The following is a 46,940-nucleotide window of genomic DNA, read 5'->3' as shown; positions in this document are numbered from 1 at the left end:
CAGAACTCGCAGGAGCGAACCAGCTGGTTGCCCCGCTACCTGGCGATCTATAACCGCCTCAGGAAGCACTCAGCCCTGGGCTGGCGCTCGCCTCAGCAGCGGCTCTGTGAGCTGCTCTGCTGACGAACCTGGTGAGACACAACACCTAGCGGAACTGGGGCTGTTTGTGTTCGGCGAAGCTGCGCTGCAGGATCTTGCCGAGGGTGAGGCCCACCGGCAGGTTTCCATCGAAGGCTGTGCCGGCGATGTTGCGATAGAGCTTGGCCGCCACCAGGCGGTAGGTGGAATCGGGGAGGGGGATCACACCGGAGCGCTCGGCCACAGCCGTTCCCTGCTGCAGGGTTGCATGGACGAACTGACGCACGACGGGCTGCTGCTGAAGATCACGCGCATTCACATAGAAGAAGAGCGCGCGCGACAGGGGGATGTACTGCGACGTCTGCACGGTGGCCTGGGACGGCAGGACCGGACCCCGCGGCCCCGCCACCGCCAGGGCCTTCAGGGCCCTGCGGTTGGACTGGTAGTAGTCGAAGCCGAAGTAGCCGAGGGAATCCGGGTTGGTGGCCACGCAGCGCACGAGAACGTCATCGTCCTCGCTGGCGGTGTAATCGCGGCGGGAATTGTCCTCCTGGCCATTGATCGCCTTGTTGAAGGTGTCGAAGGTTCCCGAGTCCTGGCCGGGTCCGCACAGACGGATGGCCCGATCGGGCCAGGTGCGATCGACCTGCCTCCAGCGTCGGATGGTTCCCTCGGCCTTGCGGTTCCAGATCGTTTTGAGCTGGGCCGTGGTGATCTGATCGAGCCAGCGGTTGCTGGGATGCACCACCACGGTGATGGCATCAAAGGCCACGGGAAGCTCGATGAACCGCACACCGCGGGCTTCGCACTGGGCGAGCTCGGCGCCGCTGATGGGCCTGGAGGCCGTGGCGATGCTCAGCCGACCCGCACAGAACTGGCGGAAACCGGCACTGGTGCCGCTGGCGCCAAGCTCAAAGCGGCTGCCGCGGCTCTGGCCGCCCATCTGAAAGCTGCGCACCGCCTCACGGGCCAGGGGCAGCACCGTGCTGGAGCCATTGATCCGGACGGTGCTGGCGGGCTTCGTGCTGATGGGCTTCGTACTGGCGGGCTTGGCGGTGGCGGGCTTGGATCCGGCGGTCTGGGCGGTGCCAGGGCGGATGCTCAGCAGCAGCGCCACCAGAAGACAGGCCAGGGGTCGTCCGCGCATGACGCCGGAGAGGGGCAACTGACTACAACTCTGGCCCACAAACAGTCCAGAGAGGTTATGCCTGGGTTATGGCCAGGGACGTCGATCGGCCGAGCGACACAACCGCATCATTTAAGGGGTTCTTAATCCTCCGGAACCCTCATTCGCACAGACTGACGGATGATCCGCCCGGTGGCCCATGTCGCTCGATGCCCTTCGAACCGTGCAGGCCTTCACCGATCCCAGCTCCGTCCGCGACCTTCAGGCCGGCGACACGCTGTTTCGCGAGGGTGATGAGGGCGATCGGCTCTATGGCCTGCTGGAGGGCGTCATCGAACTGCGCGAGGCCAGGGGCTCCGCCACCGAACGGATCACGGCAGGCCACGTCTTCGGAGCCGCCGCCCTGGTGACGGGCGAGCACCGCCGCCAGGCCACGGCCGTGGCGCTCGAGCCCTGCCGCCTGCTGGAACTGGGCCGGGAGGCGTTCCTGTTTGCCGTGCAGGAAACCCCGATGTTCGCCCTGGCGCTGATCGCCGGCCTGGAGGAGCGGCTGGAGCAGGTCAAGGGCGGAGGCGCCTGAGCCGGGACCGATCCGGACCCGGACCCCCCTTGAGCCAACGGCCCCCGGCCGTTGCCCAGACGTTGAACGGCCGTTAATCGCCCCTTAAACCCAGCAGAACTTCTGCATGGGAGATTGGGAAAGTCAAGCTGTTCACAGCCGTTCGCCATCGTGCCGATGCGCTTGGATTCAGGCCCTGATCTCTTCACCCTGCGCCGCCGGCCGGTCAGCGACAAGCTGGCGGACCGCAGTTTCCGCTGGATGACCGTGGCCCTGGCCTCCCTGGTGGGCCTGGTGCTGCTCGGCATCCTGCTCACCGTGATGGGCGGCTCCCGCCAGGCCATCAGCGCCTATGGCCTCGCCTTCCTCACCACCTCCAACTGGGATCCGGTGGGCGATCAGTACGGCGCCCTCACCGCCATCTACGGCACGATCGTCACGTCGGCCCTCTCCCTGGTGATCGCCGTGCCCCTCGGCGTGGGCACCGCGATCTTCCTCACCGAAAACATCATTCCCACCAAGCTGCGCGACACCCTGGCGCTGATGGTTGAACTGCTGGCGGCCATCCCCTCGGTAGTGCTCGGCCTGTGGGCCATCTTCGTGATGGAGCCCTTCCTGCGGCCCTTCCTCAGCTTCCTCTACACCAGGCTGGGCTGGTTGCCGGTCTTCTCCACCGACCCCCAGGGGCCCGGCATGGCACCCGCCATCCTGATCCTGGTGGTGATGATCCTGCCGATCATCACGGCCATCGCCCGGGACTCCCTGCTGCAGGTGCCGCCCGAGCTGCGCCAGGCGGCCTACGGCGTCGGCACCACCCGCTGGGGCGCCATCCTGCAGGTGATCCTGCCGGCTGCCGTCTCCGGCATCGCCGGCGGCGTGATGCTCGCCCTGGGCCGCGCCATGGGCGAAACCATGGCCGTCACGATGATCATCGGTAACTCCAACAACTTCAGCTGGAGCCTGCTGGCACCGGGTAACACCATCTCCTCGATGCTCGCCAACCAGTTCGGGGAAGCGGATGGCAACCAGGTGTCGGCCCTGATGTATGCCGCCCTGGTGCTGATGCTGCTCACCCTGCTGGTCAATGTGCTGGCCCAGTGGGTGGTGCGACGCCTCAGCCTGAAATACACCTGATCCGGGTCCGATGCACAGCTCTCTCTCCCCTCAGGCACCCGGATCCCGCAGCCCCGCCGCCAGTGCGGCCGGGTTCCAGCGCGGCTCCCTCACCTTCCGACCCCAGCTCTCCCGCAACCGCTGGAACGCCGTGCTCACAGGCCTGGCCGGCCTGGCGACCACCATCGCCGTGCTGCCCCTGGTGCTGGTGCTGGCCTACGTGCTGATCAAGGGCGGCTCGCTGATCAGCTTCTCGCTGCTCACCCAGCTGCCGCCCGCCCCTGGCCTGGAGGGCGGCGGCATCGGCAACGCCATCGTCGGCACCCTGCTGGTCACCGCCATCGCCGCCCTGATCGCGATCCCGGTGGGGGTCGGGGGTGGCGTCTACCTGGCCGAATACTCCAGCGGCGGCTCCTTCGCCAGCTTCGTGCGCTTCGGCACCAACGTGCTGGCCGGTGTGCCCTCGATCATCTGCGGCGTCTTCGTCTACGGCCTGATCGTCAGCACCCGCATCTTCTTCGGCCAGAGCTACAGCGCCATGGCCGGCGGCATCGCCCTGGCCGTGCTGATGATTCCCACCGTCATCAAGACCACCGACGAGGGGCTCAAGCTCGTGCCCCAGGAGCTCCGCCTCGGGGCCCTCGGGGTGGGGGCCAGCAAGATGGTCACCATCACCCACATCACCCTGCCGGCCGCCTTCTCCCCCATCGCCACCGGCATCGTGCTGGGCATTGCCCGCGCCGCCGGCGAAACGGCTCCGCTGATCTTCACCGCGCTGTTCTCACCCTTCTGGCCCGAGGGGGTCTTCAACCCCATCGCCACGATGTCGGTGTTGATCTACAACTTCGCGATCATGCCCTACCAGGCCCAGATCTCCCTGGCCTGGGCCTCTTCCTTCGTGCTCGTGCTGATGATCCTGGCCGCCAATCTCCTGGCCCGCTGGCTCAGCCAACTCACCCGCGCCTGACACCCGCCCTCGCCATGACCTCCTCCTCTCCCACCACCAGCGCCTCCAGCAGCAACCCCTCGGACATCTGCCTGTCGCTGGAGAATGTGGGCATCAGCTACGGCTCCAACGAGGCCGTGCGCAATGTCTTCATGGACATCCCCAAGGGCCAGGTGACGGCCTTCATCGGGCCCTCCGGCTGCGGCAAGAGCACCGTGCTGCGGGCCCTCAACCGCATGAACGACCTGATCGAGGGCTGCACCCTCAAGGGCCGTGTGCTCTTCCATGGCCAGGACCTCTACGCGCGCGACGTGGATGCGGTAGAGGTGCGCCGCCGCATCGGCATGGTGTTTCAGAAGCCCAACCCCTTCCCCAAGAGCATCTACGAGAACATCGCCTTCGGGGCCCGCGTCAATGGCTACAAGGGCGACATGGACGAACTGGTGGAGCGCTCCCTGCGCAAGGCCGCCATCTGGGATGAAACCAAGGACAAGCTCAAACAGAGTGGCTGTGCCCTAAGCGGTGGTCAGCAGCAGCGCCTCTGCATCGCCCGCACCGTGGCCATCGAACCGGAAGTCATCCTGATGGATGAACCCTGCTCGGCCCTCGATCCGATCAGCACCCTCAAGATCGAGGAGATGATCCACGAGCTCAAGAAGAGCTACACCATCGTGATCGTCACCCACAACATGCAGCAGGCCGTGCGCGTCAGCGACATGACCGGCTTCTTCAACGTGCAGTCCAAGGCCGACATCGACGGCAAGGTGGGTTGCCTGGAGGAATTCGCTCCCACCGAGCAGATCTTTAATGCCCCCAGCCAGCAGGCCACCCAGGACTATGTCTCTGGGCGCTTCGGCTGAAACCGAGGAGCCGCCGCCATGAGCAGCAGCCCAGTGAGCCATGGGGATGGGCCGGAACGTTCCGCTGAAGGGGTCCATTCACCGATGGAGTCCTTCAGCTCGTACCACGGGAGCCAGTGGAGCCCCAACCGGCTGGCCTTCCATCAGAACCTCGAGCAGTTTGCCGAGCGCGTGGGCCTGATTGTGGGTCTGCAGGGCAACGGCAAGATGAGCCAGGAGGATGCCTACAGGCAGATCAAAGACCTGCTCTCTGAGCTCAAGAGCAGCCGCAAACAGCTGCTGAAATAGATCGCCTGCGGGTCCGATCCGCGCAGCAACGAACCAAGCGCAGCGTTGCGTGCTCGGCGATCCCGGGGTGAGCCGGAGACAGATCCCCGTTCAGCGCCTTGGACGAGTGCCGGTCCAATCCACGAACCAACCCCGCCGCCACAGCCAGGTGGCCTGAACGGTGGCGATCAGGGCCATCACCGCCAGACAGGCTGGGTAGCCGTAGCTCCACTTTAGTTCGGGCATGAACTCGAAGTTCATGCCGTAGATGCCAGCCAGGAAGGTGAGGGGGGCAAAGATCGTGGAGACGATCGTGAGCGTCTTCATGATCTGGTTCATGCGGTTGCCCGTGCTGGCCACGTGGGCTTCCGTCACCGAATCGCACTGGTGCCGCAACATCTCGCAGGTGTCAAAGAGATGGGCCACGGTCTGGATCATGTCCTTGAATCCCTTCAGGCCCTCCGGACCCATGATCGGCTGGTTCTGACGCAGGAACACCATCAGCTGGTTGCGCAACGGCCAGAGCTGGCGGCGGATCTCCCGCAGGTTGCTGCGCAGCTGAAAGGCTCGGTTGAGCAGCTTGGGGCTGGGGTCCCGCAGGGCGGCCTCCTCCAGGTCATCGAGTCGATTGGCCATCTGCTCCAGCATCGGCAGCAGCGGATCCAGCAGGCTGTCGACCATGAAATGCAGCAGGTCGTCGAGATCCTCGGCACCCGGTGGTGGCGCCTTGGTCTGCAGCCACTGGATCAGCGGGGCGAAGGGCTGCTCCGAGGGACTCTCCTCCACCGAGATCAACACGTGCGGCAGCAGCACCATGCCCACCTGATCGCTCACCAGCACCGCGGGATCGCGGGAGAGGCGCAGGCGATGCATCACCACGGTGATGACATCACCAAAGGAGTCCACCCGGGTGGCCTGGGGCACATCGAGCAGCAGGGGATGAAACAGATCGGGAACCCCCAGGATAGTGAGAGCTTCCCGGATGGCATGGGGTTGCTCCAGGCCCGTGATGCGCAGCCACAGCGGTCGGCCCGACTGGCAGTGGTCCCGCAGGGCCGAGGCCCGGGCCAGGGGAATCAACTGCACACCGGCCGGATCCAGATCCACCACGCAGAATTCAGTCTTGGCACGCCCCCCGGCCACGTAGAGCGCGGTGGGCATCGTGCCGGGCCGCTCTTCCAGCCGCCGCGATTCAAGGGAACCTGGAGTGGGCCGCAGCTGCCGTAGATCGGGGATCAAGGCAATCCTGAATCGGCCTGCAGTTTCATGCTACTGCCGGCCTCCGGATCGTCACCCTGCACAACCGCAAGGCCCACGATTACTGGACCAGGGGTTGAGCGTTCGCGGTGAGCTTCGGGCTACCGACGGCATCGCTAAGGTGACCTGAACGTTCAGGGCCGATGAGCCACCCGCTGCACCCCCAGGGTGGCGAAAGTCCCCCACCCCCGGATGCCAACCCGACGGCCGGAGCCCACGCGCCCCTGGAGGGCTTCAGCAGCTATCGCGGCGCCGACTGGTCACCCCAGAAGCTGGCCTTTCACCAGAATCTCGAACAGTTCGCCGATCGCATTGGCCTGATCGTGGCGCTGCAGGCCGGTGGCAAGCTCGAACAGGATGAGGCCTACGCCCAGATCCGCAGCCTCTGGAAGCAGCTGGATGCCAGCCGCGCCCAGCTGCTGGACTTCGACATCTGAGCCAACGGGTCTCAAGCGCCCGTGGCCCGCGCCATGTGGCGGCAGATCTGCTGCAGGTGGCGGCTGACCCGCTCCAGCCAGCGGATGGCTTCAAGGCTGTGGGTTCCCCACTCCAGCTCCAGGTCGCCCGTGGCGATGGCCTCCATCACCCGATGGCGCAGCGGCTGGACGCTGACCTCAATCAGCCGGGCCGCCGCGGCGGAACCCTGGCTCGCCGCCATCCAGTGGTCCGTCGCCAGGATCGCGGGCAGGGCGCTCACCAGGCCCAGGAGCTCCTGCCGCAGCCCAGCCAGGGCCGGATCCGTGCGCACGGTGCGGGCCCGATCGGGCTCCTCCTCCAGCCGCTCATGCAGCCGTTGCAGATGGTCCAGGCCGTGCAGCAGGTGCAGCAGGCGCCGGCCTTCGGGGGCCTCCAGCTGCTCCACATGGATCTGATCGAGATAGAGCTCAATCCGGTCGAGCTCCCCCTGCAGTCCGTCGAGGCCGGTGGGCCGGGGCGGTGCCGGACCGGACTGAGCGCCGAGCAGGCCGCCCAGATGCACCACCAGATCTCCGAAGGTCTGGCGCAGGGCATCGGCGGCCGGTTCGAGGGCCTGGTCCGGCTGCGGCGGCGGGATGGCGTCGAGGTCGTCGACCTCCCGCTCCTGGGAGGCCCGCACCAGCCGGCGGATCAGGCCGGCGAACGGCCCCGTGAGCGGCAACAGCAGCGCCAGGCCCAGCAGGTTGAAGCCGCTCTGGAACAGCGTGAGGGCGAAGGCCGGCTCCAGCTGGCTGGAGGGCAGCGACGGCGCCGCGAGCAGCCGCAGGTAGGGCGGCAGCAGCACGAAGGCCAGGGCCGCCGTCACCACGTTGAACAGCAGGTGGGCCGTGGCGGTGCGGCGGGCGCTCAGCCCCGAGCCGATGGCGGCGATCTGGGCCGTGATGCTCGAGCCCAGATCCATGCCGATCACCAGGGCACAGGCCTGGCCCAGGTTGAGGGCGCCGGCCGCCAGGGCCGTGAGGCTGGCGGCCACCCCAGCCCCGGAGGAATGGGTGATCAGGGTGGTGACGAAGCCCAGGGCCAGCAGCTGCAGGCGTCCCGTGGCGGTGGCGGCGTCGAAGTGGCCGGGGTCGAGCAGCAGGCCCCGGCCGGCCATCGCCCTCTGCAGGGTGGCCAGGCCGAGAAACAGCAGGGCAAAGCCCGCCAGGGTGAGGCCCAGGCGCGCTGCCCGGCCCCGGCCGAGCAGCTTCAGGCCCGCCCCCAGCAGCAGCAGCGGCAGCATCAGCTGGCTGAGCTGCAGCCGGATCCCCACCAGGGCCACCAGCCAGCCGAGGCTGGTGCTGCCCACATTGGCCCCCATCACCAGCCCCAGGGAGGCGGGGAAGCTGATCAGCCCGGCAGCCACAAAGCCCACCGTGGCCACCGTCACCGCCGTGGACGACTGCAGCAGCGCCGTGGCGCAGGCACCGGTGATGGCACCGGACAGCGGAGTGCGGGTGAAGCGAAGCAGCAACCGCCGCAGCTGCTGGCCCGCCAGGCTGCGCAGGCCCTCACTGAGCAGGGCCAGGCCCAGCAGGAACAGGCCGAGCCCGGCGAGGGCATTGAGCAGGGAGCTGCCTTGGTCCAGAGCGCTCACCCCATCCCTGAACTCGGTCTAGACACGGCGAGGGCATTCAGCAGGGGAAGTGCGACGGCGGGAGTTGGGCGGGGCTGAGGGCAAGGGAAAAGGGCCCCCGCGGGGGCCCAGGTAGAAGCAGCAGCGCTGCTTCAGAACAGGTCGGAGGTCTGAATCAAGTTGAGCTGACCGCCCTGAGCGAGGTAGCCATTGCCGGCAATGTTGCCGTTGACAAGGCTGTGGGCCTGCACATCGGCCAGGAACAGGGAACCAGCCGTCAAACCGTAGATGTAGGAGACATCGATGATGCCAGACGACTCCCAGTTGCCAGGATCGGGATTGGTGCCACCGGCAGCCCGGGGATCAGTCTGGCCGTAGGCCGTGGGCACGGCGTTGCGATCAATCTGCATCCAGCGCTCCGCCGTTGCCTGTCCGGTGAGGGGATCGGTGGTTGTGGCACTCACCTGCCAGATCGAAGCTTCCTGCTCAGCAAAGAAGGCCTTGTCAACAGAACGGTCTTCCTGAACGTAGATCGAACCATCGGCCGACCAGGTCAGGTTGTCCGGGTTGCGGATGATCGTGGCGCCAAAGGCGGCGCGCTCAGCGATGTCGATCTGGCCATTGTCGTCACCAAAGGCCTCGTCCCAGGCCGCGATCTGACGGTCGCCGTCGTAGATCACGGCCAGACCGGTGCTGTTGCCGCCAGCAATCAGGCCGTTGCCGTCAAAGGCGCCGCTGAGATCCAGGGTGATCAGGTTGCCGAAGGTATCCGCAGCCCCGAAGTCGGCGTTGCCGGTGGTGGCGAACACCACCTGCTGGCCATCGGTCGGGTTGATGGAGGCATCCTCCAGGCGGCTCAGTTGCAGGGCTCCCAGGCCATTGGCCGTGGTGCGCAGCTGGGCTTCACTCAGAAGGGCAACCTGGGCCCCCGTACCCACCAGCACCCAGCTACCAGCTGCCGCCGTGCCCAGCGCCAGCGCATTGAGATCGGCGGAATCGGGAACACCAGCTGTACCAGCGGCGGTGCCGATGCTGCCAGCGGTGGGAACCCAGGTGTAGAGGTTGCCCTGGCCGGCAGCCAGGCCATTGCGCTCCAGGAAGCTGGCTCCATCGGCAGTCGACTTCTCACCCACCCACAGGTAAATCGGGGCGGTGTTGTCGTCCATCAGCAGGACGCCCACTGTGTTGATGCTGCCGGTGTCCACCTGGATGGCAGTTTCCCAGCCAGCGCGACCCAGGCCCGCCAAGGCATAGATCACCTCGGTCTCCGTATCGAGAGCATAGAGAAGTCCTTCGTCGGATTCCTCACCGGTGAGGAAGATGGAATCCACGAAGCCGCGGCCAGCGCCGAAGCGATCGGCCTGCTCATAGCTGCTGGAGCAGAAGCGGGCAAAACCACCATTGAGCTGAGCAGCAGAGGTCACCGCATTGCCTTCAGCGTCGATGATCTCCTTGTAGGCAATGCCGCCGGAGACCATGGCTGACTGATAGCCATTGGAGGCGTCGTCGTCGACGTCTTTGTCGATGATGAACTTGCTGATCCGGGCTCCAGTCAGGGCAACGCCATCCACCAGATAGCCGTAACCAACGGTGTTGCCGAGCTCGCTGTTGGCGAGCACCGTGAAGGTGCCATCGCCATTGTCGTAGGCACCGAGACCGTCAAAGATGCCGGTGGGTGCATAGACGCTGTAGCCCGGGTTGAGGCCATTGGTGAACTCACCATTGGTGATCAAGTTGGTGACCTCGAGCTCGGGACCACCGGCCACATCCTTGAGCATGGTGCTGGCAAAGGTGCCGGCACCGGCCACCGGCGGCGCAGCGATCAGGGCCTCAAGATCGAACACGTTCAGCGTGTTCGAGATCTCGTTCGACACCACCAGCTGCTGGCGACCCGTGGGGCTCTGCTTGGCCTCCACCACCTTCAGCCCTTCCGGGGAGATGCTGCCGTCGATCACCGTGCTGGTCACGAACTGGCCAGCCGTGGGATCGGTCACATCAAACACGGCCAGCATCGAGCTGGACGTGCGCTCAAGGCTCACGATCGCATAGCTGCGGCCGTTGATCTGAACCACGATGACACCCTCGGGCTCCACACCCTTGCTGTCGCTGCGGCCATCGGCATACATTCCCGCCGCGAAGGCGACCGTCTGCAGGGTGTTGCCGCTATCCCAGAGCAGGGTTCCGGTATTGGCATCGAAGATGCTGATGCTGCGGCCGCCGAAAGTGGTGGCAAGATCAGTGCCGACCCTGGCATCGTCAGTCAGGGTACGGACGTTTGGATCTGGCCCATTGCCGGACTCATCCTTGTAGCCGGTGTAATCGCGTCCATCACCCTCGTTGGCGGTGATGAAGTAGTCCTTGCCCTTCACGCTGTAGGCGGCAATGCCGTCCGCCATGCGCAGTCCTTCGAAGTTCTGACCCAGCTTCGGCTTGAAGCCGCCATCCTTGTCGCTCAGATCCACGAGCTGGGTGCTGTAGTCAACCGTGCCCAGGGCGAAGACCTTCTCGATCGTGTTGGTGGCCAGGTTCACCTTGGCCACGCCGTTGTTCTCCTGCAGCGTCACGTAGGCGTAGTTGCCCAGCACCGTGACGTATTCAGGCTCAATGTCGTTAGCCTGGGTGGTACCAGCAGGACCGGAGAGGCGGATCCCGGAAGGCAGGGTGATCCCCGCAAAGTCCAGGCCGCTGTAGCTGAAGCGCTCCTGTCCAGCCCGACCCTGGATGTCGATGATGCCGATGCTGCCGGGGCGATCAAGGGTATAACCAGCAGCGGGTTCCCCCTCGTTGGCCACCACCAGCTTCGTACCCTGCGCGTTGAAGGCCAGACCATCGGGGAGATAGCCCACCGTCACATCTGTGATCTTGGTGAGGCTGCCGTCGGTGCCGAGGCGGTAGAAGCGCACGAGGCCCTCCCCACCGCTGGTGCCGTAGTTGGCCGGCGACAGGGCCACCGCCACCAGGTTGCCGAAGGTGGCCACCGATTGGGACACGTAACCGCCGCCATACTCCACGCGGCCCACCAGGGACAGAGCCGAGGGGTTCGTGGCGTTGGTCACCTGCAGGCTGCTGCCACCGCCGCTGGAGAACACGAACAGCTTGCCGCCGACGGTCACGGTGGCGGAAATTTCCGTCTGGAACTGTTCGCCCGACAGGCCTGCTGGCGTCAGGTTGAGGCTGCCCAGCAGAGGGGATGCAGGGGCCTGTGCCGACTGACCCGGGAACGCATTTCGATTGGCAAGGGCGGGGGCCGCGGCCTGGATCACGTCCGCGCTGGCCGAGGCCTGGGATTCCGGGATCAGCGGGAAGGCTGGCGTCGAGCTGGGGCGGGGCATTAGGTGGGCTTGCCGATGTCCCGCCAACCATCAACGGGCTCAATCAACCCCGTCGTTAAGACTTCGCCAGGAGTTTGTTAAGCCTTGATCAAGAGGCAATTACCCACACCAGCGCCTGCATCCCAGGCGACATGGCGAGGACTTAACCCTTGAGCCCTGTCAGCTGGCCGACCAGCACCTGGTGGCCTCCAGCACCACTGTTCGGGTCGATGGTCCTCTGAAGTGGCATCACGAGCCATTGGGTCATGGCGCTCCCCTCCGCTGACCGTCTGTCGTCGAACCGTCTGTCGTCGATCGGCACCTGCCTGGCGATCCAGGGCACGATCCTGCTGCTGGGCTCCTGGTTGGTGTCGCTGCATCCTGAGCTGCGCCAGCCTCTCGACAGCCACCTGCGCCTGCCGTCAACGTTGAAGAGCTGAAGCCAGGGTTACACCCGGCTCAGCGGCCACGGCGCGGGGCGCTGTGCGGACGTGGATCGTCATCTGTCCTAGAGAGGAACGATGGGGGCGGACCACCTTCGGCTCTCGAGTCGATCCCCGCCCCAAGGCTGTAACGCGCGAGCGCTGTGAAACGAGAGCGACGATGACCGCCATCCCCGTGCTCAGCGGTGGGGCCTACGCCGCCGAACTGGTGCAGAGCCACCTGCGGCGCATCGTGGAGCTGCAGACCCCGGTGCTGGAGGACACGGACCCGGAACCCCTGCACCAACTGCGGGTGCGGTTCCGACGGATGCGGGCCACCCTGGCCCAGTTCGCGCCGGCCCTGGAGCTGCCGGAGGTGGTGACGGGGCAGCGGCTGGCGAAGTTCGGCCGCAGCCTGGGCCTGGCCCGCGATCTCGATGTGCTGCGGGGCCGACTGGAGGGGGACCTGCTGCCGCTGCTGCCGCCGCGGGAGCTGGCCAACCTCAAGCGGGTGCAGAAGCAGCTGAAGCGGGAGCGGCGGCTGGCCTTCGAGGCGCTGGTCGACACGCTCAAGGGCAAGCGCTACCTGCAGCTGATCGCCGCCCTGCAGGGCTGGCTCAAGCAGCCCCGCACCACGGCCCTCGGCGAGGAGCCGGTGCGCGCCTGGCTGCCGGAGTGGAAGGCCGACGCCCTGGCGGGGCTGATGCTGCACCCGGGCTGGCGCTGCCGCGGCTACGGCGCCGCGGGCGATCACGAAGCCCTGCACGACCTGCGCAAGCGCATCAAGGCCGCCCGCTACGCCCTCACCAACCTGGAGGAGCTGGAGGGGGACGCCCTCAGCCCCTGGATCGAGCGCTTCAAGGCCATGCAGGAGCAGCTGGGGGATTTCAACGACCTGCTGGTGCTGCAGCGCGCCCTGGAAGACCAGGTGGAGGGGGATCTGGATCGGCAACTGCCGACGCTCTGCAGCCTGCTCCTGGAACAACGGGCCCAGACCTGGGGCCGATGGCAGACCTCCTCGACGGCCATGCGCGACCCCCAGACCCAGGAACAGTTCCGCCTCATGCAGCTGGGCCTGGGGGCCAACCAGCCGTCAAGTGCCGCCGCTACCGCGAACCCTCCGGGCTGATACCGGGGAGCAGACGGGTGTGTCGATAACATCCCGGCGGCCTGAGCCCTTCTCTCCCGCCCGGAGCCATGTCCCTGTTGAAGGCCTGCGGGCCTGTGGCCCTTCCCCTGGCTCTGCTGTCGCTGGCGGTGTTCACGATTGCCTTTGAGCGGATCTCGTTCTGGTGGCGCTGGTGGCGGCCGCCGGCGCGCCAGCGCGACAGCCTCCGGCGCGAGCTGGCGGCCACACCCAACCCGGCGGCGGCCCGCTTGCTCCTGGAGCGGCGCCAGCGGGCCATGGCCTTCGGCGAACCGGTACTCCAGGCCGCCGTGCTGCTGGCACCGTTGCTCGGGCTGGTGGGCACGGTGCTCGGCTTGATGGGCGTGCTGCGGGAGCTGGGGCCCCAGTTGCTGCTGCCCCCCACCAGCCCCCTGGCGGGCTATGCGGATGTCCTGGCCAGCACGGTCGTGGGCCTGCAGCTGGCCCTGGCGGCCCTGGCGCTGCTGCTGCTCAACCAGGGGCTGCGGCGCTGGCAGCGCGGTCTGCTCGACCTGGAGCTGCGCCAGCGCGAGGTCGGCCCGTGAAAGGTCAGCCCTTGACAGGGATGCTGGCCCTGGTGATGCCCGCCACCGCCACCACCCTGGTGGTGCTCACCGCCACGGCCAGCCTGCCGGCGCTGCTGGGGGGATCCCCAGAGCCCAGGGCCCAGGCCAGCCAGACCACGACCGGCGCCGAGACCCTGCTGATCGTGCGCAGTGCCATCGGTGCCTGGAGCGTCAACGGCAGCCCCCTGAGTGAAGCCACCCTGGGGGAGCGCCTGCGCCGCCAGCGGCTGCGCCTGGCCCAGGCCGGCCCCCAGGGCCCGGCGGTGCGGGTGCACTTTCTGCCCTCGCCGGGCCTGGGCAGTGGGGAGGTGAGCCGCAACCTGGCCTGGCTGCAGCGGCAGAGCGGCAGCCCGGTGCAGCTGCAACTGGCGGGGGGCGGATGACGCGCTGGTGGCTGCCCTGCCTGGGCTACGGCCTGCTGGGCACGGCCCTGGCCGGCTTCGGCCTGGCCCTGCTGCTGCTGCCCCAGCGGCTGGCCCAACGCCCCATGGCCCAGGGCCTGCTCACCCTGCACGTGGGACCCGGCGGGGCGCTGCGTCTGTGGAACCAGCCCGTGTCGCGCCCGGAGCTGGTGGCGCTGCTGCGCCAGGCGCGCCAGCGCCGACCCGATCTGCACCTGCGCCTGCTGCCCGATCCAGCCACCCCCTGGGGTGAGGTGCTGGGCCTGCTCCACCAGCTCGACAACGGAGGCCTCTCCCTTGAACTCCAGCTTCCCCAGGGTTGATCCCAGCCAGTGGCAACGCCACGGGCAGCGGTTGTTGGCCCATCCCCTCGGCCGGGCCTTCCTGCTGGCCCTGGGCGTCAACGCGCTGCTGCTGCTGATCGGCGCCCTCACCCCGGCGAGCCGGCCCACGGGCGATGTGGCCCGCTCCGGCCCAGCCGCATCCCGACCGGTGGATGACACGCCCCAGCTGCTGCGCCTGGGCCGCCGGCTGCAGGCCGCCCAGGCCCGCCTGGATGCCCAGGCGCGCACGGGGGCAAGGGGATTGCAGCCCCTGAGCGTCGCCTCACTGGCGGCCCTCGATGCCCTGCCGCCACCGCCGCCCGATCTGCTGCCGGAGGTCGGCCAACCCAGGGCCGGGAAGGCGAAGCCCGCCGCCAGGCCGACAGCCAGGCCCGCCACCCGAGCGACCGCAAGCAGCCCCCAGCCCCCGGATGGGGAGGCGGATCTGCCCGCCCAGCCCGCCGAGGTGCTGGATTTGGCCCGCGGCTGGATCCCCGGGGCCAGTGAGGGGGCCTTCGACGGCTTCAGCGCCCCCGCCCAGGCGGTGCGCCGGCGCCTGCTCTGGCCCGATGCGCCCCTCGGCCAGCGGCTGCAGGCCCTCTGGCGCCGGGCCCGGCCCGCCAATTCCCCCTTCGCAGACCTTGGCGCCGCTGCGGAGGTGCGGCGCCTGGCCCCCGGCGCCCCGGCCGAGCTGAGCCTCACCCAGCCCCAGGGCCTCACCCTGGTGGAGCGCGACGGGCTGCTGCTGCTCTGGCGCGATGGGGAGGCCCTGTGGTTGATCCGCACCCCCCTCAAGTCCAGCCCCCGCGAAGGCACCGCCGCCGCCGCGTCTTAACCGGCGGAGGTGGGGCCTTCAGCCGGCTCGGCAGCTTCCTGGCGGGATTCACCCCGCAGCCCCAGCCGGGTGGCAATCCGCTCGGCCTGCACATAGGACACCGGGGTGATGTAGAGGGTCACGAGCTGGGAGAGCACCATGCCGCCCAGCACCACCAGACCCAGGGGGCGCCGGGACTCGGCCCCCGCTCCCCAGCCCAGGGCGATCGGAATCGTGCCCACGATCGCCGCCACGGTGGTCATCATGATCGGGCGGAAGCGCACCAGCGAGGCGCGGTGAATCGCCTCCAGCACGTCGAGTCCATCACGGCGATTGGCGATGGCGGCATCCACCATCATGATGCCATTCTTCTTCACGGTGCCGATCAACAGCACCAGGCCGATGATGCTGTAGATGTTCAGCTCGGAGCCGAACACCAGCAGGGCCAGCAGCCCCCCCACGGCGGCTGAGGGCAGGCTGGTGAGGATCGTGAGCGGGTGAATCGCATCTTCGTAGAGGATGCCCAGCACCACATAGATCACCAGCACCGCCGCCAGGATCAGCCAGCCCATGCCGGCCAGCGATTCCTCGAACACCCGGGCGCTGCCCTGGAAGGCGCCGGTGGTGCCGGGGGGCAGGGCTTCGCGGGCCAGCGTGCGGATCATGCCGGTGGCCGCATCCAGCGACACGCCCGGCCGCAGGTTGAAGGAATAGGTGACCGACGGCAACTGGGCCGTGTGGTTGATGCTGGCGGCACCGCTGCCCTGCTCGAGGGAGGCGATGGTGGCCAGGGGGATCAGCTTGCCTTCCCCGTTGCGGATCGAGAGGCGGTCGAGGTCGGCCGGTTCGCTCTGGGCCCCGCGCTTCACACCCGCGATCACGGGGTATTGACCGTCGGGCTTGTAGATGGTGGAGACCTGGTTCTCGCCATAGGCGTTGCGCAGGGCCCCCTGCAGGGCGGCGGCGTCAACGCTGAGGGCCGCGGCCCGGTCGCGGTCGATGCGCAGCTGCAGTTCCGGGTTGTTGGGCAGCAGATCGCTGCTCACATCCGTGAGCTCGGTCAGGGCCCGCAGCCGCTGCTCAAAGGCCGGCGCCTGCTCCAGCAGCGCCTCCAGATCGATGGCCTGGATCGTGAACTGGTACTTGGCCCGGGTCTGGCCCACGCCGATGTTCACGGCGGCCGGCACCCGCACGAAGGCCCGCAGACCCGGGATGCCGTTCACCGTGCGCCGCAGCTGGGTGCTGAGCTCTTCGGCGCCGATGGCGCGCTCGGAGCGGGGCTTGAGCTTCACAAACATCCGCCCGGTGTTGGCGGAGGCATTGGCCCCCCCGGAGCCGATCGTGCTGTTCACCCCGGCGATGGCGGGATGGGCCTGGAGCTTGGCGCTGAGTCGTCGATGCAGACCGGACATCTCCTCGAAGGAAATGCCCTCGGCGGCCTGGGTGATCACCGTGAGCTGGCCGCTGTCCTGGTCGGGGATGAAACCCTTGGGCACCAGGGGCACCAGCACCACGCAGAGCAGCAGCAGCGCCACCGAGATGAGCTGCACCGGCCGGGGACGCCGCAGGGCCGCCAGCAGCGTGCGGTCGTAGAGGCGGGTGATCCGGGCGAAGAGCGCGTCGAAGCGCCGCAGCAGGGGGTTGTCGCGACGCTCGGAGCCAGGAGCTGGCAGCAGCCGGGCCGCCATCATCGGCGTGAGGCTGAGGGCCACCAGGGCCGAGAAGGTCACCGCCAGGTTCATGGTCACGGCGAATTCCCGGAACAGCCGGCCCAGCAGCCCGCCCATGAACAGCACGGGGATGAACACCGCCACCAGGGCCAGGGTCATCGACACGATCGTGGGCCCGATCTCGCGGGCGCCGTTGATGGCGGCCTGCCAGCGGCTTTCGCCCTGCTCCTGGCGCCAGACGATCGCCTCCACCATCACGATCGCGTCGTCCACCACGAAGCCCACGCTCAGGGTGAGCGCCATCAGCGAGATGTTGTCGAGCGAGAAGCCCAGCACCGCCATGGCCCCGAAGGTGGCCACCAGCGACACCACCACCGCCAGCGACGGCAGGGCCGTGGCGATGCCGGTGCCTAGAAACAGGGCCACCACCGCCACCACCAGGGCCACGGTCACCACCAGGTTGATCTGGACGTCGTGGATGGCCTCGCGGATCGATTCGGAGCGGTCGAACAGCACGTCAACCTGGATGGCGCCGGGAATCTGCTGCTCCAGCTCGGGCAGCAGCGCCCGGATCGCATCGGCGATGGCCACCGTGTTGCTGCCGGGCTGGCGCTGCACCGCCAGCACGATCGAGCGGGTGCCGTTGTACCAGCTGGCCAGCCGCTCGTTGGCCACGCTGTCGCTCACCTCGGCCACATCCCCCAGGCGCACCGGTGAGCCGTTGCGGAAGGCCACCACCAGTTGCCGGTAGGCGCCGGCATCCTCCAGCCGGGTGTTGTCCTCCACGCTGTAGGTGCGCTGGCGGCCGTAGAGGTTGCCGGTGGGCAGGTTGGAGTTGCCGGAGCGGATGGCTCCCGCCACCTCGTCGAGGCCGATCCCCTTGGCGGTGAGGGCCTGGGGATCCACGCGGATGCGCACCGCATACTTCTGGGCCCCGAACACCTGCACCTGCGACACCCCGTCGAGCATCGAGAGGCGCTGGGCCATCTGCACCTCGGCGGCCCGGCTCACCTCCGAGAGGGGCAGCACCTCGGAGCTCAGCACCAGGTAGAAGATCGGCTGCTCGGCGGGGTTCACCTTGCGCAGCGACGGCGCCGTGGGCATGTCCGGCGGCAGCAGGCGCGAGGCCTGGCTGATGGCGGTCTGCACGTCCTGGGCGGCGACGTCGATTTCGCGGTCGAGGTTGAACTGCAGGCTGATCTGGGTGCTGCCCTGGCTGCTGCTGGAGGTCATCGCGCTGAGGCCGGCGATGCTCGAAAACTGCTGCTCCAGGGGCGTAGCCACGGCCGTGGCCATGGTCTGGGGGTTGGCGCCGGGCAGGGAGGCGCTCACCTGCAGCGTGGGGAAATCGATGCTGGGCAGGTCGCTGATCGGCAACCGCAGGTAGCCGACCACCCCGAACACCACCAGGGCCAGGCTCAGCAGGATCGTGGTGACCGGCCGGCGGATCAGGGCAACGGAGAGCTTCATGGCTGGCGCGGCGACGCGCCGGGAGCTGGTGGTGGCGGGGCGCCACCGCCAGGGGGTCGCGTGATGATGCGGGCGCCGGGGCCGAGGGCGAACTGGCCGCGGATCACGACCTGCTCCCCGGGGACCAGGCCGCGTCGCACCACCACCAGACCGTCGTTGGCGGGGCCGAGCTCCAGGGTGCGGGCCTCCACCGCGCGGCCAGGCCTGGCCGTGGCGCCGGCGCCGGCCGAGGCGGGAGCGGACCCGGGCGCCGCGCCCCGGGCGGGGGCCGCCACGTACACGAAGCTGCCCTTCTGGCCGCTCTGCACGGCGACCTGGGGAATCAGCGTGACGCCGTTGAGCCGCTCCAGCTGCAGCGCCCCCTTCACGAACTGCCCCGGTACCAGGCGCAGGGCCGTGTTGCTGAAGGAGACCTTGATCGGCGTGGTGCCGGTGCTGGGATCCACGGCGTTGTCGATGGCGCTGACGCGGCCCTGCTCGCCCGTCTCCAGCCGCACGGCCAGGCCCCGCCGCACCTGGCCCAGCATCCGCTGGGGCAGGGCGAAGACCACATCGATCGGGCGGAACTGGTTCACCACCAGCAACGGCTGGGTGTTGCCCTCCTGCAGCAGGTTGCCGGGCGTGACCCGCAGCTGGCCGGTGCGGCCGCTGATGGGCGATCGCACGGTCGTGCGGTCGTAGCGCAGGCGGGCGGCGGCCTCGGCGGCCTCGGCGGCGGCCAGGTCGGCGCGGGCGCTCACCACCTCGCTATCGCGGCTGAGGGCCTCGGCCTGCAGGGAGTCCGCATCGCTGCGGAACTGGTCCTCCTGGTCGCGGCTGACGGCGCCCTGGCTGCCGAGCCGGGAGTAGCGGTCGGCCCGCAGCCGCGCCGTGCGGGCCAGGGTGTGGGCGCTGCGGGCCTTGGCGGCGGCCACCTGCACGGCGGCGGCGGCCTTGCGGCGGTTGGCGATGGCCTGGTTCAGGGCCGCCCGGAAGGGGGCGCGATCGAGGCCGAGCAGCGGCTGGCCGGCCGTCACCTCCTGGCCCTCCCGGAAGTAGACCCGCTCGAGGATGCCGCTCACCTCCGGCCGGATCTGGGCCGAGGCCACGGCCCGCACCTCGCCGGTGATCGGGTAGGTGACGCTGATCGCCCCCACCCGGGCCGTGGCCAGCTCCACCGGCACGGGCGGCCGCTGGCGGCTGGCCTCCTGGCGGGGCCACAGACCCCGCACCAGGGCCACGGCAACGACGACCGCCGCGGCGGCGGCCAGCTGTCGCGAACGGGAGAGACCTTTCACCGCGGACCTGTCACCGCAAAACCCTAGACAGATCCCCAGGCCAGGCCGCTGTGACGTCGATCACGCCAGCCGTTGATCGCCTCGACGCGACAGCGGCCGGGCCGATGAACGCAGCCGATGGCTCAGCGGCCGTTAGCTCGGCTGCCAACCCAATCAGCTGCCGCTGCAGCCCTGCACCGAGATGCGGTAGCTGAAGCCCAGGGCCCCGGGATCATCGCTGGCGCCGATCTTGAAGTTGGTCTGGCTGGTCTGCTTGCCGGGGATGGCGGGGAAGGGGCCGAACATGCGGCCCGTGCCGATCGGCGGGCTCATGATCTCGTTGAACACCTGCAGGTTGGTGCCGTCGCTGAACTTGAGATAGCCGGTGACGGGGTACTGGGCGCTGCCGCTGGAGGAGTTGGCCGTGAAGAAGAACTTGTAGCTGTCGTAGGGCCGATCCACGATGAAATCGGTGTTCCAGTTGGTGCGGCCGAGCAACTTGCCCCGGCCCACCTGCTTGGAGACGATCGGCGTGGCGCCATTGCCGCCGATGGGCTGCAGGAACGTGCAGACGGGAGCGGCCTGGGCAGGCGCGCCAGCGACGACGGGCGAGACGATCAGCGCCGCGGCCGCCAGCAGGGGTGCCGCGACCAGGGGAGCGCTCAGCCTGCGGGACGGAACGGCAACGCGGTGACAGGACATGGCAGGCCCTTGGAAATCGGGGCCAGCCTAGGGGCCACCTGCGGTTCAGATCCGCTCGTCGCGCAGGGGGCACTCCATCAGGGTCGGCACCTGCAGCCGCTCCAGCACCCGCTGCAGATCCACCGGGGAGAGCTCGCCGTCACGGCCCCATTTGAGACTGGTGCTGACGCGGTCGTCAGCCGGACCGGAGCCGGCAGCGGGGAACTGGCTCATGCGGATGCGCCCGTGCTGGTTCCCACACTAGATCGGCGACTGGCAACCTGGCCGTGATAACGCTCAGGCAACCTGCAGCTCGGGTTCCCGGTAGGGAATGAAGTTGGCCTTGCGGGTGCCGCAGATCGGACAGACCCAGCTGTCGGGAATCGCCTCGAAGGGGGTGCCGGCGGCGATGCCGGAGTCGGGGTCACCCACGGCCGGGTCGTAGATCATCGAGCAGACCTTGCAGATCCACAGGCCGGCCACCGGCTCGGAGGCCTCACCGGCCACCCCCTTGCCCTGCAGGGCCCCCAGGGCCACGCCGTAGCGCTCGGCGTGGTGCTGCTCGATCGGGGCCAGCAGGCCGAAGTTTTTGGCGGCGGTGCGGAACACGCCGGCGTGCTGCCTGGATTCGTCGATCTGCTCGTTGAACTCGGCCTCGGCGCCACCGTCGTGGTCGGCGTGGGCCTGGGCGGCGAACTCCGGGTACATGGTGGTGTACTCGTAGGTTTCGCCCTCGATCGCCAGCTCCAGGCAGCGGGCAAGGATCGCCTGCTTCTCGGACTCGCTGAGGCCGGCGGGATCGCCGATCACCAGCTCGGGATGGAGCAGGCGGAAGTGGGCGAAGGCGTGCTCGGTCTCCTGGGCGGCGGTGTCGCGGAACAGCTTGGCGAGCTCGGCATTGCCGAGCTGCTTGGCCACATCGGCAAAGAACAGGTACTTGCGGTTGGCCATGCTCTCGCCGCCGAAGGCGGCTTCGAGGTTGGCGTGGGTGCTGGGCTTGGAGAGGTCCATGGGCGCCCTCAGGCGGGGTGAATGGCGCCAGCCTAGCAGCTAAGTCGGAGTCACTATGAGTTAGCTGGCTCCGTGTTGGCCTCGCCCGGGGTCGTCGCCGAGCTGGCCGCCACCTGCTGGCCCCAGGCATGCAGCCCCTCCAGCACGGGGATCAGCTCGCGGCCCAGGGCCGTGAGCCCGTACTCCACCCGCGGCGGCACCTCCGCATACACGGTGCGCCGCAGCACCCCGTCGGCCTCCAGCTCCCGGAGCTGGGCCGTGAGCACCTTCTGGCTCACCCCCGGCAGGGCCCACTGCAGCGCCGAGAACCGCTGGATCCCCTCCATCAGCTCCCGCAGCACCAGCAGCTTCCAACGGCCCTGGATCACCCGCAGGGCCAGCTCCGCCTTGCAGTTGGTGTGGTCGTGGCTGGCGCTGAAACCCATCGGCTCATCCATGGGTTACCCGCGGGTGCCTCGGCCACATGGCGGTGCGTTCTTGCGCCGCCGCCCTGGGAGGTCGGAGCATCGGCTCATTCGTCAGCAGCCCCATCCTCGCCCCCCTTCGATGTGCACCGCCTCCCCTCCCACCGCCCTCGCCCTCGACACCGGCCCCCACGCGCTCCGCACCTGTGGCCTGAGCAGGAGCGGCCCCTCTGCGACGACCGCCCTACAAAGCACAACGCGGCCTCGGCGGCCCGGCGACCCTGGTTAAAGGTCTTGGGGCTGAGCCGCCCCTGAAGCGCCCCGGCGCTGCCCTCCGCCCGCTCTGCTCTCCTCCACGGCCATGACCGACCTGTTCTCTCCCCTGCACCTCGGCTCCCTGGAGCTGCCCAACCGCATCTGGATGGCACCGCTCACCCGCTGCCGCGCCGAGGAGGGGCATGTGCCGGGACCGCTGATGGCGGAGCACTACGGCCAGCGGGCCAGTGCCGGCCTGATCGTGGCCGAGGCCACGATGGTGATGGAGGGGAATTCCGCCTTCTGGCACGAGCCCGGCATCTACAGCCAGGCCCAGATCGAGGGCTGGCGGCTCACCACCGAGGCGGTACACCGCGCCGGCGGCCGCATCGTGCTGCAGCTCTGGCATGGGGGCCGCGCCTGCCACCCCCTGCTCAATGGCGGCGCCCAGCCGGTGGCCCCCAGCCCGATCGCCATCACCGGCGATGAGGTGCACACCCCCGAGGGCAAGCAGCCCTACGTGGTTCCCCGCGAACTGGGCGACGACGAACTGCCCGCCATCGTGGCGGGATTCCGCCAGGCGGCCCGCGCCGCCATGGCCGCCGGATTCGACGGGGTGGAGGTGCACGGCGCCAACGGCTACCTGCTGGATGCCTTCCTGCGCGATGGCAGCAACCGCCGCTCCGGCCCCTATGGCGGGCCGCTCGAGAACCGGGCGCGGCTGCTCTTGGAGGTGCTCGAGGCGGTGGCCCAGGAAACGCCGTTGATGGGCCTGCGCCTCTCGCCCCTCAACGGCTTCAACGCCATGGCCGATGCCGATCCGATCGGGCTGATCACCTGGCTGGCCCAGCGGCTCAATGATCTGCCGCTGGCCTACCTGCACCTGATGCGCGGCGACCTGATGGGACAGCAGCACGGCGATGTGCTCACCCCGGCACGCCAGCAGTTCCGAGGCGTGCTGGTGGCCAACATGGGCTACACGGCGGCGGAGGCCAACGCCGCCATCGCCGCCGGGGCCGTGGATGCGGTGGCCTTCGGCACCGGCTTTCTCGCCAACCCCGACCTGCCGGAACGCATCCGCCGGCAGGCGCCCCTGCAGGCGCCGGATCCGGCCACCTTCTACAGCCCTGGTCCGGCTGGCTACACCGATTACCCCACCCTGGAGCCCCAGCCATGAGTGCCCCCACCTGCCCCGATGTGCTGGTGATCGCCGCCAGCAACGGCCAGAACCTCCAGCTGGCGGAGCGCTTCGCGGCGGCCGCCCGCCAGCAGGGCCAGCAGGCGGAGGTGCTGGATCTCACGGCCATCGGTCTGCCCCTGTTCACCCCCCAGGCCCAGGCCACGGGAACGCCGCCGGAGCTGGCGGGGCTGGAGGCCCGGCTGGCCGCCGCCCCCCGCTGGGTGATCTGCGCGCCGGAATACAACGGCTCGATTCCGCCCGTGCTCACCAGCGCCATCGCCTGGCTGTCGGTGCAGGGCGACGACTTCCGGGCCCTGTTCAACGGCCGCCCCGTGGCGATCGCCAGCCACTCCGGCGGCGGCGGTCACACGGTGCTCACGGCCCTGCGGCTGCAGCTGGCCCATCTCGGCGCCCATGTGGTGGGCCGCCAGCTGGTGAGCAACAGCAACCATCCCGCCAAGGACGACTCGATCGCCGATCTCGTGCGCCGCCTGCAGCACCTGTCCATCCCCCAGGCCTGAACCGATGACCACCACACAAGCCCCGGGCCCGAACGCCACCGACACCCTGGTGTTCCGCCCCGCCGCCGAGCGCTTCCACAGCCAGCTCGACTGGCTCGACAGCTGGCACAGCTTCTCCTTTTCCAGCCACTACGACCCCGCCTGGATGGGCTTCGGCCCCCTGCGGGTGATCAACGACGACACCATCGCCGCCGGCCGGGGCTTCGGCATGCACCCCCACCGCGACATGGAGATCATCACGGTGATGGTGGAGGGTCAGCTCAACCACCGCGATTCGATGGGCCACGCCGAGGTGCTGCGCGCCGGCGAGGTGCAGCGCATGAGCGCCGGCACCGGCGTGGTGCACAGCGAGGTGAACGAGGGCGATGGCCCCTGCCGGATGCTGCAGATCTGGATCGAGCCCAGCGAGGCCGGCATCGCCCCCGCCTACGAACAGCGACCCTTTGCGATCGGGGCCGGCTGGACACCGCTGCTGGATCCCGAGCGGGCCGGCGGGGCCATGGCGATCCTCCGCCCTGTGCGGCTGTGGCGGGCCCGGCCCAGCGCCGGCGAGCCGCTGCCGATCGCGCTGGCGGCCGGCAGCCAGGGCTGGATCCAGCTGATCGACGGCAGCGGCACCATCCAGCGGGCGGGCGGTCAGCCGAGCGCGGCCCTGGTGCGCGGCGACGGCCTGGGCTTCCAGCCAGCCGCCCTCACGGGCTTCACGGCCGGACCCGAGGGCGCCGACCTGCTGCTGTTCGAGCTGCACTGAGGGCCATGGGGGCGACCTGCAGATGTTGTGAAGGTCACCCTGCCCCCAGGCGATCGGGGCCAGCCTGGGGCGGATCGTCACGCCGTTCGCCGCGCCCCGGCCGCGCCTCCCTTGCCCGCCGCCACGCCGCCCTCCCCCGCCGATCCGGGCCGGATCTACCGGCTGGTGGATGCCAGCGGCCAGCCCCATCCGATCCTCGACGACCTGTTCGACTCGATCGAGGCGGCCTGGGACGCCGCCCTGGCGTGGTGCGAGGGGCAGGGCCTGCTGCCCGCCGAGGCGGCGCCCCTGGATCGGAGCCTGGTGCTGGGCGCCCACTTCGGCATGGAGGTGAGCACCCGCCGCGGCGACTGGCGCACCCTGCGCCATGCCGCGCCGCCGGCGCTGGCCTCCCCGGCCCGGCCCCTGGCCCTGCCCCATGGCTAGCTCACCGTCCTGGCCGGGGCTGGGCCTGATCGGGCTGCTCCAGATCCTGTGCCTGGTGGCCTGGAGCCTGCCGCCGGCCGGCGACTGGTTGGCGAAACGGCAGCCACGGTGACAGTGGGGAGGGTGGCCTGCGCGGGATGGTGAAGCCATTCCGACAGCCTTGGCCGCCATGGCTTTCTCGCTCCAATCGCCCCGGCTCTACCGGCTGGTGGACCAGCAGGGCGCTCCCCACCCCGTGCTCGATGGCCTCTACGACTCCCTGGAGAGCGCCTGGGGCGAAGCCCAGAGCTGGTGGCAGAGCCAGCTCGGCCCGAGCCTGGATCCACAAGGCAACGGCGCCGCCATGGCCATCGGCGTGGAGGTGAGCACCACCAGCGGCGACTGGCGCACCCTGCGCCCTCCGGGCGCCTGAGGGCCCGGCACCAGCCGGATCAGCCGATTTCGGTAACACTTGATACCAAGCAGGGGCCCCTCCGGGGCCTTGCATGCCACCACACTCCCTTGAGCCCCCATGCCCAGCCCCGAGCGTTTCGCCGCCCTTCAGTCGATCTTGCGGCGCAAGCCCGCGGCTGTCGAGCCGACACCGGCCCTCGAGAAGATCTGGGCGAGTGACGTCTTCACCCTGGCCAAGATGAAGGCGGCCCTGCCCAAGGAGGCCTTCAAGTCGATCCAGCGCACCATCCGCGAGGGCGGCAAGCTGGATGCCTCCGTGGCCGACGTGGTGGCCCAGGCGATGAAGGAGTGGGCCACCAGCCGTGGCGCCCTCTACTACGCCCACGTCTTCTACCCGCTCACCAACCTCACCGCCGAGAAGCACGACGGCTTCATCGCCCCCCAGAGCGATGGCTCCGCCATCACCGAATTCACCGGCAAGCTGCTGGTGCAGGGCGAACCGGACGGCTCCTCCTTCCCCAACGGCGGCATCCGCTCCACCTTCGAGGCCCGCGGCTACACCGCCTGGGATGTGACCAGCCCGGCCTACCTGATGCCGACGCCCAACGGGCTGACGCTCTGCATCCCCACGGTCTTCGTGTCGTGGACCGGCGAGGCCCTGGACAAGAAGACGCCGCTGCTGCGCTCCAACGCCGCCATGAACCAGCAGGCCCACCGCCTGCTCAAGCTGCTCGGCAACAAGGAGATCGCCCCGGTCAACTCCAGCTGCGGCGCCGAGCAGGAATACTTCCTGGTGGATAACGCCTACCTGGGTCTGCGCCCCGACCTGCAGCTGGCCGGCCGCACCCTGTTCGGCGCCCCGCCGGCCAAGGGCCAGCAGTTCGACGACCACTACTTCGGCGCCATCCCCGAGCGGGTGCAGGTGTTCATGCAGGACGTGGAGCACCAGCTCTACCGCCTGGGCGTGCCCGCCAAGACCCGCCACAACGAGGTGGCCCCCGGCCAGTTCGAGATCGCGCCGGTGTACGAGGCCGCCAACGTGGCCACCGACCACCAGCAGCTGATCATGACCGTGCTCAAGAGCACGGCCAAGAAGCACGGCTTCACCTGCCTGCTGCACGAGAAGCCCTTCGCCGGCGTCAACGGCTCCGGCAAGCACGTCAACTGGTCGATCGGCAACGCCACCCAGGGCAACCTGCTGGATCCGGGCCACACCCCGCACGACAACATGCAGTTCCTGCTGTTCTGCGGGGCCGTGATCCGGGGCGTGCACAAGTACGGGCCACTGCTGCGCTCGGTGGTGGCCACCGCCGGTAACGATCACCGTCTGGGGGCCAATGAGGCACCGCCGGCGATCATCTCGATCTACCTCGGCAGCCAGCTGGAGGACGTCTACAACCAGATCCGCGACGGTGAGCTCAAGGGTTCCTCGAGCGGTGGCGTGATGCAGCTGGGCGTCGACACCCTGCCCGAGTTCCCCAAGGATCCGGGCGATCGCAACCGCACCTCCCCCTTCGCCTTCACCGGCAACCGCTTCGAGTTCCGCGCCGTGGGTTCGGGCCAGTCGGTGGCGGGCCCGCTGGTGGCGATGAACACGATCCTGGCGGACTCGCTCTGCTGGGTGGCGGATCAGCTGGAGGCGCGACTCGGGGCCGGTGAATCCATTGAGTCGGCGGCCTTCGCGGTGCTCAAGCAGATCACCCAGGAGCACGGCTCAGTGGTCTTCGGCGGCGACGGCTACTCCAGCGAGTGGCACGAGATGGCCGTGCGCGAGCGCGGTCTCGAGAACCTGCGCACCAGCGCCGATGCCCTGCCGGTGCTGCGCCGCCCCGAGGTGCGCGACCTGTTCGCCCGCCACGGCGTGCTCAGCCCGGTGGAGCTGGAGAGCCGCTACGAGGTGTATGCCGAGCAGTACATCCTGGCGATCGAAGTGGAGGCCAAGCTTGCCCTGCGCATCGCCCGCACCCAGGTGTACCCCGCCGTGACCGCCTACCTCGGCGATCTGGCCGGCTCCCTGCAGGAGCAGGAGGCCATCGGCCTCTCGCCCTCGCGGGCCATGGCCCAGGAGATCGCCGGGTTGGCCCAGCAGCTGCTCGACAAGACAGCCGCCCTGGAGGCCGCCCTCGGCTCGGCTCCCCACGGCAGCGAGGCCCACATGGCCCACTGCGCCAACAGCCTGCTGCCCCTGATGGGTGAGTTGCGGGCCGCCGTGGATGCCCTGGAGTCCCTGGTGGACGACGGCGCCTGGCCCCTGCCCACCTACCAGGAGATGCTGTTCATCCGCTGAGGCCACGGCGCTGGGGCCATCGGGCTGGGGCCGCCAAGCGGCCCCCCAACACCAGAAAACCCCGGCGCGAGCCGGGGCCGTGGTGTGAGGAATGGTGCTTCCGTTCTGGAGGTAATCCGGTCTGGATGCCCATTGCAGCCGGCCTGGAACAGCGGGGGCACTGGTGGCCGCGCCCCGACCTCGGCTGTGATTCCGGTCTAACCAGGGGGGCGGTGCTTGCGGGCACCGCCCTTTGCGTTTCTTCGCAACCCTTCAGATCCGGGCGTCGGGCCTGCGACGGCTCCGCAGCCAGACGATCACGGCCGTGACGCTCAGGATCAGCACACCAACCATCGAGATGCAGCCAGCTTAGGGGCTCCATGTGGCTGGTCCACCAGGCCGATGGAAGGCTTCAACAGCCCTGCATCAGCCCGGCACTCCGGCTCTTGCGCACCTCAAGGCAGCCCAGGCGACTGCGCATCTGATATTATTTGAGGCAACACTGAGACAGTTGGGAGTCTGATTCGATGCGCAGATTCTCTCCCGCCCACCTCTCCCCGGACGGCTGCTCCCGTGCCGAGTGAAGAGAGGACCGCTCGCCTGAGCGTCCTGATCGACCCGAAGAAGAAGGCCTGCTTTGAGGAGCTCTGCCGCCGGGAGGACATCACCCCCTCCCAGGCCGTGCGCCAGCTGATCCGCGACTTCATCGAAGAGCGCCTGGGCGCCGACTGGCGCGACCAGGTGCTGGGCGAGGAACCACCGGCCTAGCCCGCCCCCAGGGCCCTCGCCCGCCCCGGCCCACACCACCCGTCCCCTTGCACACCAGCCCATGAGCGGCGATCGCATCGGCCACCGCTATCAGGTGGGAGACAGCGTGATCAAGCGCAACCCCAACGGTCGCTCCCGGCGCGGCTGGATCCTGGCCCCCGCCGAACAGCGCACCACCCGCGGCACCCGCATGCCCGCCTACGTGATCCGCTGGCGCGACAGCGAACGGCCCGAGCGGGTGCTGCAGCACATGCTCGTGGACGATCCCGAGGGCACCCCTCCCGAGGATCCGAGCGTGCTCCAGGTGGAGGTGCCCGCCAAGCTGCTCAGCGGCAGCTGAGCGACTCCGCACGATCAGACCTGCCGATCGGTGCGCGCTCGAGCGGGGACAGCACACGGGAACGCGGGCAGTGAACCGGCCAGCCCCTCCCGCAGGGGCTTCTGGCGCCGCAGCCAGCTCGCCCGGGCCAGCGGCCCCAACAGGGGTGCCGCCGCAGCAAGCAGCCGACGCAATAGGGCCCGGTGACCGATCAGCCGGCCCTGGCGGGCTTCGGCCGCCTGCAGCGCCTGCATGCGCCGGATCTCGGGCTCGCGGCGGGCCTGGATCACGGCAAGGGTCCGATCCAGGGGCTCCCAAGCCGGAGCCGGGCCCGCGGAACCGGCACCGCCGGGGGCACGCCACAGCGGGATCAGGGCCTCCGCGGCCACCAGGCTGTCCCGCAGGGCCATGTTGATGCCCTGGGCCCGCACCGGGCTCATGGGGTGGGCCGCATCCCCCAGCAGCAGCAGCCCGGGCTGCCACCAGCGCGGCGCCAGGCCCACCTGAACCCGCAGGCGCAGGGGACCCTGCAGGGCCACCGCCGAGCCCCGGAGATGCTCCGCCAGCCAGGGGGGCGCCAGGGCTGCAAACCGCTCGCACCAGGCCGCCGCCGCCAGCTGGGGCTGCGGCTCCCCCGGGGCCAGCACCCAGCCGATCTGTAGCTGGCCGTCGGCCCCGCCAAAGGCGCTGGCGATGGCGCCGCCGCCCACCAGGGTGAGGAAGTCGTTGCGGCGCTCGAGCTGGGGGTGGCCCGGCAACCGGAACCAAAGCACATCGATCGGCGCCGCGGGCCGGAGCAGGGTCAGGCCGGCCTGCTGGCGCAGCGGCGAGTCGCGTCCATCGGCCGCCACCACCAGGGCCGCCGGCAGCGCCTCGCCATCCGCCAGGCGCACCCCCACCACCCGCTCGCCCTCCCGCAGCAGCCCCGTAACCGCCACGCCCGAACGCCACTGCAGCGCCGGCAGCTGCCGGCCCTCGGCGATCACCGCCTCGAGCAGGTCCTGCTGACGCATCAGGGTGCAGGGCTGCAGCGAGCCCAAAGGCTCGGCTACCCGGAACAGCTCACGGCCCTCCACCCGGAGGCTCCAGCCATGGAGCGGTCGCCGTGGCAGGCGCTCGAACAAATCCCAGAGGCCCATGCGGGCCAGGGCCTCCAGACCCGAGGGCATCAGGGCATCGCCGCGGAACTGGCGGGCAAAGCCGGCGCGGGCCTCCACCAGGGTGACGGGCACACCGGCACGGGCCAGCTGCAGGGCCAGGGTGCAGCCGGCCGGACCCGCCCCCACCACCACCACGCCGCCCCAGCTCATGGCGTCCCTCCTGCGGAGAGGACGGAACGGGGGCGGCGCAGCAACAGCACCAGGGGATCGCCGCAGAGACCAGGGGACACCTCCGCGGGGGTCGCATCGACGGGGAGCTGACCGCCCATGGCACAGGCCTGCAGGGGATCACTCTGACAAGCCGCCAGCGGTGGCCGCAGCCACGTGCCGGATCACGATCACCATGGAAGGATCCACAGCGCAGGATCCACCACTTCAGCCTGCCCGCCTCCCATACCCCCCAAGCCCATCCCCACCGCGATGCGCATCCTGTTGGCTGAAGACGATGCCCGGCTGGCGGAACCGCTGGTCGACTACCTGAGCCGGGATCAGCACCAGCTCACCTGGGTTTCCAACGGCAACCGGGCCCTGGAAGCCCTGCTGAGCGACGGCTACGACCTGGCCCTGCTCGACTGGATGCTGCCCGGCCGTGACGGCCTGTCGGTGGTGCAGGAGCTGCGACGCCAGGGCAACGACACCCTGGTGCTGATGCTCACGGCCCGCGACGCCGAGGCCGATGTGGTGGCCGGGCTGGAGGGCGGCGCCGACGAGTACGTGGTGAAGCCCTTCCGGATGGTGGAGCTGGCGGCCCGTATCCACTCGCTGGAGCGCCGCAGTGAGCGGCCCTACCGGCCCCCTGAACTGGGCTGGCGAACCCTGCGGCTCGATCCAGCGGAGGCACGGGTGAGCCTGGGGGCGGAGGAGCTCAGCCTCACCGCCAAGGAACTGCAACTGCTGGAGTGGTTTCTGCGCCATCCCGGACGGCTGTTCAGCCGCGCCCAGCTGCTCGAGCAGCTCTGGTCGACGGAGGGGGAGTCGAGCGGGGACACGGTGAAGACCCACCTCAACAACCTGCGACGCAAGCTGCGGGCGGCCGGCAGCGACGATCCCATCGAGACCGTTCACGGCCTCGGCTATCGGCTCGCCAAGCCACAGCCATGAGCTGGCCCCTGCGCCGCTGCCGGCCCACCGGCCGCCCCGCCCGCTCCCTGAGGCGCCAACAGCGGGAGCTGTTTCTGCTCTACCTCGGCAGCCTGGCGGCCCTGCTGCTGATCGTGGCGGCGGTGGTGCGGGGGGTATCGAGGCAGACGGAGCTCGCCGAGCTGCGCAGCCAGCTCAACCTGATCGGCGAGGACATCGCCAGCCTGCCCCTGCCGCACGCCGGCCAAGGGCAGCCGCTGCAGAACAGCCAAAGGAACTTCACCACGTCCCACAAGCAGGTGGAGTGGTTCGTGGAGGGACGCCAGGAGCCGCTGGCCCGGCTCGGCGAGGCGCGCGAGCTCGGCGCCCTGCCGCCGCGGCTCCCCGGGCAGCGGATCATCTGGCAGGAAGGGCCGGACTGGCTCGCCCTGGTGCGCCCGGTGGAGGTCCGGGGCAGCCGCGCCGTCTGGCTGCGCATCAGCGCCGGCCTGGAGCCGGTGGAGGAGCATCTGCGCCAGCTGGATCTTGCCCTGGCCCTGGCGGTGCTGCTGGCCCTGCTGCTGAGTGGCCTCTGCTCCTGGGGGCTGACGCGCCGGGCCGTGCAGCCCCTGGAGCGCAGCCTCGAGCGTCTGCGCCAGTTCAGCCTGGATGCCTCCCATGAACTGCGCGGTCCCCTGGCGGCCCTGGCCGCCAATGCCGAGATGGGCCTGCTCGATTGCGACTCCAGACCCACAGCCGCCCCGGGGGCCGCGCAGACAAGCGACGACCGCCAGCGCCGGCGCTTTGACGCGATCGCCAGCGCCACGGAGCAGATGCAGCAGCTCGTGGACGACCTGCTGCTGCTGGCCCGCCAGGACACCCAGCGCCTGGAGAGCCCAGGCCCCCTCGACCTCTCCCTGGTGGTGACCCAGCAGCTCGACCTGCACCGCGATGGCCTGGCCCTGGGGGAGCACCCCCTCACCGTGGCGATCGAACCGGGTGTGACGGTGCTGGGCCAGGGGCCGCTGCTGCAGCGGCTGGTGCGCAACCTGCTGGACAACGCCCAGCGCTACACCCCCCGCGGCGGCGCCATCGGCGTGGCCCTGGAGGCACAGAGCGGTAAAGCCGTCCTGGCCGTGAGCGATGCCGGCGTGGGCCTCAGCGCCGAGGAGCTGCCCCGGGTGTTCGACCGCTTCTGGCGGGCCAGCGCCGAGCGGGGACGGGGCGGCACCGGCCTGGGGCTGGCGATCGCCGCACGGATCTGCACGGCCCATGGCGGCACGATCCAGGTGTCGAGCCGGCCGGGGCAGGGCAGCTGTTTCCGGGTGGAGCTGCCGCTGCTGGGCTGAAGCGGGAGGGGCTCAGGCCTCGGCCGCCGGTGCGCTGAGCAGGCGCACACCGGTGAAGAACAGGGAGATGCCGAACAGCGTGCCCACGGCCCAGAGGCTGTCGGTGGGCCATTCGGCCACCAGCAGCCCGCCCAGCAGGGCCGTGATCACCCCATCGGCGAGCACCAGTCCGCGGGCCTCGGCCTGGCTGGCAGCGGCTGCCGCCAGTTCCATCACCCCCTCGGCGATCAGCAGCAGCCCCACAAACAGCGTGAGGCTCACCTCGCTCTGCACCGGGTAGGCCACCACCCAGAGGCCGGCCGCGAGGTAGAAGATGCCGGTGAGGCCCCGGAAGATCCTGGCTTTGCCGCCCTCCACCTGGCCGAGGCGCAGCAGCTGGCCCACGCCGGCCACGGCCGCGATCACACCGATGCTGAGGGTGAGGGCGGTGGCGGAGAGAAAGGGCAGGGCCACCGAGGCGGCCGCCGCCAGGAACAGCAGGGCGGCGGTGATCCAGCGAAGGGTCTTGGGGGTCATGGCGTTGGGGTCTGCAGGCCCAGGCTAGGCAGAGGCACCGCCGCTGCCCCCCTGGCCCACCCGGACGCGGGCCCGGTGCCTCCTCAGGCTCCGAGCGCCTGGATCAGCCCCACGGCCGCCAGCACCAGCAGCAGGGTGGAGGCCAGGAAGCTGAGGGCGAATCCTGGGGCCCGTTTCTCAGGGGCCTGGGCGTAGCCCACGGCGTAGGCGATGCGGGCGCCCACCCACACCATGCCGGTGATGCCGGCCACCCGGGGGTCGGCGTAGAGGCTGGCCAGCCAGAGGGCCGGAAGAAACACCGGCAGCTGCTCGAGGGTGTTCTGCTGGGCCCGCAGCACCCGCTCAAACCCGTCGGGGCCGGTGGTGGCGGGCGGTCGCACGCCATAGCGGAGGCGGGCCTGACCCACGGCCATGGCCAGGCCCTGGTAGGTGATCAGCGCCACCAGGGTCACCAGGCTGGCACTGGCCAGCGCGGGGCTGGAGAGATCAAGACTCATCGCCGAACGCTAGCGGCCATGCCCCGTTGGCCCGGCTCGACGCCATCCTTAGGCTTCGTGCACAGTCCCCCCGTTCCCTCTTCATGGCCGCGATCTACAGCGACAACAGCCTGACGATCGGCAAGACGCCGCTGGTGCGCCTGAACCGGGTGAGCGCCGGCGCCAAGGCCCAGGTGCTGGCCAAGATCGAGGGCCGCAACCCCGCCTATTCGGTGAAGTGCCGGATCGGCGCGGCCATGATCGCGGCGGCCGAGCGCGACGGACTGCTGGGCGAGGGCAAGGAGATCATCGAGCCCACCAGCGGCAACACCGGCATCGCCCTGGCCTTCGTGGCGGCCAGCAAGGGCATCCCGCTCACCCTCACCATGCCGGAGACGATGAGCCTGGAGCGCCGCAAGCTGCTCACGGCCTACGGCGCCAGGCTGGAGCTCACCGAGGGCCGCCTCGGCATGACCGGCGCCGTGAACCGGGCCAAGGAGATCGCCGCCAGTGATCCCGCTCGCTACGTGCTGCTGCAGCAGTTCGTGAATCCGGCCAACCCCCAGATCCACCACGACACCACCGGCCCGGAGATCTGGAACGACACCGAGGGCCAGGTGGATGTGCTGGTGTCGGGCGTGGGCACCGGCGGCACGATCACGGGGGTGAGCCGCTACATCAAGACCACCCTGGGCAAGCCCCTGGTGAGCGTGGCGGTGGAGCCCAAGAACAGCCCGGTGATCAGCCAGACCAAGGGCGGCCTGGCCCTGCAGCCCGGCCCCCACAAGATCCAGGGCATCGGCGCGGGCTTCGTGCCCGGCAACCTGGATCTCGGCCTGGTGGACCGGGTGGAGCAGGTGAGCGACGAGGAGGCCGTGGCGATGGCCCGCCGGCTCACCAAGGAGGAGGGGATCCTGGCGGGCATCAGCTGCGGGGCGGCCACGGTGGCGGCGGTTCGCCTGGCCCACGAAGACGCCTACGCCGGCAAGACGATCGTGGTGGTGCTGCCAGATTCCGGAGAGCGCTACCTCAGCTCGGTGCTGTTCGAGGGGATCTTCAACGAGCGGGGCCTGCCGGTCACGGCCTGAGCCTGGGGCCGGCAGGCCACCCGCCCCCTCCGGATCAGCCCGGCAGGGGGGTAATGGTCTTGAGCCGCTCGTTGAGCTGCACCGCCAGCGACTGGCGGCCCACGGCCAGCACCTTGAGGGTGTCCTCATGGATGCGCAGCTGGGTGTCGGCCACCTGCAGGCCCCGCACCAGCTCCTTGAGCTCCTCGGGCAGGCCGTTGAGGTCGTAGCGCTTGCCCTCGAAGGTGAGCACGGGCGGTTGCTGAGCGGAATCGGTCACAGGGGCTGGAAAGTCCAGATCCCAGCCTAGGCCTGGCTCGGGGGGCTGTCCGTGGAACCCGTGGACCGGGCCGCCGGCAGGCTGGGCACCAGGGGACGCTTGAAGAAGAACATCAGCAGCGGTCCCACCGGGGAGGCCTCCACCATCTCCCAGCCCTCCTTGCCCAGCAGGTTGAGGAAATACTGCAGCTGCTCAGCCGGGTGCTTAGGAACCTGGGCCGCAGCGCTGCCGTACTGATCCGGAAACTCCCGGGCGATGAACTCCGGACTGAGCACACCGTGCAGCTTCTCGCTGGCGGCCTGGGGATCGGGCGGTTGGGGGGGCCTGTTGCTGTCCACGTTGATGTGGATCACCCGGTATTCCCACTGCGCCATGGAGCACACCGCCGCTGTCGTCCTGGCGGCCCAGGCTAAAGCGATCAGCTGGCCCCGCGGATCAGCTGGCGCTCGCACAGATCGCGGTAGCGGCCAGGCCGGCTGATCAGCAGGTCGTGGCTGCCCTGATCGACGATGCGGCCCTGCTCCAGCACCACGATGCGATCCGCCTCCTGCACGGTGGAGAGGCGGTGGGCGATCACCAGCACGGTGCGGCCGGCCATGGCCTGGTCCAGCCCCCGCTGCACCGCCTGCTCCGACTCGGCATCCAGGGCGCTGGTGGCCTCATCCAGCAGCAGGATCGCCGGATCCCCCAGCACGGCGCGGGCAATGGCCAGGCGCTGCAGCTGTCCGCCGGAGAAGTTGCTGCCCCGCTCCTCCACGCGGCTGTCGTAGCCGCCGGGCAGGGCCTCGATGAAGCCGTCGGCGTTGGCGAGCTGGGCGGCGGCGCGGATCTGCTCACGGCTCACCGGGCGGCCGAAGGCGATCGCCTCGGCCACCGTGCCGGAGAACACGTTGCTCTGCTGGGGTACCAGGGCCACGGCCCGGCGCAGCTCGGCGGCCCGCAGGTCCGCCAGGTCCTGGCCGTCAAGCAGGAGGCGGCCCCGCTGGGCGGTGTTGAAGCGCAGCAGCAGGGAAAAGAGGGTGCTCTTGCCGGCGCCGGAGGGGCCCACCAGGGCCACCACCTGACCCGGGGCAATGCGCAGGTCGAGGTCCTGAAGCACCGGCTGGGCGGGGTCGTAGCCGAAGCCCACCCCCTCCAGCACCAGCTCCCCGTGCACCTGACCGAGGGCCCGGGCATCGGCGCGATCGGGGGGCTCCACGGCCTCCTGCTCGATCTGGCGCAGGCGCCGCAGCGAGGCCTGGCCCTGCTGAAACTCGTTGTAGTTGGTGGTGAGGTGGCTGATGGGATCGATCAGCATCAACAGGGCCGCCACGTAGCTGCTGAAGCCCTGGCCCGTGAGCTCGCCCGCCTGGATCCGGGCGGCCCCCATCAGCAGCACCGCCAGGATGCCGGCGGCCTCGAGGAAACCCACCACCGGGTACTGCAGGGCCAGCAGCTGCTGGGTGCGGTAGCGGGCGCGGCGGTGCAGGTCGATCTCGGTGTCGAAGCGGCGCTGCAGCCAGGGTTCGGCCGCGAAGGCCCGCACAAGCGGCAGGCCACCGATGGCCTCGGCCAGCAGGGCCGCCAGCTCGCTCACCTGCTTCTGGCTGCGCTCGGCCGCGCCCATCACCCGCGCCCCGAACAGGCTCACCAGCACGGCCACCAACGGCGCCAGCAGCAGGGTGCCGACGGACAGCTTCCAGTCGAGCCAGACCATGTAGCCGAACACCACCATCAGCTGCAGGGCCGAGGGGGTGGTGTCCTGAATCGTCTTGTAGATCACCTCACCGACGCGGTCGGCGTCCTCGGTGAGGCGGTAGGTGAGATCGCCCGAGGAGAGCTTTTCCAGGGCGCCGAACTCCAGGCGCTGCAGCCGGGCGAACAGGCGCCGCCGCAGCTCCTGGCTCACCTGCAGGGCGGGGTCGGCCAGCAGCGTGTCCTGGCCGAACTGGGCCAGCTTCTGCAGCAGAAACACGGAGAGGGCCAGGCCCACCACCTGCAGCACCCGGTTGAAGTCGCCGGCGCCGATGGCGGGAATCAGCTGACCCGCCAGCCAGGCGAGCAGGGGCCAGCAGACCACGAACACGAGGGTGCACAGCCACCCGGCCACCAGGCTGCGGCGATGGGGCTGCAGCAGAGGCAGCAGGCGCCGGAAGCCGGCCGAGGGGGGTGCGAGCATCGGGGCAAGCTATCAGCGCTGTTTTGGCGGACGCCCCCGAACCCATCCGGCTGGATCAGTTCCTGAAGTTCCAGGGGCTGGTGGGCACTGGCGGCGAGGCCAAGCAGCGCATCCAGGGGGGCGAGGTGCGGGTCAACGGCTTCCAGGAGACGCGCCGGGGCCGCAAGCTCAAGCCGGGCGACCGGGTGGAGATCGGCGGCCAGACCCACCCCGTGCCGCCGCCGGCCTGAACACCAGCCTGCCCCCGATCCTCGAGGCCGCAGGGGGGCTCAGCCGGAACTCCGACCTGCCGCAGGGTGCCCTGGCGCGACTGGGGGCGGCGAGGACCCCGGAAGGCCGGCCTTTAGGTTAATACTCTGTTTTTTCCCTGGACGCCGTGGGCAAGTCGGTCATCGCGGGCAACTGGAAGATGCACATGACCTGCGCCGAAGCGCAGGCCTTTGCGGACGCCTTCAAGCCCCTGGTGGCCCACCTGCCCGCCGGCCGGGAGGTGGTGCTGGCGCCCCCCTTCACGGCGATCGCCACCCTGAGCACGGCCCTGGCGGGCACCGGCATCCTCGTGAGCGCCCAGAACGTGCACTGGGATGGCTCGGGCGCCTACACCGGCATGATCTCGGCGGCGATGCTGCTGGAGCACGGCGTGACCCACGCGATCGTGGGCCACAGCGAGCCGCGCAAATACTTCTCCGAAACGGATGAGCAGATCAACCTGCGGGCCCGGGCGGCCCAGAAGGCCGGCCTGATTCCCATCCTGTGCGTGGGCGAGAGCGACTCCCAGCGCGAGGGCGGTGAGGCCGAGCGGGTGATCCAGCGCCAGGTGGAGCAGGGCATCGACGGCCTCGATCCGGCCCGGCTGATCGTGGCCTACGAGCCGATCTGGGCCATCGGCACCGGCAAGACCTGCGAGGCCGCCGAGGCCAACCGCATCTGCGGGCTGATCCGCCAGTGGGTGGGCTACCCCGAGGTGGTGATCCAGTACGGCGGCTCGGTGAATCCGGGCAACATCGACCAGCTGATGGCCCAGAGCGACATCGACGGCGTGCTGGTGGGTGGCGCCTCCCTGCAGCCCGAGAGCTTCGCCCGGATCGCCAACTACCAGGTGCCGGTGGCGGCCTGAGCGCCGCCACCGGCCGCAGGGCAGCCGCCATGGCCCTGGCCTGGGGATCGCAGACCTACGTGATGGGGGTGATCAACCTCACCCCCGATTCCTTCAGTGACGGCGGCCGCTTCAACGCGCCCGAGCGGGCCCTGGCCCAGGCCCGACGGCTGGTGGCCCAGGGGGTGCACCTGCTGGATCTAGGGGCCCAGAGCACGCGCCCCGGCGCGGCGGACATCGGCGCCGCGGAGGAACGGGCCCGGCTGCTGCCGGCGCTGCGGCTGATCCTGGAGGCGCGCGCCGCGGGCGATCTGCCCCATCCCGAGGGCTTCACCCCCCTGCTCTCGATCGACACCTTCCGGGCCCCCGTGGCGGCGGCGGCCCTGGAGGCCGGCGCCGACTGGATCAACGACGTGGGCGGCGGCCAGCTGGATCCCGCCATCCTGAACGTGGTGGCCGCAGCGGGTTGCCCCTACGTGCTGATGCACAGCCGAGGCGACAGCCGCACGATGGACCAGCTGGCCCACTACGACGCCGTGGGAGCCGAGGTGCTGGAGGAGCTGCGCCGCAGCACGGAGCGGGCCCTGGCAACGGGGATTCGCCGGGAGCAGCTGATCTGGGATCCGGGCCTGGGCTTCGCCAAGACCACCCGCCACAACCTGGAGCTGCTCGACGCCCTGCCCCAGCTGCGAAGCGAGGGCTTTCCCTTGCTGGTGGGCCCCTCGCGCAAGCGCTTCATCGGCGAGGTAGTGGGAGAGCCAAGGCCCCGGGCACGGCTGTGGGGAACGGCCGCCGTGGCGACCAAGGCGATCGCCGGAGGCGCCGACATCCTGCGGGTGCACGACGGCGGACCGATCGTGCAGACGGCCCGCATGGCCGATGCCCTCTGGCGGCTCAGGCGGGGGTGAACTCGATGTGGCCGTCGCTGCTGATCCTGGCCTTGGAGAAGAAGCGGGCGGTGGCATCGGAGATGTGACCCTTGGCCGCCAGCACCTCCCCCAGCAGACCGCCGCCAGCCTTCTGGGCCGCCAGGGCCTCCTGCAGCTGGTCCTGGCTGATCACACCACTCTCCACGAGCCGCTCCCCGAGGCGCTTGTCGTTGAAGCCGGACTCGTCAAACAGGGACGGGTTGAGCAGCAGTTCCAGCAGGGCCGGGGGGATCTGCAGGTTGAGCTTGAGAAACTCGCCGAAGCGCTGGCTGCCGGAGAAGGGACGGTATTCCAGGAGCAGCCGATCCAGCTCGGCGGCGTCAATCACGCCCGCCTGCACGAGCTTGTCGCCCAGGGTCTTGCGCTGGAAGCTGGCCACCTGCTGCTCGCTCTCGGCCAGGTCGCCCTCCACCAGCTGGGGCTCGGAGAACTGCTCGCGCACCCAGGGATCGGTGGAGAGGAACTGCAGCAGCTCCGTGGGGTTGATGGTGAGGCTGCCGAACTGCTGCTCCAGCAGCTCCTCCACGAAGGCCACCTCGGTGCTGGGTCCAAGCACCTGGAAGGGCTGACGCTGGCCCCGGCCGGTGGCGATCAGCTCAAGCTGCACCTGGGGGGCAGGCAGACGGATGCGCAGCATCGTGGCGAGGACAGAGAGCGCTGAGCGGACCCTAGCGGGGACACTTGGACCTGACAGCGCCTGGCGGCCACACGGAAATCGGGACCCCAGGCCAGACGGAACGCAGAACCGGTGATGGAGGCGCAGCCACGACTAGTCACCACGCCACAGGTGTGTCACCTCCCGCAGGGTTTCGTTGCCAAGTGCCCCACAACCCTCTAAACAAGGCTGAAATGGAAGGCCAAGGGGCAGGAGAACGTGGTCGGATCAGCCGCCGTCAGCACCGCAGGATCCCAGGCCAGGCGTGCCGGGAGATCGCTGCAGAGCTTCTTCAACCACCTCCTCGACCTGCTGCAGGAGCTCTGTCACCACAAATTCTTCTCGAGTCTGCAGCAGACCGACTGGAGCGAGTATCAGGTTGGACCCATTGTGGTCAGCTCCGTCCTGATCAACCTGCTGGAGCTGGCCTCGCCCGTCTATATCAACCTCGTCTACACCACAATCCTGCCCACCCGCTCGGTGTCGAGCCTGCTGGTGCTCACGGTGGGCATCGTGGTGCTGCTGACCCTGGCCGGCTGGCTGCGGGCGGTGCGGGGCAACCTCACCGGCTTCGACGGCGCCCGCATCGAGCACCAGCGACGGATGGAGGCCTTGGCCCACTTCACCCAGCTGCGCCTGGGCGACTACCTCAAGGACTCGCCGGCCACCCACGCCGAGCGCCTGAACAGCATCAACCTGCTGCGGGACGAGAGCGCCATCCAGGCCTTCACCACGGCGATCGACCTGGCCTTCTCGCTGCTGTTCGTGCTGGTGCTGTTCCTGATCGGCGGCAGCCTCGGCCTGATCGCCGTGCTGGCGATCGTGGTGTACCTGTTCCGGGCCCTGCAGTTCGCCCGCGAATTCGAGGCGATCTCCCGCGGCAAGGATCAGCTCGAACTGGAGCGGATCAACTACCAGTCCCAGATCATGGGCTCGATCGATCTGATCAAGTCCAACGGCCTGGGCCGGGTGTTCCTCACGGGCAACGAGGAGCGCCAGGAGCGCGTGGCCTGGCAGCGCATGCAGAACTACATGTTCTCGGGCCAGTACCAGGCCTTCGGCAGCCTGATGAGCCAGGTCACCATGGCCGCCCTTGTGACCTGGGGGGCCTTTCTGGTCATCACCGGCCGCCTCCCCGTGGGCGGCCTGGCCGCCGCCCTGCTGCTGGGGGGCAAGATCCTGCAGCCCTGGCAGCAGGCCCTCGGACTGTGGAGCAGCTACCGCCGCCTGATCCACGCCCGCGACGAGCTGGAGACGCTGATGGCCCTGCCGTCGGAACCGGACGGTGGACCCGAGGCCCTGCAGGCCGATCAGCCCCTCCAGATCACCATCCAGGGCCAGGCCCTGACCCCGATCCAGGCGGGAACAGCGGTGCTGGTGCGTGACCAGAACCTCGGCGGGGATGCCCGCCGCCTGTTCCTCCAGCTGTTGCAGGTGGAGCAGACCGGCGATCTGACGCTGAACGGCCATGCGATCGGCGACTACGGCCGCGAGCGCCTGCGCCAGGACGTGGTCTACGTGGATCCCTCCCAGGACTTCTTCGACGGCACCCTGCTGCAGAACATCACCGCCTTCCAGCCCAACCGCTATGGGCGCAAGGCCCTGTTCTGGTCGGTACTGCTGGGCGTGGATGCCAAGGTGCGCGCCCTCTCGGAGGGCTACAGCACGCCCATGGGCACCAGCCAGCCCAGCGGCCTCTCGCGGGACAGCCTGCAGCAGTTCCAGGTGATCCGCGGCATCGCCCGCGACCCGCTGCTGCTGTTGGTCGACCTCAGCGACAGCTCCTACGGCAAGGAGTTCATCGACGGGCTGGCAAGGCTCGTGAAGCGGACCAAGGGGCGCACCACCGTGCTGATCTGCGGTGCCGGCAACGCCCTCAAAGCCGTGACTGACCAGGCCATCGACCTGCCCCGCCTGACCGCTGAGGTGACCCCATGACCAGCAGCCGCAACCTCCTACTCCGGGACCTGACCCTCAGCCCCGAGGCGCCCCTGGCCTTCTGCCTGCGGCTGTTGCTGCAGCAGCTGATGTGGACGGGACAGCCCGAGGAGCTGTTCGAGCTGATCGGCGACGATCCGCGCGCCATGGATCTGGTGGATGTGCGCAACGTGATGTTGCGCCTCGGCTATGGCAGCCGCAGTGAGACGTTGGAGAGCTGGAGCCAGCTCAACCCCAACCTGCTGCCCTCGCTCTACCTCGCGCCGGACAATGTGCCCTATGTGCTGTCCCGCGACAGCAAGGGCGAGATCGTGGCCGGCAACGTGGGCGGCCGGGTGGATCCCACCAGCCTGCCCTGCGGGGGCCAACTGGTGGTGCTGCAGGAGCGCTATGCGGTGGAGCGCGTGGGTCTGCTGCAGCAGATCGCCTACCGCTTCACCAATCGCATCAGCCTTCTCTATGGCATCAGCTTCGCCCTGGCGTTGCTGGCCCTCACGCTGCCCTTCTACATCCGGGCGATCTACAACATCTCGATTCCGAGCAACAGCATCGTCTCCACGGTGTGGATCTTCATCGGCGTGCTGGTGCTGTTCGGGCTCGACTGGGTGCTGCGCCAGTGGCGCGCCAGCCAGCTGGCCCTGCTCTCCGGGCGGATCGAAAGCCTGATGGGGGTGAGCGTCGTCGAGAAGCTGTTCTCGCTCGATTACCGCCAGATCGAATCGGTGGGGCGCAATGGCCTCTACTTCCGCCTGCGCAACCTCGAGAGCCTGCTGGGCTACCTGCAGGGACCCCTGGCCCTGGCCTGCCTGGACTTCCCCTTCATCGTGATCTATCTGGCCGCGGTCATGATGATCGCCGGCTGGCTGGTGATGGTGCCGATCGTGCTGATGATCATCACGGCGGTTGTGGTGCTGTTCCTGACGCGCTTCTACGCCGGTGCCGCCGATCTCACCCAGAGCACCGGGGCCGGCATCGGCCTAGCCCAGCAGGAACTGGTGTCTCGCTTCCTGGAGGTGAAGACCGCCAATATCGAGTGGGTGTGGCTGCAGAAGCTCCGGGGCCTCTCGGCCCAGAGCAGCATGAGCAGCCTGGCCCTCAACAAACAAGCCAACCGACTGCAGGCCCTTCTCAGCACGATGTCCCAGCTGGCGGGTGTGCTGACCCTCTCGCTCGGGGCCTGGATGGTGATCGGCAGCAGCCGGCCGGATCCGGCTGCTATGGGCTCGCTGATTGCAGCGATGTTTTTCGTGTGGCGCATCTTCACGCCGTTCCAGCTGCTGATGAATGCGCTGCTGCGCTACGCCAACATGACCAGTCAGTACAAACAGCTGGATCAGTTCCTCAAGCTGCGCAGCAGCGGCTCGAGCAAAACTGGCTTTGGCACCAGCACCCCGCGCCTGCGGGGCAACGTCATCCTGGATTCGGCGGCCTGCCGGCTCAGCACCGATGGGGGCCTGGCCCTGAGCCGGGTGTCGCTGTCGGTGGCGCCGGGGCAGATCCTGGCGGTCACCGGCACGGCAGGTTCCGGCAAGAGCGTGGCCCTAAAGGTGATCGACCAGCTCTACCCCCTGGCCACGGGCACCCTGCTCTTCGATGGCAACGACTATCGCCAGTTCAGCACCGAGGCCCTGCAGCGCAACATCGCCTACCTGATGCCCAGTGTGGAACTGCTGCCGGGGACGATCTGGTCCAACCTCACGGCCATGAACCCCGATGCCACGGTGGAGGGTGTGCGCCGGGTCTGCCAGCAGCTGGGAATCCTGGAGATTCTCGAATCGCTCCCGGATGGTCTCTACACGCCGCTGAGCAAGGACATCTCCTATCAGATCCCCTTCGGCGTCCGGAAATTGATCGCCCTTGCCCAGGCCGTGATCAAGGACACACCGATCCTGCTGCTGGACGACATCAGCCAGGGCCTCGCACCGGATCAGTTCCAGCGGGTGCTGGACGTGCTCCCAAGCCTGCGCCGCTGCGCCTTCAGTGGCCAGGAGCGCAGCGTGATCCTCTCCACTGATAACAAGGCCCTGCTGGAGCTGGCCGACCGGCTCTGCATCCTCGACAAGGGGGTGACCGCCTTCCAGGGCACGCCGGAAGAGCTGAGGTCCCAGATGAAACAGCGCACCGCCGCCTGAGTTTCAGCCCCTTTCACCGCTTCCGTTCCCCTCACCGTCTGCGGCCATGACCCACACCCCCGCCAATCCCAACAGCAGCCCCGACAGCTCCTCCCTCGCCCAGGCCGGCAGCGGCAGAGGCGGCGAACTGGCTTTGCCACCGGGCAGTGCCCTGCTGCGGCAGTTGCCGGGGCTCGACAACCCGGATGCCATGGGCCTGGTGGGCCGCAACCGGCTCAGCCAAGCGCTCGAGCTGGAGGAAAAACCCGACAGCCGCTACCTGCGCATGGCCCTTTACGGGCTGGGTGCCGCCTTCCTGATCTTCATTCCCTGGGCAGCGCTGACGCCGGTGAACGAGGTGGTGATCGCCTCCGGTGAGGTGGTGCCTGAGGGCAATGTGAACACGATCCAGCACCTGGAGGGCGGCATCGTGGAACGCATCGCCGTGCAGGAGGGCGACCAGGTGAAGAAGGGCGATCTGATCATGCAGCTGCGCCCCAACCTGGTGGACAGCGAATACAAGGCGGCGCGCCAGAAGCTGCAGGCCCTCACGCTGCAGCAGGCCCAGCTGCAGGCCGCCATCCGCGGCGACAACAACCTGCCGCCCTCAATCAAGGAACTGGGCGCCCTGGGCAGCAAGGTGCAGACGGCCCAGCTGAACCTACTCAACAGCCGGCTCGACAACACCCAGGACCAGATCGCCACGGTGCAGGCCCAGATTGACCAGAAGCGAGCAGAGATCGCCCGCTTCAACGACCAGGAAGCCAAGTTCCTGCGGGAGCAGGACCTGCTGCGCCAGGGCGTGAGCATGTACGAGAAGCTCGACAACCAGGGGGCGGTGTCACGCCTGCAGGTGGTGAATGCCCAGCGGGAGCTGGCGGCCTCGAACACCCGCCTGGCCGAACTGCGGGGCAACCGGGAGGTGTCGTACAAACTGCTCACCGAGGCCCAGGCCAAGATGCGCAGCCTGCGGTCTGGCCTGCTGCTGGAGGACAACTCCAAGATCGCCGCCCTGACCAACGAAGAGGCCGTGGTGGCCGAGGACATCCGCAAGGTGCGCAACCGGCTGGAGCGCACCAGCATCCTGGCTCCTGTGAGCGGCCTGGTGCAGGACGTGCGCTACAAGAACGCCTCGGCCGTGGTGGGCCCTGGCTCCGTGATCGCCTCAGTGGTGCCCGATGGCACCCCACGGCTGGTGGAGGCCCGGGTGCGGCCCGCCGACATCGGCTTTGTGAAGATGGGCCAGAAGGCCGAGATCAAGTTGCAGCCCTACGACTACTCCATTTACGGGGCCGTACCCGGCCAGGTGATCGCCATCTCCCCCACCACCTTCCAGAACCCGGACGATCGCCAGTACTACTACCGGGTGAAGATCGCCCTGGATGAGCAGTATGTGGATCCAAAGAACCGCCGCTACCCCATCCTGCCGGGCATGACCCTCACGGCTGACATCCAGGGCCCCAAGCGCAGCGTGCTCCGCTATCTGTTCCAGCCGCTGACCCGCACGATGAACTCCGCCTTCCGCGAGTCGCGCTGAGCGAAGCCACTACAACCCACACGAGGAAGATGGCGCCCCGAGGGGCGCCATTTTTTGTGGCGCAACCTGCGGCTCTCAGCAACTCTTCAGCTGTGGGCAGATCGCAGGTGGTGACAGGGATCCGGGGGGATGGGGAGAGGGCGACGTGTATCCACAGCGAAACTCTCAGCCATTTCTAGTGGAGTGGTGGGAAGGGTATCCGTAGCTTGATTGCAGATGGGGATCGTGTGCGCTTTGGCGCGTCGACCCTGCGTTCCTCCGCCGTCGTTGAGCTCCCGTCATGACCTCGACCCCCTACATCCCCGGCCCCACCCCCGACGAAACCACCACGACGACGGCGGACGCAGCGGCAGCGGCAGCGGCGGAAGAAGAGCGCAAGCTCTCACAACAGGCTGGCGCCACTGACCCCTACACCCAGACGACCGCTCCGGGGACACCGGGTGGCAATACCGGACTGGGAGACACGGGGATCACCAGCCCGACGGACGGCTTCTCCCTGGACCCGGTGGGATCGGTCGCCTACACCCCTTCAACGAACCTGTTTGTACCCGTCAGTGAAGGCGGTCTCGGTGGCGGAGAGCTCCCCGGGGGAATTGCGCCGGCGGCAGCACCTGTTGTCGGCGAGCTTCCAGTCAACCAGGTTCCAGAGGCGCCGACCGCTCAATTCACAACTCCTACCTCTGAAGCGACCTTGCTGGCGGCGGAACCAGCTCCTGAACCCACTCCTGAACCCACTCCTGAACCGACGCCGGAACCCACTCCGCAGCCGACACCAGAGCCCACCCCTGAGCCGACACCAGAGCCGCCGGGCGGTGGTGGTGGTGGTGGTGATGGTGGTGCAACTGCTTTACCGGTTTCCTTTCAGCTGGACGATGAAGCAGTTCTGCCCGGAAGTGAGGACGGTATCGGCAATGCTGGTGGGCCTGGAGATGTTCCCCTCGAACCCGGCTTCTACCAGGGAACCCTGCCCTTCACCGTTACCCCTGGGGCAGGGACCGTGTTGCTAACGCCGCCAACTCTCCCTGATGGCTTCGTGGCCCTTGACTCGGCCGGGAACGCGATCCCAGCCGGGGGTAGCACATCATTGATTGTGTACCAGATCGGCAAAGGGATCGAAGGCACGAATCTGGCAGTCATGGAGGTTACCCTTGAGGACGCGACCTCTGGTAGGTACACGATCAAGCTGCTCAATCCAGTAGTGCACGACAAGCTGGATAATACGCAGAATCCAGATCCAGAAGCCGATCCAGACCCCGGCAACTATGACAACGCTGAGAACGATATTACTTTTAACCTCAGTTACTTGGTGACCGGTGGCAATGGCCAAACGGCTTCATCCACCATCACCATTAGTATCGATGATGACACGCCAGTCGCACTTCCCCCTCAAGAAGCTTCAATCGAGGCGCTTCTTGACGAAAGCGGGCTGATTGAAGGCCAGGAATCCGACGTTGATAGCTCGACTGGCAATCCTGATGATGACAACGCCGGTGATGCCCTTGGAACATCCGACGAGGACTCCGGCGGAAGCTCCATTGCCACACTATTCTCGATCGGATCAGACAATGGAGTCGCAACGGATGCCAAGCCGAGCTATGGCTTCGCCATAGACGCCAGCAGCCTGGACAACCTTGGCCTCACCTCCAACGGCAATCCCGTCACTTGGGCCAGCGACAACACCGACGCCGACACCAGCACACTCACCGCCTCAGCTGGGGGTCGCACGGTCCTCACGGTGACCATTGACAAGGCAACCGGCAACTGGTCAGCTAATCTTGACGCCCAGTTTGACCACGTCGCAGGTGACGGCGAAAACACAGCACTGGCCAATGGCTCTCCTGAAGGGCTCGATCGCATTGATCTCTCCGGTGTTCTCACCGCCACCGATGCCGATGGCGATACCGTCTCCGGCGCTGCTTCCGAATCCTTCACCATCGCGATTCAGGACGATATCCCCATCGCGGTGACCAACCCCACCGGGATCACTGCCACGGTGGAAGAAGATGGCATGTCACT

General features: G+C 68.8%; 47 protein-coding genes. 30 read left to right on the top strand and 17 right to left on the bottom strand.

Going from position 1 to position 46,940, the window contains the following annotated elements:
• Positions 1 to 145: 145 nt before the first annotated feature.
• Positions 146 to 1,225 carry a PstS family phosphate ABC transporter substrate-binding protein gene (locus ACLV7J_RS14860; protein WP_411869842.1) on the bottom strand — a complete coding sequence of 360 codons (1,080 nt, stop codon included), beginning with the start codon at positions 1,223 to 1,225 and terminating at the stop codon, positions 146 to 148.
• Between the two features lie 178 nt (positions 1,226 to 1,403).
• Here ACLV7J_RS14860 and ACLV7J_RS14855 point away from each other — a divergent pair, with 178 nt between their 5' ends.
• The 5 genes from ACLV7J_RS14855 to ACLV7J_RS14835 all read left to right on the top strand — a co-directional run bounded on the left by ACLV7J_RS14855 (position 1,404) and on the right by ACLV7J_RS14835 (position 4,970).
• The gene (locus tag ACLV7J_RS14855) at positions 1,404 to 1,784 is read left to right on the top strand and encodes a cyclic nucleotide-binding domain-containing protein (protein ID WP_411869841.1); all 381 of its coding nucleotides are present in this window, start codon (positions 1,404 to 1,406) and stop codon (positions 1,782 to 1,784) included.
• A gap of 156 nt (positions 1,785 to 1,940) precedes the next feature.
• Positions 1,941 to 2,897 carry a phosphate ABC transporter permease subunit PstC gene (gene pstC, locus ACLV7J_RS14850; RefSeq protein WP_411869840.1) on the top strand — a complete coding sequence of 319 codons (957 nt, stop codon included), beginning with the start codon at positions 1,941 to 1,943 and terminating at the stop codon, positions 2,895 to 2,897.
• 10 nt (positions 2,898 to 2,907) lie between these two features.
• On the top strand, positions 2,908 to 3,843 hold the full coding sequence (pstA, locus tag ACLV7J_RS14845; RefSeq protein WP_411869839.1) for a phosphate ABC transporter permease PstA: 936 nt from the start codon (positions 2,908 to 2,910) through the stop codon (positions 3,841 to 3,843).
• A 14-nt stretch (positions 3,844 to 3,857) separates the two neighbouring features.
• Positions 3,858 to 4,682: a phosphate ABC transporter ATP-binding protein PstB gene (pstB, locus tag ACLV7J_RS14840; RefSeq protein ID WP_411869838.1), complete on the top strand. Its 825-nt coding sequence runs from the start codon at positions 3,858 to 3,860 to the stop codon at positions 4,680 to 4,682.
• Positions 4,683 to 4,766: 84 nt separating this feature from the next.
• On the top strand, positions 4,767 to 4,970 hold the full coding sequence (locus tag ACLV7J_RS14835; RefSeq protein ID WP_411869837.1) for a hypothetical protein: 204 nt from the start codon (positions 4,767 to 4,769) through the stop codon (positions 4,968 to 4,970).
• 90 nt (positions 4,971 to 5,060) lie between these two features.
• Here the strand turns inward: ACLV7J_RS14835 and corA are convergent, their stop codons facing one another.
• Positions 5,061 to 6,188 (bottom strand): magnesium/cobalt transporter CorA, encoded by a 1,128-nt coding sequence (gene corA, locus ACLV7J_RS14830; protein ID WP_411869836.1) that lies wholly within the window; start codon positions 6,186 to 6,188, stop codon positions 5,061 to 5,063.
• Positions 6,189 to 6,349: 161 nt separating this feature from the next.
• On the opposite strand from corA, the gene ACLV7J_RS14825 reads away from it, so the two are divergent.
• Positions 6,350 to 6,643 carry a hypothetical protein gene (locus tag ACLV7J_RS14825; protein WP_411869835.1) on the top strand — a complete coding sequence of 98 codons (294 nt, stop codon included), beginning with the start codon at positions 6,350 to 6,352 and terminating at the stop codon, positions 6,641 to 6,643.
• Between the two features lie 11 nt (positions 6,644 to 6,654).
• Here the strand turns inward: ACLV7J_RS14825 and ACLV7J_RS14820 are convergent, their stop codons facing one another.
• Positions 6,655 to 8,259: a Na/Pi cotransporter family protein gene (locus ACLV7J_RS14820; protein WP_411869834.1), complete on the bottom strand. Its 1,605-nt coding sequence runs from the start codon at positions 8,257 to 8,259 to the stop codon at positions 6,655 to 6,657.
• Positions 8,260 to 8,390: 131 nt separating this feature from the next.
• Entirely contained in the window at positions 8,391 to 11,570 is a 3,180-nt protein-coding gene (locus tag ACLV7J_RS14815; protein WP_411869833.1) for a choice-of-anchor I family protein, read from the bottom strand.
• A gap of 245 nt (positions 11,571 to 11,815) precedes the next feature.
• Here ACLV7J_RS14815 and ACLV7J_RS14810 point away from each other — a divergent pair, with 245 nt between their 5' ends.
• From ACLV7J_RS14810 to ACLV7J_RS14785, 6 genes are all read left to right on the top strand, one after another.
• On the top strand, positions 11,816 to 11,989 hold the full coding sequence (locus ACLV7J_RS14810) for a hypothetical protein (RefSeq protein ID WP_411869832.1): 174 nt from the start codon (positions 11,816 to 11,818) through the stop codon (positions 11,987 to 11,989).
• 163 nt (positions 11,990 to 12,152) lie between these two features.
• A complete protein-coding gene (locus tag ACLV7J_RS14805) occupies positions 12,153 to 13,100 on the top strand; it encodes a CHAD domain-containing protein (protein ID WP_411869831.1) in 948 nt (315 codons plus the stop codon).
• 68 nt (positions 13,101 to 13,168) lie between these two features.
• A complete protein-coding gene (locus tag ACLV7J_RS14800; RefSeq protein WP_411869830.1) occupies positions 13,169 to 13,663 on the top strand; it encodes a MotA/TolQ/ExbB proton channel family protein in 495 nt (164 codons plus the stop codon).
• 11 nt (positions 13,664 to 13,674) lie between these two features.
• Positions 13,675 to 14,067, top strand: coding sequence for a hypothetical protein (locus ACLV7J_RS14795; RefSeq protein WP_411869829.1), 393 nt, complete (start codon positions 13,675 to 13,677; stop codon positions 14,065 to 14,067).
• A complete protein-coding gene (locus tag ACLV7J_RS14790; protein WP_411869828.1) occupies positions 14,064 to 14,408 on the top strand; it encodes a hypothetical protein in 345 nt (114 codons plus the stop codon). Before ACLV7J_RS14795 ends, ACLV7J_RS14790 begins: the two co-directional genes overlap by 4 nt.
• The gene (locus ACLV7J_RS14785; protein ID WP_411869827.1) at positions 14,383 to 15,243 is read left to right on the top strand and encodes a hypothetical protein; all 861 of its coding nucleotides are present in this window, start codon (positions 14,383 to 14,385) and stop codon (positions 15,241 to 15,243) included. Before ACLV7J_RS14790 ends, ACLV7J_RS14785 begins: the two co-directional genes overlap by 26 nt.
• Here the strand turns inward: ACLV7J_RS14785 and ACLV7J_RS14780 are convergent.
• The 6 genes from ACLV7J_RS14780 to ACLV7J_RS14755 form a co-directional block, all read right to left on the bottom strand.
• A complete protein-coding gene (locus ACLV7J_RS14780) occupies positions 15,240 to 18,362 on the bottom strand; it encodes an efflux RND transporter permease subunit (RefSeq protein WP_411869826.1) in 3,123 nt (1,040 codons plus the stop codon). The two genes, ACLV7J_RS14785 and ACLV7J_RS14780, sit on opposite strands and share 4 nt — an antisense overlap.
• Positions 18,359 to 19,639: an efflux RND transporter periplasmic adaptor subunit gene (locus tag ACLV7J_RS14775; RefSeq protein ID WP_411869825.1), complete on the bottom strand. Its 1,281-nt coding sequence runs from the start codon at positions 19,637 to 19,639 to the stop codon at positions 18,359 to 18,361. Before ACLV7J_RS14775 ends, ACLV7J_RS14780 begins: the two co-directional genes overlap by 4 nt.
• 153 nt (positions 19,640 to 19,792) lie before the next feature.
• Positions 19,793 to 20,320 (bottom strand): hypothetical protein, encoded by a 528-nt coding sequence (locus ACLV7J_RS14770; protein ID WP_411869824.1) that lies wholly within the window; start codon positions 20,318 to 20,320, stop codon positions 19,793 to 19,795.
• 45 nt (positions 20,321 to 20,365) lie between these two features.
• Positions 20,366 to 20,533: a hypothetical protein gene (locus ACLV7J_RS14765; protein ID WP_411869823.1), complete on the bottom strand. Its 168-nt coding sequence runs from the start codon at positions 20,531 to 20,533 to the stop codon at positions 20,366 to 20,368.
• 63 nt (positions 20,534 to 20,596) lie between these two features.
• Positions 20,597 to 21,310: a rubrerythrin family protein gene (locus ACLV7J_RS14760; RefSeq protein WP_411869822.1), complete on the bottom strand. Its 714-nt coding sequence runs from the start codon at positions 21,308 to 21,310 to the stop codon at positions 20,597 to 20,599.
• Between the two features lie 53 nt (positions 21,311 to 21,363).
• Positions 21,364 to 21,747, bottom strand: coding sequence for a winged helix-turn-helix transcriptional regulator (locus ACLV7J_RS14755; protein WP_411869821.1), 384 nt, complete (start codon positions 21,745 to 21,747; stop codon positions 21,364 to 21,366).
• Between the two features lie 328 nt (positions 21,748 to 22,075).
• Here ACLV7J_RS14755 and ACLV7J_RS14750 point away from each other — a divergent pair, with 328 nt between their 5' ends.
• The 8 genes from ACLV7J_RS14750 (at position 22,076) to ACLV7J_RS14715 (ending at position 28,614) form a co-directional block, all read left to right on the top strand.
• On the top strand, positions 22,076 to 23,146 hold the full coding sequence (locus tag ACLV7J_RS14750; RefSeq protein ID WP_411869820.1) for an alkene reductase: 1,071 nt from the start codon (positions 22,076 to 22,078) through the stop codon (positions 23,144 to 23,146).
• Positions 23,143 to 23,670 carry an NADPH-dependent FMN reductase gene (locus tag ACLV7J_RS14745; protein WP_411869819.1) on the top strand — a complete coding sequence of 176 codons (528 nt, stop codon included), beginning with the start codon at positions 23,143 to 23,145 and terminating at the stop codon, positions 23,668 to 23,670. The genes ACLV7J_RS14750 and ACLV7J_RS14745 overlap by 4 nt, the downstream gene beginning before the upstream one ends.
• Positions 23,671 to 23,674: 4 nt before the next feature.
• Complete coding sequence (locus tag ACLV7J_RS14740; protein ID WP_411869818.1) at positions 23,675 to 24,421, top strand: pirin family protein; 747 nt, start codon at positions 23,675 to 23,677, stop codon at positions 24,419 to 24,421.
• Positions 24,422 to 24,532: 111 nt separating this feature from the next.
• Complete coding sequence (locus tag ACLV7J_RS14735) at positions 24,533 to 24,847, top strand: hypothetical protein (protein WP_411869817.1); 315 nt, start codon at positions 24,533 to 24,535, stop codon at positions 24,845 to 24,847.
• 169 nt (positions 24,848 to 25,016) lie between these two features.
• Positions 25,017 to 25,259, top strand: a complete 243-nt coding sequence (locus ACLV7J_RS14730) for a hypothetical protein (protein ID WP_411869816.1) — start codon at positions 25,017 to 25,019, stop codon at positions 25,257 to 25,259.
• A gap of 99 nt (positions 25,260 to 25,358) precedes the next feature.
• Positions 25,359 to 27,527 (top strand): glutamine synthetase III, encoded by a 2,169-nt coding sequence (locus ACLV7J_RS14725; protein ID WP_411869815.1) that lies wholly within the window; start codon positions 25,359 to 25,361, stop codon positions 27,525 to 27,527.
• A gap of 552 nt (positions 27,528 to 28,079) precedes the next feature.
• Positions 28,080 to 28,274, top strand: coding sequence for a hypothetical protein (locus tag ACLV7J_RS14720; RefSeq protein ID WP_411869814.1), 195 nt, complete (start codon positions 28,080 to 28,082; stop codon positions 28,272 to 28,274).
• 61 nt (positions 28,275 to 28,335) lie between these two features.
• Complete coding sequence (locus ACLV7J_RS14715; protein ID WP_411869813.1) at positions 28,336 to 28,614, top strand: hypothetical protein; 279 nt, start codon at positions 28,336 to 28,338, stop codon at positions 28,612 to 28,614.
• 14 nt (positions 28,615 to 28,628) lie between these two features.
• On the opposite strand, the gene ACLV7J_RS14710 is transcribed toward ACLV7J_RS14715, so the two are convergent.
• Entirely contained in the window at positions 28,629 to 29,903 is a 1,275-nt protein-coding gene (locus ACLV7J_RS14710; protein ID WP_411869812.1) for an FAD-dependent oxidoreductase, read from the bottom strand.
• Positions 29,904 to 30,173: 270 nt separating this feature from the next.
• Here ACLV7J_RS14710 and ACLV7J_RS14705 point away from each other — a divergent pair, with 270 nt between their 5' ends.
• Both ACLV7J_RS14705 and ACLV7J_RS14700 read left to right on the top strand, forming a co-directional pair.
• Positions 30,174 to 30,854 carry a response regulator transcription factor gene (locus tag ACLV7J_RS14705; RefSeq protein WP_411869811.1) on the top strand — a complete coding sequence of 227 codons (681 nt, stop codon included), beginning with the start codon at positions 30,174 to 30,176 and terminating at the stop codon, positions 30,852 to 30,854.
• Entirely contained in the window at positions 30,851 to 32,161 is a 1,311-nt protein-coding gene (locus tag ACLV7J_RS14700; protein ID WP_411869810.1) for a sensor histidine kinase, read from the top strand. The genes ACLV7J_RS14705 and ACLV7J_RS14700 overlap by 4 nt, the downstream gene beginning before the upstream one ends.
• Before the next feature lie 12 nt (positions 32,162 to 32,173).
• Here ACLV7J_RS14700 and ACLV7J_RS14695 read toward each other — a convergent pair whose 3' ends face one another.
• Together ACLV7J_RS14695 and ACLV7J_RS14690 are read right to left on the bottom strand one after the other, a co-directional pair.
• Complete coding sequence (locus tag ACLV7J_RS14695) at positions 32,174 to 32,677, bottom strand: HdeD family acid-resistance protein (protein ID WP_411869809.1); 504 nt, start codon at positions 32,675 to 32,677, stop codon at positions 32,174 to 32,176.
• Between the two features lie 83 nt (positions 32,678 to 32,760).
• Positions 32,761 to 33,174 carry an MAPEG family protein gene (locus ACLV7J_RS14690; RefSeq protein ID WP_411869808.1) on the bottom strand — a complete coding sequence of 138 codons (414 nt, stop codon included), beginning with the start codon at positions 33,172 to 33,174 and terminating at the stop codon, positions 32,761 to 32,763.
• Between the two features lie 83 nt (positions 33,175 to 33,257).
• Here ACLV7J_RS14690 and cysK point away from each other — a divergent pair, with 83 nt between their 5' ends.
• Positions 33,258 to 34,241, top strand: a complete 984-nt coding sequence (gene cysK, locus ACLV7J_RS14685) for a cysteine synthase A (protein WP_411869807.1) — start codon at positions 33,258 to 33,260, stop codon at positions 34,239 to 34,241.
• A 34-nt stretch (positions 34,242 to 34,275) separates the two neighbouring features.
• Here the strand turns inward: cysK and ACLV7J_RS14680 are convergent, their stop codons facing one another.
• Genes ACLV7J_RS14680 through ACLV7J_RS14670 form a run of 3 tightly spaced genes read right to left on the bottom strand, consistent with a single transcriptional unit; the run spans position 34,276 to position 36,658 of the window.
• Positions 34,276 to 34,500 (bottom strand): DUF6447 family protein, encoded by a 225-nt coding sequence (locus ACLV7J_RS14680; protein ID WP_411869806.1) that lies wholly within the window; start codon positions 34,498 to 34,500, stop codon positions 34,276 to 34,278.
• Positions 34,501 to 34,526: 26 nt separating this feature from the next.
• Positions 34,527 to 34,874: a hypothetical protein gene (locus tag ACLV7J_RS14675; RefSeq protein WP_411869805.1), complete on the bottom strand. Its 348-nt coding sequence runs from the start codon at positions 34,872 to 34,874 to the stop codon at positions 34,527 to 34,529.
• 44 nt (positions 34,875 to 34,918) lie between these two features.
• The gene (locus ACLV7J_RS14670; RefSeq protein ID WP_411869804.1) at positions 34,919 to 36,658 is read right to left on the bottom strand and encodes an ABC transporter ATP-binding protein; all 1,740 of its coding nucleotides are present in this window, start codon (positions 36,656 to 36,658) and stop codon (positions 34,919 to 34,921) included.
• A 44-nt stretch (positions 36,659 to 36,702) separates the two neighbouring features.
• Here ACLV7J_RS14670 and ACLV7J_RS14665 point away from each other — a divergent pair, with 44 nt between their 5' ends.
• The 3 genes from ACLV7J_RS14665 to folP all read left to right on the top strand — a co-directional run bounded on the left by ACLV7J_RS14665 (position 36,703) and on the right by folP (position 38,662).
• A complete protein-coding gene (locus ACLV7J_RS14665; protein WP_411869843.1) occupies positions 36,703 to 36,888 on the top strand; it encodes an RNA-binding S4 domain-containing protein in 186 nt (61 codons plus the stop codon).
• Positions 36,889 to 37,034: 146 nt separating this feature from the next.
• Positions 37,035 to 37,775, top strand: a complete 741-nt coding sequence (tpiA, locus tag ACLV7J_RS14660; protein WP_411869803.1) for a triose-phosphate isomerase — start codon at positions 37,035 to 37,037, stop codon at positions 37,773 to 37,775.
• 29 nt (positions 37,776 to 37,804) lie between these two features.
• Positions 37,805 to 38,662, top strand: a complete 858-nt coding sequence (gene folP / locus ACLV7J_RS14655) for a dihydropteroate synthase (protein WP_411869802.1) — start codon at positions 37,805 to 37,807, stop codon at positions 38,660 to 38,662.
• On the opposite strand, the gene ACLV7J_RS14650 is transcribed toward folP, so the two are convergent.
• Positions 38,649 to 39,320, bottom strand: coding sequence for a hypothetical protein (locus ACLV7J_RS14650; RefSeq protein WP_411869801.1), 672 nt, complete (start codon positions 39,318 to 39,320; stop codon positions 38,649 to 38,651). The two genes, folP and ACLV7J_RS14650, sit on opposite strands and share 14 nt — an antisense overlap.
• Positions 39,321 to 39,728: 408 nt before the next feature.
• Here ACLV7J_RS14650 and ACLV7J_RS14645 point away from each other — a divergent pair, with 408 nt between their 5' ends.
• The 4 genes from ACLV7J_RS14645 to ACLV7J_RS14630 form a co-directional block, all read left to right on the top strand.
• The gene (locus ACLV7J_RS14645) at positions 39,729 to 41,276 is read left to right on the top strand and encodes an ABC transporter transmembrane domain-containing protein (RefSeq protein WP_411869800.1); all 1,548 of its coding nucleotides are present in this window, start codon (positions 39,729 to 39,731) and stop codon (positions 41,274 to 41,276) included.
• Positions 41,273 to 43,408 carry an ATP-binding cassette domain-containing protein gene (locus ACLV7J_RS14640; RefSeq protein WP_411869799.1) on the top strand — a complete coding sequence of 712 codons (2,136 nt, stop codon included), beginning with the start codon at positions 41,273 to 41,275 and terminating at the stop codon, positions 43,406 to 43,408. The genes ACLV7J_RS14645 and ACLV7J_RS14640 overlap by 4 nt, the downstream gene beginning before the upstream one ends.
• A gap of 46 nt (positions 43,409 to 43,454) precedes the next feature.
• Positions 43,455 to 44,924, top strand: coding sequence for an HlyD family type I secretion periplasmic adaptor subunit (locus ACLV7J_RS14635; protein WP_411869798.1), 1,470 nt, complete (start codon positions 43,455 to 43,457; stop codon positions 44,922 to 44,924).
• Positions 44,925 to 45,204: 280 nt separating this feature from the next.
• On the top strand, positions 45,205 to 46,940 hold a 1,736-nt coding region (locus ACLV7J_RS14630; RefSeq protein WP_411869797.1), incomplete at its 3' end, for a hypothetical protein.

It is taken from the genome of Vulcanococcus limneticus LL (assembly GCF_943369875.1).
Classification (GTDB): Bacteria; Cyanobacteriota; Cyanobacteriia; order PCC-6307; family Cyanobiaceae; genus Vulcanococcus; species Vulcanococcus limneticus_A.
Note: the sequence above shows the minus strand (reverse complement) of the source record. Positions and strands in the feature narration are given on the sequence as shown.

Coding starts and splice junctions, on each gene's coding strand:
- ACLV7J_RS14800 (WP_411869830.1), top strand. CDS start 13,169: ATGTCCCTGTTGAAGGCCTGCGGGCCTGTGGCCCTTCCCCTGGCTCTG.
- ACLV7J_RS14730 (WP_411869816.1), top strand. CDS start 25,017: ATGGCTTTCTCGCTCCAATCGCCCCGGCTCTACCGGCTGGTGGACCAG.
- ACLV7J_RS14780 (WP_411869826.1), bottom strand. CDS start 18,362: ATGAAGCTCTCCGTTGCCCTGATCCGCCGGCCGGTCACCACGATCCTG.
- ACLV7J_RS14805 (WP_411869831.1), top strand. CDS start 12,153: ATGACCGCCATCCCCGTGCTCAGCGGTGGGGCCTACGCCGCCGAACTG.
- pstA (WP_411869839.1), top strand. CDS start 2,908: ATGCACAGCTCTCTCTCCCCTCAGGCACCCGGATCCCGCAGCCCCGCC.
- cysK (WP_411869807.1), top strand. CDS start 33,258: ATGGCCGCGATCTACAGCGACAACAGCCTGACGATCGGCAAGACGCCG.
- pstC (WP_411869840.1), top strand. CDS start 1,941: ATGCGCTTGGATTCAGGCCCTGATCTCTTCACCCTGCGCCGCCGGCCG.
- ACLV7J_RS14690 (WP_411869808.1), bottom strand. CDS start 33,174: ATGAGTCTTGATCTCTCCAGCCCCGCGCTGGCCAGTGCCAGCCTGGTG.
- ACLV7J_RS14695 (WP_411869809.1), bottom strand. CDS start 32,677: ATGACCCCCAAGACCCTTCGCTGGATCACCGCCGCCCTGCTGTTCCTG.
- ACLV7J_RS14770 (WP_411869824.1), bottom strand. CDS start 20,320: ATGTCCTGTCACCGCGTTGCCGTTCCGTCCCGCAGGCTGAGCGCTCCC.
- ACLV7J_RS14760 (WP_411869822.1), bottom strand. CDS start 21,310: ATGGACCTCTCCAAGCCCAGCACCCACGCCAACCTCGAAGCCGCCTTC.
- ACLV7J_RS14650 (WP_411869801.1), bottom strand. CDS start 39,320: ATGCTGCGCATCCGTCTGCCTGCCCCCCAGGTGCAGCTTGAGCTGATC.
- ACLV7J_RS14810 (WP_411869832.1), top strand. CDS start 11,816: ATGGCGCTCCCCTCCGCTGACCGTCTGTCGTCGAACCGTCTGTCGTCG.
- ACLV7J_RS14825 (WP_411869835.1), top strand. CDS start 6,350: ATGAGCCACCCGCTGCACCCCCAGGGTGGCGAAAGTCCCCCACCCCCG.
- pstB (WP_411869838.1), top strand. CDS start 3,858: ATGACCTCCTCCTCTCCCACCACCAGCGCCTCCAGCAGCAACCCCTCG.
- ACLV7J_RS14715 (WP_411869813.1), top strand. CDS start 28,336: ATGAGCGGCGATCGCATCGGCCACCGCTATCAGGTGGGAGACAGCGTG.
- ACLV7J_RS14725 (WP_411869815.1), top strand. CDS start 25,359: ATGCCCAGCCCCGAGCGTTTCGCCGCCCTTCAGTCGATCTTGCGGCGC.
- ACLV7J_RS14675 (WP_411869805.1), bottom strand. CDS start 34,874: ATGGCGCAGTGGGAATACCGGGTGATCCACATCAACGTGGACAGCAAC.
- ACLV7J_RS14790 (WP_411869828.1), top strand. CDS start 14,064: ATGACGCGCTGGTGGCTGCCCTGCCTGGGCTACGGCCTGCTGGGCACG.
- ACLV7J_RS14755 (WP_411869821.1), bottom strand. CDS start 21,747: ATGGATGAGCCGATGGGTTTCAGCGCCAGCCACGACCACACCAACTGC.
- folP (WP_411869802.1), top strand. CDS start 37,805: ATGGCCCTGGCCTGGGGATCGCAGACCTACGTGATGGGGGTGATCAAC.
- ACLV7J_RS14705 (WP_411869811.1), top strand. CDS start 30,174: ATGCGCATCCTGTTGGCTGAAGACGATGCCCGGCTGGCGGAACCGCTG.
- ACLV7J_RS14860 (WP_411869842.1), bottom strand. CDS start 1,225: ATGCGCGGACGACCCCTGGCCTGTCTTCTGGTGGCGCTGCTGCTGAGC.
- ACLV7J_RS14815 (WP_411869833.1), bottom strand. CDS start 11,570: ATGCCCCGCCCCAGCTCGACGCCAGCCTTCCCGCTGATCCCGGAATCC.
- ACLV7J_RS14745 (WP_411869819.1), top strand. CDS start 23,143: ATGAGTGCCCCCACCTGCCCCGATGTGCTGGTGATCGCCGCCAGCAAC.
- ACLV7J_RS14855 (WP_411869841.1), top strand. CDS start 1,404: ATGTCGCTCGATGCCCTTCGAACCGTGCAGGCCTTCACCGATCCCAGC.
- ACLV7J_RS14635 (WP_411869798.1), top strand. CDS start 43,455: ATGACCCACACCCCCGCCAATCCCAACAGCAGCCCCGACAGCTCCTCC.
- ACLV7J_RS14700 (WP_411869810.1), top strand. CDS start 30,851: ATGAGCTGGCCCCTGCGCCGCTGCCGGCCCACCGGCCGCCCCGCCCGC.
- ACLV7J_RS14765 (WP_411869823.1), bottom strand. CDS start 20,533: ATGAGCCAGTTCCCCGCTGCCGGCTCCGGTCCGGCTGACGACCGCGTC.
- ACLV7J_RS14710 (WP_411869812.1), bottom strand. CDS start 29,903: ATGAGCTGGGGCGGCGTGGTGGTGGTGGGGGCGGGTCCGGCCGGCTGC.
- ACLV7J_RS14835 (WP_411869837.1), top strand. CDS start 4,767: ATGGAGTCCTTCAGCTCGTACCACGGGAGCCAGTGGAGCCCCAACCGG.
- ACLV7J_RS14670 (WP_411869804.1), bottom strand. CDS start 36,658: ATGCTCGCACCCCCCTCGGCCGGCTTCCGGCGCCTGCTGCCTCTGCTG.
- ACLV7J_RS14750 (WP_411869820.1), top strand. CDS start 22,076: ATGACCGACCTGTTCTCTCCCCTGCACCTCGGCTCCCTGGAGCTGCCC.
- ACLV7J_RS14640 (WP_411869799.1), top strand. CDS start 41,273: ATGACCAGCAGCCGCAACCTCCTACTCCGGGACCTGACCCTCAGCCCC.
- ACLV7J_RS14740 (WP_411869818.1), top strand. CDS start 23,675: ATGACCACCACACAAGCCCCGGGCCCGAACGCCACCGACACCCTGGTG.